Genomic DNA, 54,330 nt, shown 5'->3' on the forward strand with positions numbered 1-54,330 from the left:
CGGCGGGCGCGGGGCCGCCGTTCTGGCGGACGCGGGCGAGCTCGCGCTGGAGCCGGCGCTTCTCCATCTCGAGGGTGGTGAGCGACTCCTCGTGCTCCTCGCGCAGGTAGCGCAGGTCGCGGCGGGCGCGCAGGAGGCGTCCGGCGCCGGCGAAGGTGAGCATCATGCCGACGACGAAGACGACGGCGACGCCCGCGCCGGCGAGGAACACCTGCCATTCGTTGTGGATGCCCGGGATGGCCTGGCCGAAGGCGGTGAGGTGGGACGGGTCGGTGTTGTCCATGATGATCCCGGCGGCCACGACGCCGGCCGCGGCGAGCAGGAGCAGTCCGATGAACGCCATGTGCAGATCTCCTCTGCGGTGACTCCGGAGGGGGTGCGGAGGCCCACCACCATGCCAGACGCGAAGCCGATCATGTCGAATTCGCCGTAAAAATCCAGGTCAGTGACCTTTAGTCCGATTGACGACCCGAGGTTGCCCGCCGAGCGCGCTGGGTAATGATCGTTGCCGTAGGCGGCGCCGATTCCCGGGAGGGGCCATGCCCTTGGAGGCCATCGTTTTCGACCTGGACGGCGTGCTGATCGACTCCGAACCGGTGTGGGAGGAGGTGCGGCGCGGCTACGTCGCGTCCCACGGCGGGCGGTGGCTGCCCGACACGCAGCAGCGGCTCATGGGCATGAGCACCGTGGAGTGGGCCCGCTACATCGCGACCGACCTCGTCGACGGCGTCACCGCGGAGGAGGTCGCCTACGCGGTGATCGACGAGATGTCCCAGCGGTACGCGGCGGGGCCGCCGCTGCTGCCGGGCGCGGAGGACGCCGTCCACCGCCTCGCCGCGTACCGGCCGCTCGGGCTGGCCAGCTCGTCCCCCCGCGCGCTCATCGACCTGGTCCTCGGGCAGCTCGGCGTGGACGGCCTGTTCCGCGCGACCCTGTCCACCGAGGAGGTCGACGCCGGCAAGCCCGCGCCGGACGGCTACCTCGCCGTCGCCGGGCAGATGGAGGTCCCGCCCGAGGACTGCGTCGCGATCGAGGACTCCAGCAACGGCCTCCGCTCCGCGCACGCGGCCGGGATGACGGTGGTCGCGATCCCGCGCGAGGCGCACCCGCCGTCCGACGACGCGCTCGCGCTCGCCGCGCACGTCGCGAAGGACCTCGACGAGCTGACCCCCGCCCTGCTCACCGCCCTCTGACCCCATCCCGGGGACGGTTGTCGGCGGGCGCTCATAGGATGGGCCGATGGCCTCCCCCGAGTTCCCCGAGACCCCGGAGACACTGGACACGCTGCGGCGCGTGTTCGGGTACGACGCGTTCCGGGACGGGCAGCGGGAGATCATCGAGCACGTCGTCGGGGGCGGCGACGCGCTGGTCCTGATGCCGACCGGCGGCGGCAAGTCGCTGTGCTACCAGATCCCGTCGCTGGTCCGGAAGGGCACCGGCGTCGTGATCTCGCCGCTGATCGCGCTCATGCAGGACCAGGTGGACGCGCTGCGCGCGCTCGGCGTCAACGCCGGCTTCCTCAACTCCACGCAGGACCTCGACGAGCGCCGCGTCGTGGAGGCCCAGTTCCTCGCGGGCGAGCTCGACCTGCTGTACCTCGCGCCGGAGCGGCTGCGCGTCCCGGCGGCGGTCGAGCTGCTCGACCGGGGCGACGTCGCGCTGTTCGCGATCGACGAGGCGCACTGCGTGTCGCAGTGGGGCCACGACTTCCGGCCCGACTACCTGATGCTGTCCGGCTTGCACGAACGCTGGCCGGACGTGCCGCGCATCGCGCTGACCGCGACCGCGACGGAGGCGACCCGCGCCGAGATCGCGTCCCGGCTCCGGCTGGAGGACGCCCGGCACTTCGTCGCGAGCTTCGACCGGCCGAACATCCAGTACCGGATCGAGCCGAAGACCGACGCGAAGCGGCAGCTCCTCCGGCTGCTGCAGACCGAGCACAAGGGCGACGCGGGCATCGTGTACTGCCTGTCCCGCAACTCGGTGGAGAAGCACGCCGCGTTCCTCACCGAGAACGGCATCGAGGCCCTTCCGTACCACGCGGGCCTCGACGCGGAGACGCGCGCCGCGAACCAGGCGCGGTTCCTGCGCGAGGACGGCCTCGTCATCGTCGCGACGATCGCGTTCGGCATGGGCATCGACAAGCCGGACGTCCGGTTCGTCGCGCACCTCGACCTGCCGAAGTCCGTCGAGGGCTACTACCAGGAGACGGGCCGCGCCGGGCGCGACGGCCTGCCGTCCACGGCCTGGCTCGCCTACGGGCTGCAGGACGTCGTCAACCTCCGCAAGATGATCGACTCCGGGGAGGGCGACGCCGCGTTCCGCCGCCGCCAGTCCCTGCACCTGGACGCGATGCTGGCGCTCTGCGAGACCGTCGAGTGCCGCCGCGTCCAGCTGCTGAACTACTTCGGGCAGTCCGGCGAGCCGTGCGGCAACTGCGACACGTGCCTGTCCCCGCCCGAGACGTGGGACGCGACCGTCCCGGCGCAGAAGGTGCTGTCGGTGATCGTCCGGCTGGAGCGGGAGCGGCGGCAGAAGTTCGGCGCCGGGCACATCGTCGACATCCTGCTCGGCAAGAAGAACGCCAAGGTCATCCAGTTCGACCACGACGCGCTGAAGTCGTTCGGCATCGGCACCGAGCTGCGCGAGGCGGAGTGGCGCGGCGTCGTCCGGCAGCTGCTGGCGCAGGGGCTCGTCGCGGTCGAGAGCAACCACGGCACGCTCGTCCTGACCGAGGCGAGCGCCGGCGTCCTGCGCGGGGAGCGCAAGGTGCCGATGCGCCGCGAACCCGAACGCGCCCCGGCGAAGGCGGCGAAGGCCGCGAAGGACCGCAAGGCGCCCGTCGAGCTGCCCGCCGAGGCGGCGCCGCTGTTCGAGCGGCTCCGCGCCTGGCGCGCCGCGACCGCCAAGGAGCAGGGCGTCCCCGCCTACGTGATCTTCCACGACGCGACGCTCCGCGAGATCGCGACGGCGCGGCCGTCGTCCCTCGCCGAGCTGGGCAAGGTCAGCGGCGTCGGCGAGAACAAGCTCGCCAAGTACGGCGAGCAGGTCCTCGAGACCCTCGCCGAACCGGCCTAACCGGCCTGACCGGGCCTGGAGCGGAGCGCCGGCGGGCGATCGGCGCGGCGGAGGGCGTCAGGTGAGGGCGGCGGCGACCTCGCGGGCGGCGCGGTGGCCGGACTCGACGGCGCCGTCCATGTACCCGGCCCAGCGCGTGGCGGTCTCGGTGCCGGCCCAGTGCAGCGGCCCGACGGGCCTGCGGAGGGCCGGTCCGAACCGCGTCAGCGTGCCGGGCGTGGCGAACGCGCCGTAGCAGCCGCGCGAGTACTCCTCCTCCGCCCAGTCCCGCTCGATGAACGCGATCGGGTCGCGGGCGCGGGGGCCGAAGTACCCGGCGAGGTCGGCGAGGACCCGCTCGCGGCGCGCCGCCGGGTCGAGCCGCGCGGCGGCGTCGGCGTGCCGGCCCTCCAGGAACCCGACGAGCACCCCGGGCGCCCCGCTCTCCGGGGTGTTGTCGAAGACGACGGCGAACCCGCGGCGGTCGCTGTTGGCCTGGCCGCTGAAGCCGTCCGCGCGCCAGAACGGCTCGTCGTACACGACGTTCACCTTGATCACGCGGCCCATCGGCAGGCGCTGGACGAGCTGGTCGCGGTCGCCGGGCAGGCCCGGCGCGTACCGGATCCGGGCGGCGAGCGGCGGCGGGACGGCGATGACCGCCCGCCGCGCCCGCACCTCCGCGCGGGGCGTGCGGAGCCGGACGGAGCCGTCGGTCCACTCGATCTCGGTGACGGGCGCGTCGAGGACGACCCGGTCGCCGAGCTCGCCGGCCAGCGCGAGCGCGATCCGCTGGGAGCCGCCGGAGACGCGGTCCTGCTGCGCGCCGCCGGTCGTCTCGATCAGCGGGTCGAGGCCGCCGGCGGACGCGACGTAGAAGGCCGCCCACAGCGCGGACATGTCGTCCGGCTCCGCCGCGAACACCGCCTGCGTGATCAGCCGCATGAAGGAGCGGCCCGCGCGCGTGTGCAGGTTCCGCCGGATCCAGGTGCCGAACGTCGCGCCGTCGAGCCGCGCCGCGTGCGCGGCGGCCCACGGCTCGTCCACCGGGACGCGGCGGGCGAGCCGGTCGAGGCGCGCCGAGCCCTGGCCGATGTCGAGGATCGCGGCCGGGGAGAGGCGCGGGACCCGTCCCTTGTACGCGCTGCGGCGGCCGCCGAACTCGGCGATGTGCCGTCCCTCGTCGTACGTCGGGTAGGTGCTGAGCCCGAGCTCGCGGATCAGCGCGAGCACTTCGTCCTGCCCGGGCCCGACCCACTGGCCGCCGACCTCGATCGGCCCGCCGCCGGGGAGCTCGCCGTTCAGCAGGCGGCCGCCGACGCGGTCGCGGGCCTCCAGGACGACGGCGTCGTGCCCGTCCCGGACGAGGTCGCGGGCCGCGACCAGGCCCGCCGCACCCGCGCCGACGATCGCGACATCGGCCTCCATGGCGCCTCCCGTACGCTTTGAATCTCACATACGTCTTGTATGTGTTATACATGCCGCGTGGAGCCTGTCAAGAGCCGCCGCGAGCAGTACGTCGAGAGCACCCGCGCGGCCCTCCTCGACACCGGCCGCCGCCACTTCACCGAGCGCGGCTTCGCCGACGTCTCCGCCGAGGAGCTGGTCCGCGCCGCCGGCCTCACCCGCGGCGCCCTCTACCACCACTTCAACGGCAAGCAGGGCCTCTTCGAGGCCGTCTTCGAGGAGTTCGAGGACGAGGCCGCCCAGCGCATCGCCGCCGCGATCGCCGGCGAGGGCGGCGACGCGTGGCACCGCGGCATCGCCGGGATCCGGGCGTTCCTCGACATCTGCGCCGAGCCCGGCTACCGCCAGATCGTCCTGCTCCAGGGCCCCATCGCGCTCGGCTGGCCGCGCTGGCGCGAGCTCGACCAGCGCTACCTCGGCGCCCTCCTGGAGGACGGCCTCACCGCGATCCTCGGCGCCGCCCCCGCCCACCCGCCGCCCCTCACGGCCGCCGCCCTCTACGGGGCGCTCACCGAACTCGCCCTCACCATCGCCGACGCCGCCGACCCCGCGCAGGCCCGCGACCAGGCCGTCCAGCTGGTGGCCGCGATGCTGAAGGGCGTGCGCACGTTCCAGTGAGCGGCCGGCGAGCCGCGGGCAGGAGACGCGCAGCCGATTCCCAGGGTTCTCCCAGGATCCGCCACGGACTCCTACCAGCCGCCCCCGCTTCAATGTCCCCCATGCGAACCAACAGGAAGACCATCGCCGCCGGGGCCGGCGCCGCCGGACTGCTCGGGCTCGGCCTGTACCTCGCCGTCCCGGCCGCCGCGAACTCCGCCCCGTCCCCCTCCCCCTCCGCGACGAGCGCCGCGCCGAAGGCGCACCCCGGCCACGGCAAGCGCCTGGCCGCCCTCCGCCGCGTCCGCGGCGTGCACGGCGAGGCCACCGTCCGCACCAAGGACGGCTTCCGCCTCGCCGACTGGCAGCGCGGCAAGATCACCGGCATCTCCGGGACGACCCTCACCGTGCGCAGCGCCGACGGCGCCACCTGGACCTGGACCACCAACGGCGACACCCGCGTCCGCAAGGACGGCGGCAAGTCGACGGTGTCCGCGCTCGCGAGCGGCGCGCAGGTGTTCGTCCTGGGCGAGCGGACGGGCGGCACCCGCACCGCCAAGCTCATCCGCGAGCCGAAGAAGAACTGACCTCCCCTGCGGCCCGGCGGCCCCGGCCCTACGGCCACCGGCCGCCGGGCCGCGCGGCGTCGCCGCCGCCGGCGGAAGGTAGTTTCGAGGCAGGACGGCGGCCGGGCGCGGTGCCCGGCCGGAGGCCGACGGCGGGAGCCGATGAGCGAGAACCGGCGCGTGCTCGTCGTGGACGACGAGGCCAACATCCGCGACCTCATCGAGGTCGCGCTGCGCTTCCACGGCTTCGCCACCGTCACGGCGGCGTCCGGGGAGGACGCGCTGCGCGCCGCCGCCGCCGAGCGGCCCGACCTCGTCCTGCTCGACGTCATGCTCCCCGACCTCGACGGGTTCGAGGTGTGCCGGCGGCTCCGCGCGGGCGGCGACCAGGTCCCGGTGATCTTCCTGACCGCGCGGGACACCCCGTCCGACACCGTCACCGGGCTCACCCTCGGCGGCGACGACTACGTCACCAAGCCGTTCTCGATCGAGGCGCTGATCGCCCGGGTGCGGGCGGTGCTGCGGCGCGCCGCGCCGCCCGCCGGCGGGGTGCTGCGCGTCGCCGACCTGGAACTGGACGAGGGCCAGTGGACGGTCCGCCGCGGCGGCGTCGAGGTGGACCTGTCGCCGACCGAGTTCCGGCTGCTCGCGCACCTGATGCGCAACGCCGGGATGGTGCTGTCCCGCGGCCAGCTCCTGGAGAGCGTGTGGGGCTGGGACCACGGCAACCCGCAGGTCGTCGAGACCTACATCAGCTACCTGCGGCGCAAGCTCGACCCGCTCGGCACGCCGCTCATCCACACCCAGCGCGGGGTCGGGTACGCGCTGCGCCCATGACGCTCAACGCCCGGCTGCTCGCCGGCCTGCTCGCCGTCACCCTCGCCGGGCTGACGATCATGGGGCTGGTCAGCGCGCTCGTTCTGCACGGCTACCTGATGCACCGGGTGGACGGGCAGCTCCAGGCCACCCGCGACCGGGCGGTCGCCCGGCTCGTCCGGCCCGGGCTGCCCGAGCAGGGCGTCGCACCGGCCCGGTTCGTCGTGCTCGCGGTCGGCCCGAACGGCCGGGTGCGGGTGCTCAGCGGGGACGCGCCCGCCCCGGACCGCGCGGTCAGCGAGGTCGAGCACCTCGGCACCGCCGGCCTCGCCGCCCGCGCCCGGTCGCTCGAACCGTTCTCCCTGCCCGGGCTGCGCGCCGTCGCCCGGCCCTGGCGCAACGGCACCGTCGTCGTCGCGTCCCCGCTGGACGAGATCCATGCGGCCGTCCGGAACCTGGTCCTCACCGAGGTCGCCACCGGCGCGCTGCTGCTCGCCGTGCTGACCCTGCTCGGCCGGTGGCTGATCCACCGCGGGCTGCTCCCGCTGGACCGGATGGCCGCCACCGCGCAGGCGATCACCGCGGGCGGCGACCTGCGCGCCCGCATGCCCGGCCCCGGCCACCGCACCGAGACCGCCCGGCTCGCGACCGCCATCAACGTGATGCTCGACCGGATCGAGCAGGCGTTCTGGGCCCGCAGCCGCTCCGAGGCCCGCGTCCGCGCGTTCGCCGCCGACGCCTCGCACGAGCTGCGCACCCCGCTCACCACCATCCAGGGCTACGCCGAGCTGTACCGGCACGGCGCCCTCGGCCCGGACGAGCTGCCCGACGCGATGCGCCGCATCGAGGACGAGGCCGGCCGGATGAACCGGCTGGTCACCGACCTGCTCGACCTCGCCCGCCTGGACCGGGAGGCCGCCGTCCAGCCCGCCCCGACCGACCTCGTCGCGCTGGCCAGGGACGCGGTGGCGGACGCGACCGCCGCCGCGCCCGGCCATCCCGTCCGGCTCGACGCGCCCGGCGAGCTCGTCGCGACCGTCGACGAGGCCCGCATCCGCCAGGTCCTCGCGAACCTGCTCGCCAACGTCGCCGCCCACACCCCGCCCGGCACGCCCGCGACGCTCCGGCTCGCGCCCGGCGTCATCGAGGTCGCCGACGAGGGTCCCGGCATGGCGCCCGAGGACGCGGCCCGCGCGTTCGAGCGCTTCCACCGCGCCGAGCAGGGCAGCACCGGCGCCGGCCTCGGCCTGCCGATCGTCGCGGCCATCGCCGCCGCCCACGGCGGGCGCGCGGAGCTCCTCACCCGCCCGTCCGGCGGGACGACCGTCCGCATCACCCTCCCCGAGGAGCCCCCACCCGCCACGTGACCGGCGCGTCATGCCCCTTCCGGAACCGCCGTCGAGGGTCAGGTGACCGGCGCGTCCCAGGCCGCTCTCCAGGTCGCCGGGCCGACGACGCCGTCCACGCCGAGCCCCTTCTCGCGCTGGAACGCCCGGCACACCTCCTCCGACGCCGGGCCGTACGCGCCGTCCACCGCGATGGACCAGCCGCGCGCCTTCATCCGCGCCTGCCATGTCCGCACGTCGTCGCCGCGCATGACGGGCGGCTGCGTGATGTACCGTCCGGGCCACGCCGGGGCGTGCGGCGCCGACGCCCCGCCCACCTTCCACTGCCCGTAGTCGTCGTGGACGGCCCGGTCGTAGTCGACCCCCACCCCGTTGATCCGGTGGTCGTTGGAGTACTGCTGGAGCTGCGCGCGGGAGTCCCAGTTCCCGCCCGACCACGCGTACGTCTGCCACCCGAACGTGATCTTCTTCGCGTCGAAGGCCCGCTTGACCGGCCAGTACCCGCCGTACAGGCCCACCCGCCCGCGCCCGAGGACGGACGCCGCGCCGTCCGCGTACGCGTTGATCGCCGCCTGCTGCTGCGGCGTCGCGTCGAAGTCGACCGCGAAGTAGATGGGCCGGTCTCCGGGCATCCCGCAGGCCTTCGCCTGCGCCGCGGCGTCCCGGGCGTCCGCGGCGCCGCCGTCCCGCCCCGACAGCGCCCGCGACGCCGTGCTCTCCCACACGACGACCAGCCACAGCCCGGCCTCCGACAGCTCCCGCGCCTCGGCGGCCGTCAGGTTCTTGCCGGTCGTGTCGTGCGAGAGGTAGCGGCAGACGAACTTCGCCCCCGCATCGCGCAGCGCGGACGCACCCGGGCGCCCCCACGCGTAGTCGACACCGAACACGCTCATCCCGTCGTCCCTTCACCGGGGTCCGTCGGAGGCAGGCAACACCCCGCGAACCGCCGCGACCACCGATGTTCCGCGTTGTTCAGCGCATCGCCGCCCGAACGCCGCATCGGGCACCGGACGTCCGTCATCTTCTGGCGATTCTTTGGTGAAGCGACGTGAAACAGGACAGTGACCTGAGACACATGCGGAGTTATGATCGCTTCGAGGCCGCGACACTACGGGTCTCCGCAGTTACTGGGCGCATCTGACGCGCGTCCAACCTCGCGCCAGATGCACGGCATGACGGTGAGGTCGGACCAGCATGCGGCAAGGCGAGTCCCTGTCCCGCCGGTGCGGCCTTTCCGAACGTCTGTTCCCGCGTTCCCTCGTCCATCCCCGCCTGCTCCCGAGCAAGCCGCGACGTGGGGACTCCAGCGAGGAGGCAACATGACCTACGTCGAGCAAGAGTCCACTCCTCAGACCCCGCCCGCGGTCGCCGACCCCGCCCCGCTCGGGCTGGCCGCGTTCGCCCTCACCACGTTCCTTCTCTCCGCCAAGAACGCCCAGTGGACGGACGGCACCGACGCCTGGCTCGGCTACGCGCTCGGCTACGGCGGCCTCGTCCAGCTCCTCGCCGGGATGTGGGAGTTCCGCAACCGCAACGTGTTCGGTTCGACCGCCTTCTCCACGTACGGCGGCTTCTGGATCGGGCTCGGCCTGTACATCCTGCTCGTCGCCAAGGAGGGCAACGCCGACCAGGTCGCCAACGACCTCGGCTGGATCCTGCTCGCCTTCGCGATCTTCAACACGTACATGCTGCTGTGGAGCACGCAGGTGAACCTCGCCGTCTTCGGCGTCTTCCTCACCCTGGAGATCACCGAGATCGTGCTGTTCATCGGGAACTTCTCCACCAACGAGACGACGATCAAGGTCGGCGGCTACATCGGGGTGATCACCGCGCTGGTCGCCTGGTACACCTCCGCCGCGGGCGTGATCAACGGCATGCTCGGCCGGACCGCGCTGTTCGTCGGCAAGCCGATGTTCAACCTCACCCCGACCAAGCCCTGACCCGCCCGTCCGAAGGCCCCTCGCACACCCCGCGAGGGGCCTTCGCCGTTTCGCGTCCGGCCGGGCCGGTCGGAGGACGGTCCGGTCAGAGGGACGGGCCGGGGCCGTCGTCGTTCAGCCAGTCCCAGGCGATGCGCGCGGCCTCGAGCGCGAAACGCCCGAGGGCGGCGAAAGCCGCGATCTGCCGCCAGTTCCAGCGACGGTGGGGCTTGCTCATCCAGATCACCCTCCCTCTCCCGCCTGTCCACGGGACGCCTCCCGGACGGACCTGCCACGGTCCACCGTTCGGCGCCCTTCGCGGAGGAGCGTACCCAGGACCATGGCAGAGATATCGAACACAAGTTCGAAGTCAGCTAAAATCCGGCACCGCCCGAATCCCCAGGTCGGCGCGGCGATGAGTCCGGCGGTGCGGGCAGGTCTATCCCGTGACCGATCGAACCGACTCAGCAGGAGTGGGCATGGGCCTCATCCACATCGAACTGTTCGCGACCCTCGACCTCGTCGGGCAGGCGCCCGGCGGCCCCGACGAGGACCCGGCGGGCTTCCCGTTCGGCGGCTGGCAGGCGCCCCTGCTGGACGACGTCGCCGGGGCGCAGATCGGCGCCGCCTACGAGGGCACCGACGCCCTCCTGCTCGGCCGCCGGACGTACGACATCTTCGCCGCCTACTGGCCGTACCAGGAGGGCGGGCAGGACAACGAGATCGCCACGCTGTTCAACAGCGTCCCGAAGTACGTGGCCTCCCGCGGCGCGCCCGACCTCCCGTGGGCCGGGTCCACGCTGCTCGGCCCGGACCTGCCCGCCGCGGTGCGCGAGATCCGCGACCGGCACGAGCACGTGAAGGTCGTCGGGAGCCTGGACCTGGTGCAGACCCTCCTGCGCGAGAAGCTCTTCGACCGCCTCGACCTCTGGGTACACCCGATCGTCCTCGGGGTCGGGAAGAAGGTGTTCGACGGGGGCGCGGTGCCCGCGAACGTCACGCTGCTCGAACCGCCGGCGGCCAGCCCGAAGGGCACCGTGTACCTGCGCTACGGGCTCGCCGACGGCACGCCCGCGACGGGGGACATGAGCGCGCCCGACCGGGGAGTCTGAACCCGCCCCGGCGGCGGTGGGATCTCGTTCACCAGCTGATACCGGCCGCGACCGGCCGGTGGTCGCTGCCGGTGGCGGGCAGCACCCATGAGCTCCTCGGCTTCACACCGCGGACGAGGATCTGGTCGATCCGCACCATCGGGAACTCCGCGGGCCACGTGAAGCCGAAGCCGTCCCCGGCCGCGACCTGGGCGGAGCGCAGCCGCGAGGTGATGCCGGCGAACGCGCGGTCGTCCGTGGAGCCGTTCAGGTCGCCGAGCAGCACGACCCGCTTGTTCTGCTCGGCGGCGATGGCCCTGGCGAGCGCCTGCGCGTTCCGGTCGCGCGAGTCCGTCCAGAAGCCGGCCCTGGGATTCACCCGCACGGACCCCAGGTGGGCCACGTACACCGCGAGCGGTCCGTGCTTCGTGGCGACCGTGGTACGCAGCGCCCGGGAATAGGACAGCTTGAGGGCCTCCGGCTTGGTCGCCGCCAGCGGCCCGTAATCCATCTCGATGTCGACGGGCCGGGTGTCCGACAGCGGCAGCTTGCTCCACAACCCGACCGTGCCCTGCACCGCGTGGTACGGATACGCCTTCGCCAGTTCCTTCTCGTACGTGCCCTTGGCCTGCTGGGTCAGCTCCTCCAGCGCCAGCACGTCCGCCTTGGAGGCGGCCAGGTCACGGGCGGTGCCCACCGGGTCGGGGTTGTCGGCGCCGACGTTGTGGCTGACCACCGTGAGGTCGGCGCCCGGGTGGGACTTGTCGGTGAGCAACCCGCCGAAGAGGTTCAGCCACACCGCGACCGGCAGCAGCAACGCGACCACGGCGGAGGGGGAACGGCGCCACACCGCCCCGGCCAGCAGGACGGGGACGAACAGGCCCAGCCAGGGCAGGAGGTTCTCCACCAGGCTGCCGAGGTTCCCGATCCGGTTCGGGATCTCCGCGTGCAGCAGCATGACCAGGCCCAGCAGCAGCGCCAGCGCCACGAGCACCGGGCCGCGCCTCCAACTTTCCGGCCGGGAGCCGGCGCGGACCGCCCGCCGGACGCCCCCGCGAACGCCCGCGCGCCACGTCCCGGCGTCGGTGGGCCGCTCCTCGGCGTCGCCCTGCTCGGTCTCCGCGGTGTCCGCCTGCGCCATCGTCCGTCCTCGTTCACTGCCGTGATCAGGCCGCGAGGAGCCAGCGAATCCGGCGGGTCGTCGTTCGTGCCGTGTGATGACCACCGGCCAGGGACCGACCGCCCCTTGACCTGGTGTCTCGGCTCCCGATGCTACGAAGCGCCGCATATCGTCGGCGTATCGAAAACCGCGCACACCCGCCGCACCGGCCGCTTTCGTCACGCATAAGGCGCGCGACGCCGGGAACTGTCGTCGCAAAGGCACAGACCGTGACCGTCTATACGCAGGAGGGTCGGTGCGCTCCCCGCATGGCACCCGAATCCAGCAGCTCCCCCGGCGTTTCGGCTCTGGAAGAAGCGGCCCGCGCCCTGCTGGGCGTCTGGCATCGAGCCCGCCGCACCGTCGCGGGGCACCTGTCACCGGTACAGCTGGACGCGATGGAGGTCGTCGCCGTCCGTCCCGGCCTCACGCTCAGCGAACTCGCCGACGAGCTGCGCATCCTGCCCTCCTCGGCCAGCCGCCTGTGCGACCGCCTGGAGACCGCCTCGCTGCTCGAGCGCGCACCCGCCCGCGCTGACCGGCGGCAGGTCGCCCTTCACCTCACGCCGGACGGCGCGGACCTCTTCAACGACCTGCGCCGGCACCGCAGCGCCGACCTGCAGACCGTCCTGGAGCACATGACCGGCACCGAACGCACCCATCTCCAGCGCGGCCTGGACGCCTTCACCCGCCACGCCCGCGCCCGCGGGCCCGTCCCGACCGCCGACGCCTCCCCCTGACCAGCGCCTCTCACGCGGAAGGCTCGACCGGGCGCGCCGTCGACGGCCGCGCGCCCGAGCGCCGACGCCGGATTCCGCGCCGGCTTGCGGCCCTGCCGGAGACCGATGTTTGACGAACCCCGCGGCATGGTACTTATAATTTGAGTTGCAGGGTTCTTCCTCCCTGCGAGGCAGAGACAAATCCCGGGCGTGGAGGCCCCGGGGATCTTCGGAGGTGAGCGAGCGATGCTGCTGACGTCGATCGACCCGTTCGTGCAGGAGTTCGAGCGCCAGTTCGACCGTGCGGTCCGGCAGGCCGGGCTGAGCGGCCGCGGGGACGGCGCGGGCATGCCGATGGACGGGATCCGCCGCGCCGACGACGTCGTCCTGCGGTTCGACCTGCCCGGGATCGACCCCGGCTCGATCGAGGTCACCGTGGACCGCGGCGTGCTGACCGTCAGCGCGCGGCGCGAGGAGGAGTTCGGCGAGGACGAGCGCGTCTTCGTCCGCGAGCGCACGATGGGCGCCTTCACCCGCCGCGTCTACCTGTCGGAGCACCTGGACGCCGACGCGATCGAGGCCGCCTACAACAACGGCGTCCTGGCCGTCCGCATCCCCGTCCTGGAGCAGGCGAAGCCCCGCAAGATCGCCGTCCAGGCCGCCGACCAGAAGGCCATCCGCACGTGACCGCGAGCCGGAACGGCCGGCCCGCCACGGATCCGCGGTGACCGGCACCGCACCCGAAGGTCTGCCCGGCCCCGGCCGGGCAGACCTTCCGCACGCGGCCGGGATGAAAAAGAAGGAGCGCCGGTGAAACTGCCCATGGACGACGAGCACGCGGCGCTGTTCACCGTCGGGCAGGTCGCGGACATGCTGCAGGTGCAGCAGGCGTTCCTGCGCCGCATCGACACCCACCAGATCGTCTCGCCGCAGCGCTCGGCCGGCGGGCAGCGCCGCTACAGCCGCGCCGAGATCGGCCGCATCCAGCAGGTCGTCACGATGATGGGCGAGGGCATGACGCTGCCCGCCATCCGGCGGATCTTCGAGCTCCAGCACGAGCTCGCCGAGCTCACCCGCGAACGCGACGCGCTGGCCGCCCGCCTGACCGCGCTCGGCCAGGACCCCGCCGCCCGGCCCGGGCCCCGCCCGGCGGGAGAGTGACGCGACGTCCGAGCAGGTGAAGGCCGCTTCACGGGCCGGGGGACGGCCGGAGCCGCCTGACGCGCAGTCCGCGCCTGTTTCGTGATCAGAGCTGCATGAGCTTGCCGACGAGCGCGGTGAGCTGGGCGCGCTCGCTCGCGGTGAGGGGGGCGAAGGTCTCTTCCAGGTAGGAGGAGACGGTGCTCTCGGCCTCGGCGAGGCGTTCGCGGCCTTTGCCGGTGATGGTGACGGCGTAGGAGCGGCGGTCGTCGGGGTTGCGTTCGCGGCGGACGAATCCGGACCGGTCCAGGTCGTCGCACACGCTCACCATGACGCTGCGGTCGATGCGCAGTTCCTCGCTGAGCACCTGCTGGGAGCAGGGGCCGACGGCGTCGAGCATCTTCAGCACCAGGTGCTGGCCGACGCCGAGGCCGTGCCGGGTGGCGTGGGCGTCGGCGGCGCGGGCCAGGTACGCCGAGGCGCGGCACATCGCGATGTCCGGGCGTTCGGCCGCCAGCGTCGGGAAGTACGCCGGCCGGGCGGGCTTGGAAGGCATGGGACTCCTGCACTGTCGACCCGCCCGAGGCTACCAGAACCATCTGCCGCTCAATTGTTTGACAGCAGATCATTTGCGAGCATACGGTTTCGTCTCGTTGCAGATCGTCTGCTCAAAGATGGAGTGGTGTTCCGGTGATGCGTCCCGACCGCCGGGCGACGGCGGCCCTGATCCTGCTGTGCGCGGCGGTGTTCCTGGACTCGATGGACCTGTCGCTGATGGGCGTGGCGCTGCCCGCCATCGGCGCCGACCTCGCGCTGCCCGAAGGCACGCTGCAGTGGCTGATGTCCGGCTACGCGGTCGCCTACGGCGGCTTCCTGCTCCTCGGCGGAAGGCTGGCCGACCTGCTCGGACGGCGCCGGATGTTCCTGGCGTCGCTGGCGGTGTTCGCGGCGGCGAGCCTGGCGGGCGGCCTGCTCTCCGACGGCCCGCTCCTCGTCGCCACCCGCGTGGTGAAGGGCGTCGCGGCCGCGCTGACCGCCCCGGCGGCACTGTCGCTGATCACCACGACGTTCGCCGAGGGGCCGCGCCGCAACCGGGCGCTCGGCGTGTACGCGCTGGCCGGAGCGACCGGCTACAGTGCCGGGCTGATCGCCTCCGGGCTGCTCACCGAGGTGAGCTGGCGGCTGGTGTTCTTCCTGCCGGTGCCCGTCGCGCTGCTCGTGCTCGCCGCCGCCCCCAGGGTGATCCCGGCCGGACGCGCCACCGGCCCGCGCACGGGATTCGACACGGCGGGCGCCGGCGCCGTCACCGGCGGCGTCCTGCTCCTGGTCTACGCGCTCACCGAGACCAGCTGGCCCGCCGGCGCGGCGGCGCTGGCGCTGCTCGGAGCGTTCGTGGCGATCGAGCGGCACCGCCGGAACCCGCTGGTGCCGCTGGACGTGCTGCGTTCACGACGGCTCGCCTCGGCCAACCTGGCCGCGCTGGCCTGGGCGTGCGCGACGATCGGCTGGCAGTTCGCGGCCGTCCTGTACCTGCAAGGCGTGCTCGGGTACTCGGCGCTGGACACCGGGCTGGGGATCGTCCCCATGGGCCTGGCCATCGTCGTCACCGCCAACCTGGCCGGACGGCTGATCGGACGCTGGGGCCTGCGGCGCACAGCGGCGCTCGGGCTGCTGGTGCAAGGCGCCGGGATCCTGCTGTTCCTGCGGACGGGCACGTCCAGCGGCTACGCGACGGTGCTGCTGCCCGCGCTCATCGTGCACGGCGTCGGCAACGGCCTGTCGTTCCCCAGCCTCAACATCGCCGCGGTGTCCAGCCTGCCCGACGACCGCCAGGGCCTGGCCTCCGGGCTGGTCACCTCCGCCGTCCAGATCGGGGCCGGCATCGGCGTGGCGCTGCTCGCGGCGGTGATGGCCGTCCCGGCGTCCGCGCTGGACGGCTACCGCGCGGCGTTCCTGACCGCCGGGTCCTTCTCGCTGCTCGGCGCGGTCATCGCCTACCTCGGCCTGCGGACCCGAGCCGAACCCGCGGCCGCCGAACCGGCGACCACCGCACCGACCTCCACCCGAGCCTGAGGAGCACCTCGATGAACCTCGACCTGACCCCCGACGAGCTGCTGTCCACCACCCGCGCCGTCCGCAAGCGGCTCGACCTCGACCGGCCCGTCCCGCGCCGGCTCATCGAGGAGTGCGTCGACCTGGCGACCCAGGCGCCCACCGGACGCAACCGGCAGCGCTGGCACTTCATCGTGGTCACCGAGCCGCGCCTGCGCCGCGAGGTGGGCGACATCTTCCGCCGCGCGCTCGCCGCCGCGGAGGGGCACCCGCTGAACGAGCACGACATCCGCCGCATGAACCACGCCCCGCGCTCCACCCAGGGCGTGTTCGACGGGCTGCGGCACCTGACCGACAACATCCACCGCGTCCCGGCGTTCGTCATCCCCGCCATCGAAGGACGCACCGATCACGCCTCGACGACCGTCCAATCCGGCACGTGGGGGTCCATCCTGCCCGCGACCTGGAGTTTCATGCTCGCCGCCCGCGCCCGCGGCCTCGGCACCACCTGGACCACCGCCCAAGGCCCCCTCGAACACGAACTCGCCGCCGCACTGGGCGTCCCTTACAACGAGGTCATGCTCGCCGCGTTCATCCCGCTCGCCTACACGATCGGCACCGACTTCAAGCCCGCGCCCCGCATCCCACGCGACCAGGTGCTGCACTGGGAACAATGGTGAACACCCTGCGCCGCTATCCGCCCAGGTGGGGGCCCACCACCCCGGTTTACGCATCCGGTGGAACTCGGCGTAGAGGTCCTCCATCAGCGCGGTGAAGGACGCGAACCGCTCAGGCGGTTCGGCCTTCCAGGAGAACAGGCTGTAGGCGGCCCATTCGCCCGAGGCGTCGACGTCGCCGGGGTCCAGGAACAGGATCCCGGCATCGCGCCAGCCGTCCGTCGTCAGGAGGAACTCCCGGTAGGACGGGGTCGCCATTCCATGGAGGGCATCCTGCCGACCGCCCATGACATTTCCCGGCCACGCTCACAAGAGCGGGGACCTTGACGCCGCGAAGTCGGGCGCCGGGCTCTCGTAGACTCCGCGGTCATGACTGAACGATGGCCCTTCATCCACCACGTGACCTTCATCGCCGCGGACCTTGAGGCGAGCACGAGCTTCTACACCGCCGCGCTGAAGCCTCTGGGCGTCGTCGGGGAGGCGGCCGACGGCGGAGCGGAGTTCTGGGAGGAGGAGCTGGACACCCCTTCCTTCGGCCTGTATCCGGCGGGCGATGCCACGGTGACGCGGGGCGCGCACATCGCCTTCACCGCTCGCGACCGGAACGCGGTCGACGCCTTCTACGCGGCCGCGCTGGCGGCCGGCGGCACCTCCCGGCACGAACCGCGGCTTTGGCCCGAGTATGGGGCCTATTGCGCGTTCGTTAACGACCCGGACGGCAACAACGTCGAGGCGGTGTACAAGGAGCAGGCGTAGCGCGCAGGGGCACCGCCGAGCACGGCTCGTCGGTCATTCCTGTGGTTCCCGCGGGTTCGAACCGTGCAGGAAGCGCTCGCCGAGCGGCGTCAGGGCATGGTGCACCGTCTTGCCCCGGCGCTCGCTGGTGATGAGACCGGCGCCGCGCAGGGCGGTGGCATGCTGGGACGCGGACGCCGCGCTGATCTTCAGCCGGGCCGCCAGCGCCCCCGTCGTGAGCTCCCGCTGCGCGCCGACCACCCGGATCACCGCCGCACGCGTCCGGCCGAACACCTGCGGCAGGGCGTCGCGCCCGCCCGTCGCGCCGAACGGACGCGACGCGGGAACCACCACGGCCACCGGACCGTCGCCGGCGATCAGGACCCGCGGCTCGGTGACGAACGGCGAGAGGACGAACTGAAGGCCGCGCCCCCGCAGGTGCACGTCGCCGTCGCGCAGCGTCTCGACCTCCAGAACCGGTGACGACCAGCGGATCCCGGCGTGCAGGCCGCCCAGCAGGCCGCCGATTCCGCGGTCGGCCATCGTCCGGGCATGGCCGCCCGCCTCGGCGGACAGGTGGGCGTCCATGCCGGACCACAGGTCGGCCAGCGCGACCCGGTGGAAGTCACGGACCCCGCGGATGAGCGCCCGCATCGCCTCCGCATCTCCGGCGGCCAGGCGGGTCAGCCACGAAACCGGCGGCCGCGGACCGTACGCCCGCTCGAGTTCCGTGCGGATGCGCCGCACGGGCGTCGAGGCGACGGCGTCGAGCTCCGATTCGAACCCCGGCACGTGCGTGTACGGCGTCAGGAAATCGGGGAGCAGGCGTCCGGGCGGGACCAGGTCGAGCAGCAGACGCGACGGGCCGGTGAGCCTCGTCCGCGTCCGCGCCCGCCATGGGCCGGGAACGGGCTCCGGCCCGGTCCCGCGCAGGGCCTGCGCGCCGAGGACGGTCTGGGCGATCGGCGAGAGGCCCGGAGTGATGCGGATCCGGGTGAGGTCCTCGTAGTCGAGCCAGAGCCGCAGCATGGCCGGAATTTACAACATTTAGGCTATTTTCAAAATCATTGCACCCGGGGCGGAGCCTCCTGGAAGGTGCGGGCATGAAACGCCTCCGCCTGTTGTGCCGCACCGTTCCGCTGATGGTGTTCGCCGCCCTTACCGCGGTCGCGCTGCCCGCCCGCGCCGATGCCCGAGAGGGCGACATCGACGGAGTTCCCTACCGCGTCGAGGTCCCCGCCCACTGGAACGGGACGCTTCTCCTGTGGAGCCACGGCGCGTACAGCCTGGAGTCCCCCGCGCCCTCGGACATCGAACTGACGAACCACCCGGCCACGAAGCAGTGGCTGCTCGACCACGGATACGCGCTGGCGGCCTCGCAGTTCCGCGTTCCGCGCGGCTGGGGCGTCGTCGAGTCCGGCCTGAAGGACCAGATGGACCTGCTCGACTGGTTCACGGCGAACATCGGCAAGCCGCGGCGCACCATCTCGGCGGGCGCGTCCGCCGGCGGCCTCACCGCGGTCCTGCTGGCGGAACGCGACCCGCGCCGCTTCGCCGGCGTCGCCTCCCTCTGCGGAGTCCTCGGCGGCACGACCGGCCACTTCAACAGCGCCCTCGACGCGAACTTCGCGATCAAGACACTTCTCGCGCCCGGCCTCGACCTGGTCCATGTCAAGGACCCGCAGGCGAACACGACCAACGCTCGCCGCGCCCTCGGAGCCGCCCTCGACTCCCCCCAGGGACGCGCCCGCATCGCCCTCGCCGCCGCTCTCGCCGACATCCCCGGCCGCTACGCCTCGCGTGCGCCGGCACCCGACACGGTCGCCGGGCAGGTCGAACAGCAGACCTACTACGCCGCCTACGACCGGGGCGCCTTCTGGGGCCTCACCCGCACCGACATCGAGCAGCGCGCCGGCGGCAACCCGTCCTGGAACACGGGCGTGGACTACCGGACGCTCCTAGCCCGCTCCAGCCAGAAAGAGCTGGTGAAACGCGCCTACAGCGAGGCCGGCCTGAGCCTCCGCGACGACCTCGCCCGCCTCGACGCGGCACCCCGGGTCAAGGCCGACCCCACGGCCGTCCGCTACCTCGCCCGCTACGGCACCCCCACCGGCCGCACCCCCTGGCCAGTGGTGACCCTGCACACGACCGGCGACGGCAACGTCCCCCCGGAGAACCAGCGCCGGTACGCCGCCCAGGTGCGCCGCGCGGGCGACCCGGCCAACCTGAAGCAGCTCTACGTCGACCGCGGCTACCACTGCTCCTTCACCGCCTCCGAAGAGATCACGACCCTCCGGACCCTCCTGACCCGAATCGCCACCGACCACTGGCCGACCACCCGGCCGACCGCGCTGAACAGCGCCGCGACCGGCCTCGGCCCCGACTACCAGACCGTCTTCGACACGGACCCCGAACCGGGCCTGCACCCGACGACCCCGTCCTTCACCCACTACCACCCAGGCCCGTACCTGCGCCCATAAGCCACAGTCAGAGGCCATGGTCCGCGGGGGCGAACCATGGCCTCTGACCTCCCCACTCCGGTGGGTCCGCTGTCAGTTCCGGCGCATCATGCCAGGGGGTGAGCGCGTCCTCCAGTGCTGCTCGCGCGCCGCGCAGGGCGAGGCGGAGCTGGTCGGGCGTGCGGCGGACCTGGGCCAGCAGGAGGCCGCCCTGAATCGCGGCCATGGTGAGGTCGGCCGGCTCGGTCACGTCCACGTCCGGGCCCAGCGAGCCGAGGCGTCCTTCGAACACCGTCACCCCTCATCCTCCGCAAGCCCGTACCGGCGGACGCCACGGTTGATCGTCTTCTGGGCGGGCATACCCATCTCCCCCAGGGGCCGTCCCCTCGACCAGATGCCCTGGCCATCACGGATCCGGTGGCCCACGCACGTGCAGGAGAGATGCAGCTTGTCCATGACCGCCGAGCAGAACAGCGAGGTCCCCGCCTACGGATACGGGCGCTGGCGGCAGCCGCTGCGGACCCGCCGCGACCGCGACGCCGAGACCATCCGGCAAGTGCTCCGCAACGCCGGACGGCCCGAGTTCTGCCACCCCGGCGACGGCTTCTTCGTCGACGGCGGCCGCGACGGCGAACCGTTCCTGGTCGCCTGCGCCTCCCGCGCCCGCCGCCGCACCCTCAGCCCCGCCGCCGAAATCGCCGCCTACACCGCCGCCCTCACCACCGCCGGCATGCGCGTCCAAACCCCGACCGGCCCCGACGTCAGCCCCCTGATCCTCCACGTCCGCCTCACCTGACGACCAGTGCCGGCACTGACGGACATACACGAGTTGTGAACACGTCGGTGTCGGCCCCAGGACGAGCCCCCGCCCCCGAGCGCGTCCGCTGCCGAAGCGGTGCTGGAAGATCCCGCCGACCGCCACGACGTCATCCGCATCGTGCTCGCCGCCGTCACCACGTGAATATGGGCCGGCCCGCCCGCCACGGGAAGTCACTACAGCTCGCCGCCTCGATCGACTACCTTCACTCCATGCGCACTGAGGCCGGGAAACGGCTGCTCGCCCTGCGCCGCCCGATGGCCGAGCCGCCGTCCGGCGCGTGCCCGGTACGGCGCTGATCCGCGTCCGCCATGTCCGAGAGACGCGAGCGCCGGGCACGGCTGCGGCAACGGCTGTGGCAGCCGCCGCGGCCGCATGGGGGGCAGCCGCTGGAACGGGACGTCAGCCCGCTCGAACTGTTCTACGACCTGGTCGTGGTCGTGCTCGTCGGGCAGGCCGCCCATCAGCTGGCGGGGCACGTGTCGCGGCGCGGGCTCGCCGACTTCGGCGCGGTGTTCATGCTGGTCTGGATCGCCTGGCTCAACGGCAGCCTGTACCACGACCTGCACGGCCGCGAGGACGCCCGGAGCCGCACGGTTCTGCTGGTGCAGCTTCTCGCGCTGGTCCCGCTGGGGGCGTTCATCCCCCGGGCCGGCGACCGGGGCGCCGTCGCGTTCCCGGTCGGCGCCGCGGTGCTGTTCCTGGTCCTCGCCCTGATCTGGTACCTGGCCGGCCGCCCGTCCGAGCCGCGGTTCCACCGGTCCAGCCTGCTCTTCGTGGCCGGGACGGGCGCCTGCGCCGCGGTCCTGGCGGCGACGGCCCGGCTGCCGCCCGACGCGCGGGTCACCGCCTGGCTCCTCCTGGACGCCGCCTACCTGGCCGGGTTCAGCGCCATGATCGGGAAGGCGCCGCCCGGCCTCGCCGTCACGCCCGCGCTCATCGAGCGGTTCGGCCTGTTCATCATCATCGTCCTCGGCGAGACGATCGTCGGCGTCGTCGACGGGCTCGCCCACGAACCGGCGGACGCGCTGACGATCGCCGTCGGCCTCGTCGCCGTCGTCATCGGATTCGGTGCGTGGTGGACGTACTTCGACTTCGTCGGCCACCGCCCGCCGCGACCGGCCCGCGCGTCGACCGTCCGGTGGATCATCACGCACCTGCCGTTCACGGCCGCGGTCACCGCCATGGGCGCGACCATGCCGAGCCTGGTCGAGCACGCCCACGGTGGACGGACCCCGGCGCCCGTCGCTTGGCTGCTCTGCGGCGCCACCGCGCTGGTGCTCGCCGCGGCCATGGGCATCGCGTCGTCCCTCCAGGCCTGGGACGACAAGCGTCCGCTCTACCACCTGCTGGCCCGCACCTGCGCCGTCGTGGCCGTCCTCTGCCTGGCCCTGGGCGCGGCGCGGCCGGCTCCACTGCCGCTCGGCCTGGCCCTCGTCGTCCTGCTCGCCGTGCCGTGGAGCTTCGCCGTCATGCATCGCGCCACCTGGGACGCGGGAGCGCAGGACTGACGACCCCTCCTGCCGCCAGATCGTGGCGCTTCTCGAGACCAGCGAGTCGCATGTCTGATCGGCATGTCCGGGCCCCCGCACAACCAACAGCACCCGATCCGCGCTGCGCGCGGTGCCCGTTTTCGGCCACAAGCTGGGCTGCCCGGTGGTCTGCCTGATGTGTACGGCCGCCCCATCTTGCAACAGCGACCCAACCTTCAGTCATGTCCGGTTCGTCCACTCCCCGGTGGGGAAGTGGAGGACTACCCGCGGCTGTAAGGGCTTGAACGGGCCGGGTTCCTGTGTCATGAAACAGGCAAGGGGACGCCGGGTTCCCCGTTGCCGCTCAAGCTCAGGTCGCCGCCGGAAGCGTCCTTCAGCGACCGCGAACTCCAGGACGCCAATAGCCGAGCTGCATCCCGGCTAGGTCAGTCGCCAAGCCTTGTTGATGTTCGGCCCATGAGCCGTCGGAACACCGCCCAGCACCGCGCCCGTCCTCCAGCGCGAGACGGAACAAGGACGGAAGGACCAGGATGACCACCTCGTTCGAGACCATCAACACCCGCCTGGACGGCAACGTCCTCTTCGCGACGTTCCACGCGCCACCGATGAATCTGATCGGTCCCGGGATCGTGCGGGACCTGGTCACGCTGGTCCGCGAACTGTCACTGCCGGCCGCCCCGCGCGTGGTGGTCTTCGCGAGCGCGGACGCCGAGTTCTTCTTTCCGCACGTCGATATGACGAAAGTCCCCGAGTACACCGCCGAGGCAGCGAAAGCCGGCGGTCCCGGCGACGCCTCCTTGGGAATGCTGTTCCGCAGGCTGAGCGAGATTCCGGCCGTCACCATCGCCGCGCTGCGCGGTCGCGCCCGAGGAGCCGGCAGCGAGTTCCTCCTCGCCTGCGACATGCGGTTCGCGTCCCGCGAGAACGCCGTCCTGGGCCAGCCGGAAGTGGGAATCGGAACGCCCCCGGGTGCGGGAGCCGTCCAGCACCTCACCCGTCTGATGGGCCGGGGCCGGGCCCTCGAGGCCGTGCTGACGTCGTCGGACTATGACGCCGACCTCGCCGAACGCTATGGCTGGATCAACCGCGCGATCCCCGACGCCGAACTCGACGAGTTCGTGGCCGGTCTCGCCGCGCGCATCAGCCGCTTCCCCCGCGACGCGCTGATCGCGGCCAAGTCGGCCATCAACGCCATCGGCCTGCCGTCTCCCGCCGAAGTGCGCGCGGACGCCGCGTTGTTCCAGCAACTCGTGCGCGGCGAGGAAACGCAGCGGCGCACGGCCGAGTTGTTCGAGAAGGGCTTCCAAACCCGAAGCTCCACCGAACTTCACCTCGGCGAAGCCCTGGGCGGATTGGGACCCGCCGACTGACCCATGGCCCGTGAAACGGTGCGGCGCCACCTCATTTGAGACCGCGGAACCTCAGCTTGCCGACGTCCACCAGCACCTGCGGCGGGAAGCGGCCGGCTGTCGCTTGCGCCACCTTGATGGTCGCCGCGCGGTGAGATCCAGTTCGCCGGTCACGGTGATCTGCCGTGTGCTCAGACCGGCGTTTCGATCCCGGTGGTCAGGTGGCTGCCCGCCGACTCGGCTTCCCACTGCAGGGGGATCTCGAAGCGGACGATGGCGCCTTGGACGCGCCGGTTGGCGATCTGGAGGTTGTCGGCCAGCGCGTTGATGATCTGCAGGCCGCGCCCGTGTTCGGCGGTGGCCTCGGGGCTTCGCGCGGCCTGCTCCAAGGTGATGGCGTCGAAGCCATGGCCGGTGTCGACGACCTCGATGACGCATCTGCGGTCGATGATGTGGATCCGGACTTCGTACTCGTCACCGGGGTGAGCGTGCTGGATGACGTTCGCACACGCCTCACCGAGGGCCAGGGCGATGTCGGAACGGGTCCCGGGCGTGCATCCGAGGACCTTGAGCGCGGCGTCCAGGACGTCCCTGGTCACGTGCGCCGTCTCCGCGTCCCTGGGCAGGCACAGCATCAGCGTGAGTTCCACTAGGCCCCCTGAGCCTCAACGCGCAGGCTGCCTGCGCTCGCAGCGTGCCACCATACAGCCGGTTCGCGCACGGGGCGGCCGCACCGGCGCTGGAACCGGCTCGCGCTGCGGTGCCAGACTGCCCGGCATGGCGGTCTTGGTCAGGTCTGCCCGGCGAAAGGCGGGCGGAGGGGCTCTCGATCGCCGCGAGGTCCACCCTGTCCGGGGCGGATCCACCGGGACGCCGGCGTGACCGCGGGTGCGCGACGTTCTGCCTGTGGGCGGCGGTGCTGGCCGGTCCGGCGATCGGGACGGTGGCCGACCGGGTGCGGCGGCGCCTGCTGATCGGGACGAGCCTGGCCATGGCCGCGCTGCTGCCGGTGCTGCTGGCGGTGCGCTCGGGCACGTGGCTGTGGCTGCTGCTGTCGGTCATGGTGGTGTACGGGGTCAGCAGCGTCCTCATGGACGCAGCGGAGGCGGCGCTGGTGGCGACGGTCGTCCCAGCCGAGTTGCGCGGTGACTTCAACGGGCTGCGGATGACGGTGAACGAGGGCGCCGAGCTCATCGAGCACCTCGGCGGGCAGGACCTCGCCGACGACGCGGTCGCGGTGTGCCTGGACTGGAAGCAGCCGGCCACCGACAGCTCCTCACCGGCGCACCCGGCGGAGACTCAGGAGTCCTCGGACGCGCCGGGCTGAGCTTCGGCAGGCGCCGAAACCGGCTGCGACGCCGGGCTTCGTTCTTCGCGAGCCGCGGCAGGGTCGGTCGTGCCGCGGAAACTGCCGTAGGGGCTGGATGGGGCAGAGCTCGCGCGGCTGTCTTCGCTCATGATCTGTGCCGTGGAGGTTGCGGGCGAGGGGTGTCAGCGCCGGGTGGGCAGACGGACGACGGTGACGAAGAAGTCGTCGATCTGCCGGATGGCGTTGATGAACTGGTCGAAGTCGACGGGCTTGGTGACGTAGGCGTTGGCGTGCAGCGAGTAGCTGCGCAGGATGTCCTCCTCGGCGGAGGAGGTGGTCAGCACCACCACGGGGATGGCCGCGAGGTCGGGCTCGGACTTGATCTCCTGGAGGACCTCGCGGCCGTCGCGCTTGGGAAGGTTGAGGTCCAGCAGGATCAGGTCGGGGCGGGGTGCCGCGGCGTGCTCCGCCCGGTGGTACAGGAAGTCCAGGGCCTCGGCGCCGTCGCGGACGACGTGCAGGGTGTTGCGGACCTTGTTGTGCTCGAACGCCTCGCGGGTCATCAACTCGTCGCCGGGGTCGTCCTCGACCAGCAGGACGGTGATGGGCTGGATGGCGGTACCGGTCACGAACGGGCTCCCTGCGGGTCGGTGGAAGACGGGGCGGCGCCGGAGGTACCGGTGCCGGGTGGTGCGGACGGGCCGGCCGAGCGGCCGGTGTCAGCCTGATCGGTGTCGGCCTGGACAGGGGCGGGCTCGGCGGGGTCGGGCTCGGCGGGGTCGGCCTCGGCCAAGGCGGGGAGGGTGAGGTGGAACCGCGCGCCGTCCTGGTGCTCGGGATCGAGCCAGATCCGGCCGCCGTGGTACTCGACGATCTTCTTGCACAGGGCCAGGCCGATGCCGGTGCCGCTGTAGGAGTCCCGGCCGTGCAGCCGCTGGAAGATGACGAAGATCTTGTCCTCGTACTCGACCGGGATGCCGATCCCGTTGTCGGTGACGGTCAGATGCCACTGATCGTCCTCCCGCTCGCAGGCGATGCGCACGACAGGGTCACGGTCGGGCGGGCAGAACTTGACGGCGTTGCCGACGAGGTTCTGCCACAGCATCGTCAGGAGCGTCGGGTCGCCGGCGACCTGCGGGAGGTCGTCGGGTACCTCGACGCGGGCGCGGGAGGAGGCGAGGGCGTCGTCGAGGTTGGCCAGTGCGCGCTCCAGCGGCTCGCGCAAGGCGAGTTGCTGCTGCCGGTGCATGCGTCCGACGCGGGAGAAGGTGAGCAGGTCGTTGATCAGCACCTGCATGCGCTTGGCGCCGTCCACGGCGAAACCGATGTACTGGCGGGCGCGGTCGTCGAGCTGGTCGGCGTAGCGGCGCTCCAGCATCTGGCTGAACGAGGCGACCTTGCGCAGCGGCTCCTGCAGGTCGTGGCTGGCGACGTAGGCGAACTGCTCCAGCTCGGCGTTGGAACGGCGCAGCTCGGCCGTCTGCGCGTCGAGTGCGGCGGCCTGGCGCTGCAGGGTCCGCTCGCGTTCGGTGGACTGGTCCAGCGCCCGCTTGATCCGGACGCGCATCGCCTCGACCGCGCCGGCCACTTCGCGGACGTCCGCCGGGCCATGTGCGCTTATGACGTGGGTGAAGTCGCCGTCGGCGACCCGCCGGGACGCGACGCGCAGCATCCGCAGCGGCCGCCCCACGGCGTAGTGCAGCAGCACCACCAGCAGCATCCCGACCGTCAGCAGCGCCGCGAACAGCGCGGCCAGCGTCCAGTTCCGGGCGGTGCGGGTGTCGCGGAGTTCGGCGCGGCCGTCGGCGCGTGCCTGCGCGAGGTGCCGGTTCTGCGTCGCCCAGCTCGCCCGGACCGCGTCGAAGGCGGGCACGCCGCGCGCGGCGGTGGCCGCCGCGTCCGCCCCGGGACCGTGCTCGGCGACCTGGGAGACGACCGCGGTGCCGTAGTCGCGGCGCCACGTCTCGATCGCCCGCTGGACGGCCGCCAGGTCCGCCCGGAGCGCGGGCTCGCCGGTTAGCAGCCGCCGCAGCCGCGCCATGGACTCCTGCTCGGTGGCCAGCCCGTCGGTGTAGGGCTGCAGGAACCGCGGGCCGCCGGCGAGGGCGTAGCCGCGCACGCCCGTCTCCTGATTGAGCATCGCCATCTGCATCCGGCCCGCCTCGACCTGCGCGGGCGTGATGGTGTCCACCAGCCGGTCCGACGCTCTCGCGGTGTGGCCGAGCTGGCCGTGGACGACCACGGCGGCGGTGACGGTCAGCACTCCGATCAGTACCGCGGCCAGCGTGAACCACGATCGGACGGTCAGGCCGCGCCGGGGCGGGGGTGAAACGGTCACGTGTTGGCCCATCCCAGATGAATGACGGCGACGTCGTCGGCGAGGCCGCCGTGCTCGAGCGAGGCCCGCTCGACGTCGAGGATCAGCGCGTCGACGAACTCCTCCGCCGGACGGTGCCGGTGGCGCTGGGCGAGATGGAGCAGGCCCCCCATGTCCAGGTGGCGCCCGTCCGCGCCCGTCTGCACTTCGAACAGGCCGTCGGTGAACATCACCAGCGACGTCCCGGCCGGTATCTCCAGCTGGTGCTCCTGCCAGGTCTCCAGCCCGGGGACCATCCCCACGCCGAGACCGCCGGGTGGTTCGAGCAGCCGGACCTGGCCATGGCCGTGCAGCAGCAGACCCGGATGGCCCGCGCGGACCACTTGCGCGACCGGGCTCTCCGGGAACAGCGTCACCGTGGTGAGAGTGACGAACATCTCCAGCCCGCCCTGCTCGGCGACGAGCAGCTCTTCCAGCATTTGAGGAAGCCGCGCCCCGCGCACCCCGGCCAGCACGAAGGACCGCCACGCGACCCGCAGGCTCACACCCAGCGCCGCCGCCGCTGGATCGTGCCCGGAGACGTCCCCGATGACGGCGTGCACCTGCCCGTCGTCGGTCTCGACCACGTCGTAGAAGTCGCCGCCGAGCAGCGAATGTACCCGTCCCGGCCGGTACCGCGTCACCACCTGCAGGTCCGGGTTGGCCACCCGCGGGCTCGGCAGCAGCCCCCGCTCCAGCCGGGCGTTCTCCTCGGCGCGCAGCTGCTCGGCCTGCAGCGCCGCGACGGCCTGCTGCACCTGCCGCCGCTGGACGGCGTACCGGACGGCTCGTCCGAGGCCGTCGGGCTCCAGCTGCGCCTTGGACAGGTAGTCCTGGGCGCCTGCGGCGACCGCGGCCATCCCGGCCTGCGATTCCGCGAGGCCGGTCAGCACGACGACGGCCGTGCCGGGCGCCCATTCCAGGACCTGCCGCAGCACCTGGAGCCCTTGCGCCTCGCCCAGGTGGAGGTCCAGCAGTACGCAATCGGGTCCTGGACGCGCGGTCAGCGGCTTCCGCGCCTCGCGGAGCGAACGCACCCACTGCAGCGATGCCTGCAGCCCGGTGTCGGCGAGGATGTCCTCGACCAGCAGCGCGTCGCCGGGATCGTCCTCCACCAGGAGGATCTCCAGCAGCCCCAGGCCAGGGGCACTGTCCGGAGAGTCGGCGGCGGCGCCGAGCACGCCGGGCGCCGAAGGCGCGGTCACCGCCGCCATCTCGCGCTGCCGCGTCATCAGCTACTCCAACTCTCCTGTGGCCTCCTCGGCCCGGGCCGACCCTCGACGAGCGATAATAGTTGCCATCCGGCAAATGTATAGGGGTGAAGCAAACCGGACGCTCTGGCCTGCGCCTGTCCGACCTGGAGAGATTCCCGCCGGCGGCACTCAACGCCTGAGGCGGGCACCGCCATGGATCACGGCCGAGCGCGCCGGCACGGCCAGGCAGCGCAAGGACCCAAGCCCGGGCCCGCTGCCGAGCCGTCACGCATAAGACCCTCTACGTCGGGAACGGTCGATCTGGCTACAGATAGTGACCGTTTATAGGCAGGAGGGTCGGTGCCCTCGTCGCCATGTCCGCCGACTTCGGCAGCACCCCCGGCGTTTCCCCCCTGGAAGAAGCCGTTCGCTCCTTGCTGACGGTGTGGAATCGAGCCCGCCGCACCGTAGCGGCGCACCTGTCCCCGGTGCAACTGGACGCCATGGAGATCATCTCCGACGGAGCGGACCTGCTCGACGATCTGCGCCACCGCCGCCGCACCCGAGATACAGGCCGTCCTGGAACACCTGACCGCCACCGAACGCGCGCAACTCCAACAGGGCCTTCACGCGAGCTCGTCAAGGCCTGCACCGGCGGCCCGGACCACCCGCATCCATGCCGTCCCTCACCGGCGCGCTGACCCACGCCGTGACGGTCATGAAGACCCTGGACTCCAGCCTGGCGGTCGGCCTGTTCGGGCCTTGAGCGGTTGCTCGACTTTGGCGGGGCCTGGACGGGTGAAGTCAGGCCACCCACTCTTTGAGTTGGCGGACGATTCCGGCGGGGTCGTCGCCGACAGGGGTCACCTGGAGATTGGTGACGCCGGACTCGCGGAAGGCTTCGATCCGCTCCCGGACGTAGGAGGCCGGGCCGACGAGGTTGATCTGTTCGAGCAGCTGGAGTGGGACCTTGGCCTCGGCTTCCTTCTTCTTGCCGTCGAGGTAGAGGTCCTGGATCTCCTTGGCCTCGGCTTCGTAGCCGTAGCGTCGGACGAGGTCGTTGAAGAAGTTCTTGCCGCGGGCGCCCATGCCTCCGATGTAGAGCGCGAGTATCGGTCGCGCGAGGTCGAGTATCCCCTTCACGTCCTCGCCGATAGCGACGATGCCACCGGCGACGACCTCCAGAGGCGCGAGGTTTTCGGAGCGCTTCGCGGTCCCTGCTGCAAGGGCGTCGCCCCATACCCCGGCGGCGGCCTCGGGGACGTACAGGAAAGGCAGCCAGCCGTCGGCGTACTCCGCCGCGCCTTCGACCGATTTCGGTCCCAGCGCGGCGACGTAGAGCGGAACCGAGGGGCGCACCGGCTCGGTCATGATCTTCAGCGGCTCACCGAGGCCGGTGCCCTGACCGGCCGGGAGAGGGATCTCGAAGGAGCGGCCGCTGTAGTCGACCGCCTCGCGCCGCAGGGCCGCGCGGATGATCTCGACGGTCTCCCTGGTACGGCCGGTCGACCGTACGAAGGGCATGCCGTGCCACCCCTCGATGATCTTCGGGTTGGAGGCGCCGAGGCCGATGACGGCGCGACCGCCGGACACGCTGTCGAGGCCGGCCGCGGTCGAGGCGAGCATGGTCGGGGTGCGGGAGTAGACGTTGAGGATGGCCGCGCCGATCTCCACTCGCGAAGTGCGGGCCGCCAGGTAGCCCATCAGGGTCGGCGAGTCATAGCCGTACCCCTCGGCGACCCAGACGGTGTCGAGCCCGGCGGCCTCGAGCCGAGCGATGTGGTCGGCGGCCTCGCGCGGGTCGGTGCCGTAGGTGAGCATCGTCGAGATCTTCATGAGCGGTGCCTCACTTCGACGCCGGCGAGTCGAAGCCCGCGCCCATGCCGATGCCGGCGCCGCCGTCGACCGGGATCACCGCGCCGGTGACGAACCGCAGGTTGGGTGACACGAGCGCACCGACCAGGTCGGCGAACTCGCGGGGCATCCCGATGCGCCCCATCGGTACCCCGTTCCCGAGGCTCGCCTTGGACAGCTCTGGCTGCCGTTCCAGCAGTCCGCCCAGCAGGGCGGTGTCGAAGAATCCGGACAGCAGGGTGTTGACGTTGATGTCCTGCCTGGCGACCTCCAGGGCGAGGGTCCTGGCGTAGCCGATCACCGCCGACCACACGCCGACGGACGCCGCCATGCCGACGGCCGGACGTTCGACGACGCCGGAGACCACGTTGAGGATGCTGCCGCCTTCGGCGGTCATGTATGGCAACGTGGCTCGCACGGATCTGACGACGTAGAAGAAGTGGCGCTCGAAGGCCTTCCGCCACACCTCGTCGGTGAGCTCGGAGATGCGCCGGATCGGCGGTCCGCCGTCATTGGTGACCAGGACGTGAACGGCTGGACCGAACCGCTCAACGGTCGAGGCGGTGACGCGCTCGATGTCGGTCTCCGCCGAGCAGTCGGCGGCCAGCCCGAGGACCTTCTCCTCGCCGTACACGCCGGCAAGCCGTTGCGCGGCGGCTGCCACCTTCTCCGCGCGTCGCGCGAAGATCGTGACATTGGCGCCTTCCTTCAGAAGCCGATCGGCGATGGCGTATCCCAAGCCCTCGCTGCCGCCGCCGACGATGGCGACCTTGCCGGTCAGCCCGACGTCCATCACTGAACTCCGATCGAGGTGAGGAATGCTTCGGCGTTGCCGGAGAACACGTCATCGAGGACATCGGCGGAGAAGCCTTCCTCGCGCCATTCCGCGACCAGCCTTTCGTGGGTGAGCATCGGGTAGTCGGCTCCGAAGAAGACCTTCTTGCGCAGCCGCTTACCGATCTCGCGCTTGAGCTCGTCGGGGAAGTAACGCGGTGACCAGCCGTGGAGCTCCATCCACACGTTCGCCTTGTGCAGTGCGACCGCGATCATCTCCGACTGCCAGGGCCACGCCACCCGGGCCGCGATCACGTTGAGATCGGGATGCTTGGCCGCGACGCGGTCGACGTAACGGGGGTGGCAGCCCTCCAGGGTGATCCCCATGCCTCCGCGGGTACCGGCCCCGGTGGCCGACATACCGACGTGGACCAGGACGGGACGGTTGGCCTCGACGCACATGTTCAGGCAGGTCTCCCATTCCGGCTGGTCGGGCGTCCCGGCCGGCGTGAACGAGTGGACCGTCAGCCCGACGAGTCCCGGGCCCTCGCTCAGGCAACGCTCGAATTCCTTGACATGAGCCGGTTGCGTGGGGTCGATGCCGATCCAGTTGCCCAGCACGACGTCCGGGTGCTCGCGCGCATAGTCGAAGGCGTAGTCATGCTGGTCGCGTAGCGCACCTGCGTCCATCGTGTAGGTGAACGCGAAGTCGAGCATCGCCCTGACATTGGCGCGGCGGAACTGGACGGCCTGCTCCTCCTCGCTGACGAAGCTCATGTCCCACTTGAAGTAGCCCTTCAGAGCCTCGCGGTCCTTGGCGGTCTCGTACGGGCTTCCCTTCCATCCTCGCTCTGTGCCCCAGTGGGAGTGGAAATCGATCAGTCGGGCCGGTGGTACGTTCACGCTGAGCGCCTTTCATGAATGGCCGCGGGAAGGGCCTCGGGATGGTCAGTGGACATTGCGGGCCGAGCCGTCCCAGAACGGCGCGCGCAGGCGCTTCTTGTCGACCTTTCCCACCGGCGTGGCAGGAAGTGAGTCCACGACCACGACCTTCTTGGGCGCGTACATCGAGCCCTTGACCCGCTTCACGTAGGACTGGAGCGCGGGAATGTCGACCTGCCGCCCCGATCGCGGGACCACGAACGCGGTGACGAGCTCGCCCCAGCGGCCGTCCGGCACGCCGATGACGGCGGCCGCGCCCACCGAAGGGTGCGCCGTCAGAACGGCCTCGACCTCGCTCGCGTAGATGTTGAAACCGCCCGAAATGATCATGTCCTTCTTGCGGTCCACGATGTAGATCAGGCCGTCGGTGTCCTGGCGGGCGAGGTCTCCGGTGTGGAGCCATCCGCCCTTGAGCGCCACTTCCGTCTCGTCGGGGAGGTTCCTGTAGCCCTGCATCACCCCGCGGCCCCGCATGGCGATCTCGCCCACCTCGCCCAGAGGAACGTCGTGGCCGTCGTCGTCGACGAGCCTGATGCGGTTGCCGACCACGGGACGGCCGCAGGAGGCGAGTTGCTCAAGGCTCGCGGTCTCGTGTGCGGCCTTGGTCAGGACCGTCCCGAGGCCGGCCGACTCCGTCTGCCCGTAGATCTGGGCGAAGACCGGACCGATCCGCTCGCGAGCCTCCGCCAGCCGCACCGGCGACATCGGCCCGGTCGCGTACCAGATCACCTCGAGGCTGGAGAGGTCCCTGGTCTCCGGACGCTCCTGATCCAGCAAGGTGTAGATCATCGTCGGAAGGCCGCTCACGCAGTTGATGTGCTCGGCCTCGATGACGTCGAGGAACCGGCTCGGCTCGAAGCCCTGCTCGATCACGACCGTGCCGCCGCGCAGCAGGGTCGGGATGACGGCCAGCCCGGCCGCGTGGGTGAGCGGGGCCGCTGCCAGGTACCGCGGGAGGTGCGGCTGCTCGAAGTCGGCCATGTGCGCATAGACCATCTGCACCATCGACCGATGAGGCTGCATCACGCCCTTGGGCCTGCCGGTCGTCCCACCGGTGTACTGCAGCCAGGCGACGTCCGTCTCCGTCGCCGGACCACGGTCCAGCGATCGGACCGCCGCGGGCTCGCCCTCGGACAGGCCACCGTCGGCGGGGATCACCATCAGGTGGCGCAGCGAGTCGACCTCGGCGAGGACCTGGCGGCCATGCTCCTCCAGGGGCGCGGTCACCACCAGCACCGTGGCCTCCGCGTCCCCGCAGACGGTGATGTGGTCCGCGACCGAGGCCAGGGCCTGCAGCCCGGTGAAGCGGCCGCCCAGGAGATACGTCGCGGCCTGGACGATCCACGATTCCGGCATGTTCGGACTGAGCATCGTGACCCCGACGCCGAGCCCCACTCCCCGATGGGCCAGCGCGGCCACATACTGCGCGAGAAGGTCCCTGACGTGCGCATAGGTCAGTCGCCGATCTCCGGCCACGAAGGCCTCGGACGAGCCGTGCCGGCTGAGCGCCTGCAGGATCAGGTCACCGAGCGTGACTCCGGAGGATGCCGCCGTAGCGGCCGGCGAAGCCGCAGCACCGTGACCCGGAAGGTGGTGAGACATGCCTCAAGCGTGGCCGCCGGACGCGCGGGCGTGCCACCGATGTTCCGCCCGGATTTTTCGATAACCCGCCAGTCTGGCGGAGGGGACGCTCAGCTGTGAGCCGCACCCGCCGTGGAGCGGTAACGACCGGGCGTCTGGCCGACGAGATCGGTAAAGGCGCTGATGAAGCTGCCGGGGTTCGCCCAGCCGAGTCGCATCGCCGTCTCGGTGACCGAGGTACCTTCACTGAGTTCGAGCAGCGCTCGCTGAATCCGCAGCAGCGTCCGCCACTGATGGAAGCTCATCGACAATTCGCTGCCGAACAGCCGGCTGAGCGTCCGTTCACTCGAGCCGGTTCGGTGCCCCAGCTCAGCCAGCGTCGCCGAAATGGCCGGGTCGGCGTGCAGCAGGTCGGTGACGGCCTTGAGGCGAGGATCGCTCGGCTCCGGCAGCCGCAGTGGCTCCTGCGGAGCCCGGACCAACTCCGCGCCGATCACCGCGAACAGCAGACCACCACGCTCACTCCCGGCAGGCTCACGCTCGCTGGTGATCGCCAGGTATGCCTCGCGCAGCAGCCCACTGGCCACGAAGACCGACGGCTCGGGCGGCAGTTCCTCGGACAACGCCGCCGGAACCGGGAGCACGCGAACATCGGTCTCGCCGTAAGAGTGACTGCTGTGGACGAAGAAGGGCGGCACCCACGTGATGCGGTTCGCCGGCGCCACCCAGGTGCCGACCTTGGTCGTCGTGACGAGCGCCCCTGAGGCGGCGTACCTCAGCTGGCCGTAGTCATGGAAGTGCGCGGCGATGTCCTCACCATGCGCCAAGGGCTCACAGACCGGCGAGTCGTCCGTCCAGAACACGGCCTCCTGCACAACCTCACTCATCACCAGCCACCCTAGCCCGCACTGGCGGCCAACCAGAACAACCAGCCCCTACTCCAACAACACGCCGGGCAAGGGCTCCACTCCGCATCTCCAAGGTGGACGGGACGTTCCGCCGCCTTCCCAAACCGACAGGGCGAGACAGGTGGACGAGCTGAACTCACCCGAACGCCTGGCAGACGGTGAGACCGTGTCTCCGACTAGGTCTCGTCCCACCCTGCCGAGGCCATCGAAGATGGGGGCCAACATGCACAGGGGGCAAGGAGCGCCAGACGAGGAGCCGCTCGTAGGAGAAGGTGTAACTGCCAACATCACACGCGTCGCAGACACCGTCCGGCGACCGGTCAGGCCCTTCACCTCCACGATCCAGGCCTATCTCTCGCACCTTCACCGAGCCGGGTTCACTGACGCCCCCCCGACCACTGGGGATCGACGAACAGGGGCGAGAGGTGCTGTCGTTCGTGCCGGGGGATGTGCCACGCGAGCCGCTCCACCCGAGGCGGTGGGAGAGGACGTTCTCGCCGCCTTGGCTCGTCTGATCCGGCGGCTCCATGACGCCGCGCAGGGCTGGACGCCACCCGACGATGCCGTTTGGGCGACGCTGCCGGGCACGCAAAACATTCCGCTGGTCGACACCGACGCCGAACTGGTCGGCCATCGCGACTTCTGCCCGGGCAACGTGATCTTCCGCGACGGCCTTCCCGCGGCGCTCATCGACTTCGACCTCGCCAGGCCGACCACCCGCGTCTATGACATCGCCAACGCCCTCTACTGGTGGGCACCACTACTGCATCCACAGGACCGAATCCCCGCCCTGGCCCAGGCCGACATTCCCCACCGCGCGGCCATCTTCGCCGACGCCTACGGGATGACCGTCCAACAGCGTCGCGACCTGGTCCCTCTGGCCAGGCGAATGATCCATCGCTTCCACCTGACCAGCCGCGCCGCAGCAGAAGCAGACCCGGTGTTCCGGCGCCTATGGAACCAAGGCGTCAAGGACCGCATGCCAAGGGCCGAAGCCTGGATCACGCAGGAAGGGACGGCTATCGCAGCCCGGCTCCGCTCTCAACAATGACCCCCAATCGCCGCCAAGGCAGCCAGGGCAGCGATCGTCCGCCGACAAGGCCTCCCCCATAGTCGAAGGCCTCACTGAGGGCACCAACCACCTCACCTCTCCGATTGATCTGGAGACTGGCGGCAAGGCAGGTCGGCCTGAGTGGTGGGTGTCCTCCTGGAGCCGCGGGAAACGGTTGCCCCGAACAGCAAAGATGTTCTAGCTTTTCCGTGCTTGTCATGCCTCGTAAGCACGGGGGTGGGATGGGACTGATCGAGGCGGATTTTCGGACGTTCGAGGAGAGCGAGCGCTGCTTCCGGCAGGCCCTGCACTCGATGGAGGAGATCCTCACCAGACTCGAGCACCAGTTGAGCGTCCATCTGGACGAGTGGGAAGGCGACGACCGCCGCGCCTACCAGGCCGCAGCCGATTCCTGGCACCGTGCGGCCCGGGAGATCTCCCGCAAGATCGACCACTTGCACGTCCGCATCCAGGTCGCGCACCGCAACTTCAGAGCCGCACACGCAGCCAACCAGCAGATGTGGACGCCCCTGTGACCGATGTGCGGATCGACCCCTCGGTGGTGCAGGAGGCCGCCTCGACGTTCGCCACCGGCCAGTGGACGATTAGCAGCGCATGGGACGTCCTGGCTTCGACACTGGCGGGGTGCGACGGCATGGCCGGCCACGCCCCCGACAAGGCGGCACTGGCGTTCGCCCCGCACTACAACCAGGCCGTGAACGCCGCGTGGCACGGTTTCCAGGCCGCGGTCCGCAGCGTCGGAGGCTTCTCGCTCTGCCTGGGCAAGACGGCGGGGAACTACCTCAACGCCGACCGCCACTCCACTATCAGCACCCCCACGGGAGCCAGCGTCGTCCGGACTCCGGCGCAGCAGTCGGTGCCCTTCTGGGAAGTGGGCCACCAGGTCGTCACCGACAAGACGATGGGGATGCCGCCATCGGTCTTGGGCGGGGCGTCGGCGTGGTTGCCGTCACAACTCGCCGACCTGTGGCCGACGGGCGACCCGGGAAAGCTTCGGGCCGCTGCGAGCGCCTGGCGGGACGCCGGCGACCGCGTGTCCACTGCCACGGAAAAGCTCGGGACCGCGATCCACTCGGTCACCGGCGGCAACACCACCGGTGACGCCGAAGTCATCGACGCCGCGTGGTCCAAGCTCTACGGATCCTGCAACGAACGGACCGTCCTCTACACGCTTCCGCGGTTGTGCCACAACGCGGCCGACGCCTGCGACAAGTACGCAGACGCCGTCGACCACGCGCACAGCAAAGCCGAACGGGAACTGGGCGCCGCCGGGGTCCTCGGCGCGGTGCTCCTCGGCGTCGGAGGGTTCCTCACTCCCGAAACCGGCGGGGCGTCAGACGCCGGGGCCATCGCCGTGGACGTCGCCATCGCTCGCGGCATCCTGGTCCCCATCGCCGGCGCACTCCTGGCGACCGTAGGCGGGCTGAGCGCGGGCGCCCTGGCGGAGTACGTCATTCACGCCACCGAGGACAGCGCGAGCAACGCTCCTAACGTTCGCCCCACCGACGCCAACACCACGACCTTGCAGGGCGCCTTGGACCGCGAGGTCGGCATCATGCAGAGCAAGCAGCGCAGCCGCGACACCCCCCAGGCGCTCAGCCCCGAAGAGCAGGAGGCCGTCAACAACAAGGAGGCCGGGCTGCCCTACGACCAGGCGGCGTACAAGCGGGCCATGCGCAAGAAGGTGTTCAATGAGAAGATGGAAGAGCGGGGGCGCAATAAGAACAAGGACAACCGGCAGGGCAAGAGAAACAAGAGAAAGAATTGAGTCGGCAGGATGGGTTCGCGGTGAGTGAATTGCCCGAAGGCCAGCAGGTGCCTGCATGGTTCGGCGTTCGATGCTTTTTCAAGGTGGCGGCCAACTCCTATGAGGAGCGCATCACGATCTGGCGTGCCGACAGCCACGATGATGCGATCGCTCTGGCGGAGGCCGACGCGCACGAGTACGCGGAGACTCTCGATGGCGTCGCCTACCTTGACCTGGCCCAGAGTTACCTCATCGGCGATGCTCCCGAACAAGGGAGCGAGGTCTTCTCATTGATACGAGACAGTGATCTGGACGAGGACGAGTACCTCGATACGTTCTTCAACACCGGAACCGAGCGGCAAATGTAGGTGCGCCGGACCGCCTCATCGAGGTTCTTTCTTGGATGCGGGCCGACTCGACAGGTTCGGCATCGGGCGCCTTGCGGGCAGCGACCCTCGCTATAACGCCGGCCGACGTCCTGAAGGCGGACCCGCCTCACATCCGGGAAGGGCAAGAAGCGCTCGCCGAGGCGGGAGACGTCTGCGCGCCGGGAACCGTACTAGTCGCCTCTAGGCCCGGGGGCCCGCGCCGCACTGACCTGGTTGCCGACCACTCCGAACCGGGGTGTTCTCGCGGTGCGCCCGTCCGATCGCACGGACCGCTGGTGGCTGCTGCACGAGCTTCGTTCCCGAAGCGAGGACCTCTCCAAGATCGCGCAAGGCCGGCAGGCCCGGGAGATCAGCCGGCGCGCCTTCTCGCAGCTGGACCTGTCCTGGCCCGACCACGCAGTCCGCCGACGGTTCCAGGAGGTCGCCGAGCCTCTTCATGGCAGAGCCCGCCTGGCCCTTGAGGAGAACCGGCTGCTGAACGAACTGCTCGAGCGAGTGCTGCGGGACGTGTCCTCGATCGGGACACGCCTCTGACGGCATCACCCGTTCCGAGAAGGAACGAGGTATGGGCTCTGCGTCGGTCGGGATATCTCCGGCAGGAGGCGGCCGGCGAGGGCGCGGACGTCGGCGAGCAGGGTGGCGGACGGCTGGTCCAGGTCGAGGGTGTGCTGGTGGATGGTGATGCCGGTGTGCCGGACGCGATGGGCGGCGTGCGGGGCGTTGCCTCTGGCGTACACCAGGTGGCCGTCCCGGAGGCGGAGGGCGGTGCAGTAGGCGAGCATCTGGTACAGGTCGGCGTCGGGGAAGCCCGCGGGCTTCTCGGCCTTGTACTTGGCGTCGGTTGTGCGATACGTCCGAGCGCCCGCCCAGGACGGGAACGGGCGCACGGCGATCGACATCATCACGCCCGATGAGAACATCCGGTTGATCTTCAACGCGGACGTCGACAACCCGCAAGTGGAAGCGCTCGCCGCCGTGCTCGCCGAGTCCATGACGATTCCAGACGCGGAGCGTGACGAGCTTCAACGGCGTCGTTACATCGCCATTGAGGCAGGCAATAGCGGCGAGGACACTGGCACGAAGTCCACCGAACCGACGGAATCGGAGGCCGTGACCGGCGATGCCGAGTAGGACTGTGCGGTGCTTGGTCGCGCTCACGGCTAGGAGATCGTTCGGGCATGGCGCCGGACCAGGCGCGTGATCGACGGGGCGATCCTGAGCCGCGGCAGGACGTCCGGGCGGAACCAGTGCAGCATGATGCCTTCGGTCAGCGTCAGCATGGCCGGGTCACCGTCCCAGCGGCCGGCGAAGATCTGCACCGAGAAAGCCGAAGATCCGCTTTCCGCCACTTCTTCCACCGCGAACGGCTCCAGAACGGGAACTTCGAGCCCCGCCTCTTCTCGCAGTTCCCGCTGGATCGTCTCGGCCAGGGAACGGTCGCCGGGTTCGCGTCCGCCCCCGAGCAGCGACCACGCGCCCGGCTCCACGATGCCGGGGATGTTGTCGCGCAGATGCAGCAGGTACTCGCCACGGCCGTTGAAGATCAGCGCCGAGGCTCTCGACGGCCCTGAGCCGGATGAAGCCATCACTACCGCATCATCACCGCGCCGAGGGCTGACGCCCTCACGCGACACGACCGCACACCTGCGCCGAGGCGGCTACGGTTCACCGTCCCTGCCTGAACCGTCAGCGATGACAGACCACGGGCTACTCAAGTCATCGTGCTCTGCGCGGCGCGAACAAACCCGATCGAGCACGTGGAACCACCGCGCATCAAGGGAAGGAGGGTGAAGCCACTCGTCTGGACCAGCGAGCGCGTCGAGCGATGGCAGGAGACCGGCAAGGTGCCCGCGCCAGTGATGGTGTGGACGGCTGCGCAGACGGGCACCTTCCTCGACTTCATCGCGGAGGAGCGGTTGTACGGCCTCTTCCATCTGGTCGCCTTCGGTGGCCTGCGTCGTGCCGAGGTCGCAGGGCTGGCCTGGGCGGACACTATCTGCAAGGCGCGGGCACGCTGACCGTCCGCGAGACGAGCCCTGATTCGGAGAGCCAGGACGATGATTACGACGACACCAAGTCCGAGGCTGGCGAGCGCACCGTGGCGCTGGACGAGGCGACCGTCTCGGTACTGCTGGACTGGCGAGCCGACCAGGAACGGGAAAGGTCCGTCGCCGGCCCCGAGGTATGGGTGGACTCCGGGCGGGTCTTCACCCGTGAGGACGGGGCCCGGCTGCGCCCCCAGTGGATCTCCACGCGGTTCGAGGACCTGATCAGAAAGTACTGGCTCGTCCGGCACAGGCACTCCGCCGAGGGCTGGTCCGTCGACCGGATCGCCCGTCGCCACCGAGTCTCCGTCCGCGCCGTCCAGATCGCGATCGGAGGTGAGCCTCTGCCGCCGATCCGCTTCCACGATCTACGGCACGGGGCGGCGACGCTCGCGCTGCTGGGCAACGTCAACATGAAAGTGATCAGCGAGACGCTCGGTCATGCCCGCCACTCGTTCACCGCCGACACCTACACCTCGGTGCTTCCAGAGGTGTCCAGGGCAGCGGCAGAGGCTGTGGCGGCGGTCGTCCCTCGTCGACCGCAGACGGGAGTCCCCGCAGCCACCAACGTGATCTCATTCGCGGACCGCCGCAACAGGCGCGGCAAACACGCAGGGTAACCAAGCCACAGAGGGTCGACACCCGGCCTCAGCTGGGGAAGAGCGCACTCCGGCGACGTCCCGTGCACACCATGTGCACACCAGGCGCGGAAAAACGGGCATCTGGAACGCGACAGGGACTTCGTCCAAGATCGCAATCTCGGGCGAAGTCCCTGGTCAGGTGGCGGAGGATCGGGGATTTGAACCCCGGATGGGCGGTAAACCCAAACCGCATTAGCAGTGCGGCGCCATAGACCGGACTAGGCGAATCCTCCAGGAGCCATCAGGCTCAGCACAGGGTACCGGTTCGGCGTAGCAACCGGCAAAGTCTGGCCTGTGGCTCTGAAGCATAGTCCGAACGCGCCCGCCGGGCGACGAGGCGGCCGGACGATTCGCTCCCGGGGCCGCGGGAGCGAAGCGGAGTCGGTCAGCCGATGTGGAAGCCGGCGTTGTAGCCGCAGGCCTTGCCCAGGTCCTCGCCGTGCTGCTGCATCTGAGTGAAGTTGGGCGTCCCGCCGGACAGGTTGCCGGAGCTGAGCTTGCGCAGCGTGGCGGCCGTGTCGTCGAGGTCGCCGGCGAACGCGGTCGCGGCGGTCTCGACGTCGCCGCCGGCGTTCTGGCCCTCGCTGCGGATCTTGGTCGCCGCGTCCGAGAACGTCTGGGCCGTGGACTCGGCGCCGCCGGAGCCGGTGACCGACCCGCCGCTCGAGGCGACGTTCTTCAACTCCGTCTCGATGTTCTTGCAGGCGGTCTTCTTCTTGCCGCCGCCGGTGATGGAGTCCACCGGGCCGCAGGCCGTGGAGCCGAGAATCACGCCACCGATGGCCAGGACGCCGACGAGCTTGGCGGCAGACATGCGCATGAACTTTCTCCTTCAGGGGGGTTTGGGACTTCGGACGAGGGTAAACCTCAGCAGTCACATCCGTCTCGATTACACCTTTGGCGCTAGTTCGCCACAGACGGTTCCGTGACCCGGCTCACACTGACGAGGACGCGTCTTCGACCGCCGATTCGCCGTCCGGTCCCAGGAGCCGGTACAGTTGGCCCCGAACGGGCACCCGTAGCTCAATGGATAGAGCATCTGACTACGGATCAGAAGGTTAGGGGTTCGAATCCCTTCGGGTGCGCCCAGCTCAGAGGCCCCTCGCGATCACCGCGAGGGGCCTCTTACGTTGGCCGGGAGCCACGGCACCGATCACGCCTTGAAGGGCTCCCTCGGCCGCCGCTGTCGCCACCAGCAGTCCCGCATCTGGACGCATACGCCGCGCAGAATCGGTGCACTACTGGATGGCCCTGCGGTCACCCTTGACGGAACCTGTCCGTTGCTAAGTACGGGTCTCGTCGAAGCCGGGGGAGGAAGAACGGCCCGGGCCATCACGGGGACAGGACCCCGCGCGGGAAGAGGGCGGCGCCGTCAACGAGCAGGCGGGGGTGGAGTCTGAGCCCGGGCGCGCCGTGAGCGCTGGCGCTCCACGACGGCGGCCCCCAAGAACAGCACCACGGTGAGCCCGACGACCACTTGGCCTGGACGCTTCACCTGATCTCTGGCCTCATCACATCGAAGCTCGCGCTGGAGGTCGAACTCGCCGGTCGGGTCGCTGCCTATCGGGTGATCATGACTCGGCGAGCGGGAGAGCCACACCGACCCGCAACTCTGCTTGTCCTTGCCCACATAGATGTGCGTTGGCCAGAGGCCGAGGACCACCACGACGAGCAGCGAGCAGAATCCCAATACGACGAGGAGGCGAGGCAAAGACATCGGTTCATGATGAACCACGAGGCCGCTTCCGCGGTACCCGGTCGTAGTCGTCCGGCCCCGCTCAGGAGATCGGTTGAGCGCGTGGTTCCTCGAGCCCGCTTGGACCTGGAAGGTGCGTACGCGCGAATCTGTCTGTCACGGTGAGCGCGCCGTTCGCGCGGAGGCACCTCCGGACAGGTCCGTTCGCCGCGGTTCGTTGGAGACGACGGCGAGGGGAGGCTACAGATGATCACGCCGGGGCGCTACGACTACTGCGGGCTCTACCTACGCGGTCTGTCCAAGGACGCTGCGGTTGACCTGGTGGCCCAAGCCATCGCTACCTCCCTTGACGGCGCTGTTGCACAGCTCAACGGACTTGAGATCGAGGTCTTGCGCAACCCTGGTTTCGTTTCGGACGCGGAGGACTTCCCCACCTGGCCTATCAAGATCGAGGTCGTCAAGCAGGAGGCCGCCCCCAGCCAGATGGTGGACGCGGTCTCGAAGCTCCTCACCTTCGCCTGGCGGGCGGGATACGAAGCAGTTGCCGCATGCGACTACGAGGACGAGCTGCCCGCGGAGGGCGGATATGTCCGGTGCTCTCCGGGTGGCACGGGAGTCGGATGATCTTTAAAGGGTTCGAATCCCTTCTGGTGCGCACTGGTCAGAGGCCCCCGTGGACTCCGCAAGGGCCGCTTGCGTTGGCACGGGAGCCACAGCTCACCGTTCGTGGGTCTGGCGCCTGTTGGGTGTGGAGCGCCTGGAGTTGGGGAGTCAGGACGGGCGTCCGGCGGCTTCAGCTTCCCATCACCAGTCGCGGCTTCCGTCGGCTCGCCTTGGCGCGGACTGCGTCAGGCGAACCGTTCCGGCGTCCCGGATCTTTCACTCGGCGAACGTCCTGGCGCCTTGGCCACTTGGGGTCTTCGGCTCCCGTCGAGCGCTTTTCTGGTCGTGGTCGTTCTGGCGGCTGTGGCGGTGGTCGCGGGGTCGGCGTGGTGTTGGTGGTGCGGGCGCTGTTTAGGTCGGGGGGTTCGTGGGGTCGACTATGACTTTGCGGTGGCTGACTTTCTTGTCGTAGGAGTGGAGCACGGCTTGTGCTTCCGGCTCTACCACCGCTGTTGTTATGTCGGTTCCGGCGAAGGCTCGGATCGCCTCTTCGGACTCCCACAGGGTCATGACTTCCAGCTCTACGAGGTCGTCTCCGTCCAGGCGGAACAGGTAGGCGCCTCGGTGTCCGGCTAGGCGGCGGAGCGTTGGTAGCACTGAGCCGGTGAAGTGTTCGCGGTAAGCCTCCGCACCTGCGGGGGTGGCGGTTGCGCGCCAGACTCTGGCGATCATCATGGCTCGACCATAGCTCCGCCGCTTCGCTAGCCCCCGGCGGGCGGGCTTGGCGGGCGGGTTCTGGTTGCGGAGAGGGATTGGAGGTCGGCGAAGGTTTGGTGGAGGTGGGTGGACAGGGGGTCTGAGGGGTCGTCGATCCAGGATTGGGCGGCCTGGTGGAAGGCGGCCCAGCCGGTCTGGGCGGCCAGGGCGGCCAGGCGGGCGGGGACGCCGCGCCGGCGGAGGGCGTCCGTCAGGGCGTCTGTGAGCAGGGCGGCCTTGGCCAGCTCGCGTTCGCGGAGCGTGGGCGTCGCGGCGATGATCTCGAGGCGGGGTTCGGAGAAGGGGCGGTTCTCCTCGAGGAGGCGTCCGGCCTTCAGGAAGGCGCCGAGCAGGACGTCGAGGGGTTCGAGGCCGGGGGGAGCCTCGGCCACCGCGTGCGTCAGCGCGTCGCGCAGGTCGGCCTCGCCGTCGAAGAGGACCTCGCGCTTGTCCGGGAAGTGGCGGAAGAACGTGCGCTCGTTGACGCCGGCCCGGGCGGCGATCTCCGCCGTGGTCGTCTGGTCGAACCCGCGTTCCTTGTACAGCTCCAAGGCCGCCTGGCGAAGGCGGCGGCGCGCTTCTGCTCCGCTCCGTGGCACTCCCCGAGGCTACCTCAGGTGCCAGTGACTGGCGTTACGTGTAAGGTCAGTGACTGGCGCTAAGAAGCGTCAGTCACTGGCGTTAAGGGGAAGCTCATGCATGTCTTCGTCACCGGAGGGTCCGGGCTGACGGGTCCGGCCGTCGTCGCCGAGCTCGTCGCGGCCGGGCACACCGTCACCGGGCTCGCGCGCTCGGACGCCGCGGCGGCGCGGCTGGAGTCGCTGGGTGCGGTGCCGCACCGGGGATCGCTGGACGATCTCGACAGCCTGCGCAGCGGCGCCGAGGCCGCCGACGGCGTTCTGCACATGGCGTTCGGGGGCGACTTCGCCGATCCCGACGACATGATGCGGCGCGACCGGACCGCGATCGAGACGCTCGGACGGGCGCTGGGACGCTCGGGCAAGCCGTTCGTCAGCACCTCGGGGACGCTGGTCATGCCGGCTGGGCGGGAGAGCACCGAGCAGGACGAGCCCGACCCGGCGGGGATCGCCGGCTTCCGGATCCCGGGCGAGCGGGCCTGCCTGGACTTCGCAGGTCAGGGGGTACGCGCGAGCGTGGTCCGGCTCGCTCCGACGGTCCACGGTCCGGGCGATTACGGGTTCATCGGCATGCTCGTCGACACCGCACGGAAGACCGGAATGTCGGCCTATGTCGGCGACGGCGGCAACCGGTGGCCCGCGGTGCACCGGCTCGACGCGGCGGTCCTGTTCCGCCTGGCGTTGGAGAAGGCCCCCGCCGGAAGCGTTCTCCACGGGGTGGCCGAGAGCGGTGTGACGTTGAAGAGCGTCGCGGAGGCGATCGGGCGGGGGCTGGGGCTGCCCGCGGTCTCGCTGTCGCCGGACGAGGCCGCCGCGCACTTCCCGAGCCCGTTCATGGCCACCGTCTACGGATTCGACGCGCCCGTCTCCAGCGCGCGCACACAGGAGCTGCTCGGTTGGACACCCGTCCACCCGACGCTGCTCGACGACCTGGAGCACGGCGACTATCTCGCGGGCCGCTAGAGCCGGATTTGTTTCTCTGATCGGTTGATTTCGGACGCCGGGTTCGGTGGAGAGGGGTCTCTTCGGGGAGGGGACGGGGCGCCGCGACAGTAGGATCCCGCCTGGACGGCAGGCCCGAGGGGGATCGGAGAGACATGCATTCCAGCTCTGACGGCGCGGCGCCCCGCGAGGAGGACCTCGACAGGTCCGCACCTGGAGACGAGGCCTCGGAGCGGCCGTCCGGCGGAGCGGAGCCGGGAGCGGGCGACGGCTCGGCGGAGCCGGCGAAGAAGAAGAGGAAAGGGTCGTTCTGGAAGGAGCTGCCCGTCCTCATCGTCGTCGCCGTGGTGCTCGCGCTCGTGGTGAAGACGTTCCTGGTGCAGGCCTTCTACATTCCGTCGGGGTCCATGCAGAACACGCTGGAGATCGGCGACCGGGTCCTCGTCAACAAGGTCGTTTACCATACGCGCGACGTCAAGCGCGGCGACATCGTGGTGTTCAACGGAATGGACTCCTGGGATCCCGAGGTGACGTACGAGGAGCCGACGAATCCGGTGTCGCGGTTCTTCCGGTGGGTGGGCAGCGCGTTCGGGGTGGCGCCGGGCGAGAAGGACTACATCAAGCGGGTCATCGGCGTGCCGGGCGACCACGTGAAGTGCTGCGACGCGCAGGGCCGCGTGTCCGTCAACGGGACGGCCCTGGACGAGCGGTCGTACCTCTACACCGATCCGGTCACCCACGAGCAGAACAAGCCGTCCGACCAGCCGTTCGACGTGACGGTGAAGCCGGGGACGCTGTGGGTCATGGGGGACCACCGGGAACTGTCCGCGGATTCGCGCGCGCATCAGAAGGATCCCGGCGGCGGCGCCATTCCGGAGGACCGGGTCATCGGCCGCGCCTTCGTCGTGGTGTGGCCGGTGAACCGGATGAAGATGCTGCACATCCCGGGCACTTTCGATCAGACCATCGGCGGGCTCGCGCCCGCGGCTCCGTTCGCCCTCGGAATGGCGGCCGCGACGCCGGTCGTCCTGCTGCGGCGCCGTTTGCGGAAGGGCTGACGGGCGTCAGGATTCCAATGCGGTCGTGATGCGCCGCCAGGTGCCGTCGCGGGTCCACAGCTGGAAGCGGCCGTAGATCGTGCGCCAGTGGCCGTAGCGGGCGGGGACGCGGCGCCAGGAGACGCCGGTGCGCTCGCGGAAGCGGATGCCGTCGATGACGGCGCGGTGGTCGATCCAGTGCGGGCCGCGGCCGTCGGGCGGGAGGAGGCCGGCGATGCAGGCCCACTGGTCGTCGGAGAGGTCGTGCTCTTCCGCTTGTTTTATAAAACAAGGCGGCTGTGGGTCGGTGAGGCGGGCGCGGGTGCGGCGCACCAGGTCGTCGAACAGGTCGTCGTCGTGGTAGCCCGCCATGCGGCCGGCGATGCGGGACCAGCGTTCGGACGCGCCCGGCACCGTGTCGCCGAGCGCCGCCCCCACGTCATGGGTCACGTCCGACAGCGGGGCCTTGGCCTCCAAGAGCGCCACTCCCACGGTCGTGCGGGCGATCCAGACGAACGCGTCCGCGCGCGCGTCGTCGTCCAACGGGCCACGTTCCAGCGCGGTCAGCAGCCGGTCGAGGGCCGCGGCCCAGGCGGGTGACAGCCGCGCGTGCGTGCCGAACAGCGGCGCGATCCAGGGGTGGGCGACGAGGCAGCGGCGCACGTCCCGCATCCACAGCTCGACCGCGTCGTCCCACGGCACGGCGGCCCCCGGGCCGGGGGCGGCCACGTCCTCCAGGACGAGGCCGGACACCCCGGCCAGCAGCGCGTCCCGGTCCTTGACGTGCCGGTAGATCGCCATCGGGGTGACCCCGAGCCGGGCGGCGGTGGCGGCCATGGTCAGCGCCTCCAGCCCGCCCTCGTCGAGGACGCCCAGCGCCGCCGACAGGACGTCCCGCACGGTCCGGCCGCGCCGGACGACGGGAGAGGAGTTCGTTGACGGTTCCGTGGCCACCCTGCTAAGTCTACAACATACACAACCGGAGGGAGATCGGGATGGCTGTCATCGACCCGAGGAAGTCGTGGGCCGCGCTCGAGGAGCGGCTGGCCCGGGAGACCGACCCGGTCCTGCGCAGGAACCTCGAGATCGTCATCGCCCACACCAAGGCCGAGTCCCGCGGCGACCTCGACGGCCTGATGGCCACCCTCACCGACGAGCCCGCGTACCGGATGGGCACGCCGGGCGCGCCCGGGATGCGGCCGCGCGGCCGCGCCGAGGTCCGCGCCTTCTACAGCGACTTCGTCGCGTCCGGCGCGACCCAGCTGGAGCACGACATCGACCGGCTCGCCGTCGACCGCGACTGCGTGGTCACCGACGGGCTGATGCGGATGGCCTACCCGGGGCGGACGCTGCTCGCCCTCGGCATCGAGGTCGACGACCCCGACGCGTTCTACCTGTACGAGACCCGGATGGCGATCGTGTGGCCGATCGACGAGCAGGGCCGCATCATCGGCGAGGAGAGCTACACCGACCGGGACGGCTTCGCGGGCATCGCCGGCCGCAAGCTCGCCGAGGGCGACATCCTCCCCCTCGGCGCCTGATCCGTCCGGGTGATCCGGAGGCCGGAGATCTTCGGGCCGGCCGCCGCCCCGGAGGCCGGAGGTCTTCGGGCCGGCCGCCGCCCCGGAGGCCGGAGGTCTTCGGGCCGGCCGCCGCGCGAATCTTTGACCATGGGTTTCAGCGCGGGCTGATCTTCGCGGGTAGGAGAGGGAAGATCGATGGTGCCGGGTCCGGGGGGAGGACGGGGTGGCCGGCAGTACCACCGCGACCAAGCCCGCCGCCCTGCTGGCGCTGGCCGTCCCCGCGCTGCTGATCGGCATCGGATCGAGCCTGCTCCTGCTCGGCGTCAGCACCGTCGCGGAGGTGCTGCAGAAGGCCGTCTGGGACCGGCTGCCGCACGCCCTCGGCATCGGCGGGGAGCCCGCCTGGTGGACGTTCCTGATCCTCACCCTGGCGGGCGTCGCGGTCGGGCTCACCGTCGCGAAGGTCCCGGGACGCGCCGGGCCCGACCCCGCCACCGAGGGCCTGGTCGCGCCGCCGATCCCCGCACCCGTCGTCCCTAGCCTGCTGCTCGCCACCGTGCTGACGCTCGCCGGCGGCGTCAGCCTCGGCCCGGAGAACCCGATCACCGCCGTCAACATCGCGCTGGCGTTCGCGCTCGGCACGCGGCTGCTGCCCGCCGTGCCGCGCGAGGCGTGGGTCGGCCTCGCGGCGGCCGGGACGATCGGCGCCCTGTTCGGGACGCCCGTCGCCGCCGCGCTCATCCTGTCGGAGACGGCGCTGGGCAAGCCCGGCACGCCGCTGTGGGACCGCCTGTTCGCGCCGCTCGTCGCCGCCGGCGCCGGGGCGCTCACCACCGTCGCGCTCGCCGCGCCGATGCTGACCGTGGACGTCCCCGGCTACCGCCGCTTCGAGTTCGCGGACCTCGCCAGCGGCTCGGTCATCGCCCTCGCCGCGTGCGCGCTCGGCCTGCTGCTGGTGTACGCGTTCCCGCACGTCCACGCCGCGTTCCACCGGCTGCCCGGCCCGGTGGTCGCGATCACGGCGGGCGGCGCGCTGCTCGGGGTGCTCGGCGCGATCGGCGGCCGGATCACCCTGTTCAAGGGCCTGGACGAGATGAAGACGCTCACCGCGCACGCGTCGTCCCACTCGACCGGCGGGCTGCTGCTGATCATCGTGGTGAAGCTCGCCGCGCTGCTGGTCGCCGCGGCGTGCGGGTTCCGCGGCGGAAGGATCTTCCCGGCGGTGTTCACCGGCCTCGCGATCGGGCTGCTCGCCAACCGGCTGGTCGGCGCCGTCCCGGTGTCCCTGGCGATCAGCTCCGGGGTGCTCGGCCTCCTCGTCGCCCTGACCCGGCAGGGCTGGCTGAGCCTGTTCATGGCCGTCGCCGTCGTCACCGACATCAAGCTGCTGCCGCTCCTGTGCGTCGTCATCCTGCCCCCGTGGCTGCTGGCCATGGGACGCCCGGAGATGCTCATCAAGGAGGGCTGACAGGACGCGGCACGTCAGCCGGCCAGCGCGCGGAGGCTCTCGCGGAGGGACTGGGTGGTGGCGAGGACGGCGGTGGGCTCGTAGCCGCAGTGGGCCATGCAGTTGTCGCAGCGCGGGTCGCGGCCCCGCCCGTAGGCGTCCCAGTCGGTGGTCTCCAGCAGTTCCTTCCACGTGGCGGCGTAACCGTCGGCGAGCAGGTAGCAGGGCTTCTGCCAGCCGAGCAGCGAGTACGACGGGACGCCCCACGGCGTGCAGGCGAACTCGCGCTTGCCTTCGAGGAAGTCGAGGTAGAGCGGGGAGTGGTTGAGCCGCCAGCGCCGCCGCCGGCCGCCCGCGAACGCCGCGGCGAACAGCGCGCGGGTCTGCTGGACGCCGAGGAACCGGTCCTGGTCGGGGGCCTTCTCGTAGGCGTAGCCCGGCGCGATCTCCATCCGGTCGACGCCGAGCTCGTCGTTGAGGTAGTCGAGGGTCTCCCGGATGGTCTCGGGCGTGTCGGTGTTGAAGAAGGTCGAGTTCGTGTAGACGGCGAACCCGGCGGCCTTGGCGGCCCGGATCGCGTCCACGGCCTGGTCGAAGACGCCGTCCTTGCTGACGGACTCGTCGTGGCGCTCCTTCAGCCCGTCGATGTGCACCATCCACGCGAAGTCGCGGTGCGGGCGGAAGCGGTGCAGGTGCTTGCGCAGCAGCACCGCGTTGGTGCACAGGACGACGAACTTGCGGCGCCGCAGCAGCTCGACGACGATCCGGTCGATCTGCGGGTGCATGAGCGGCTCGCCGCCGGCGATCGACACCATCGGCGCGCCGCACTCCTCGACGGCGGCGACCGCCTGCTCGACCGGCATCCGCTGCTTGAGCAGCGACGCGGGCTGCTGGATCTTGCCGCAGCCGGCGCACTTGAGGTTGCAGGCGAACAGCGGTTCCAGCTCCATGATCATGGGGAACTTCGCGGTGCCGCGGAGCTTCTGCCGCACCAGGTGGGTTCCGATCTTGACCGCCAGCCGCATGGGCAGTCCCATGTGCGCCTCCCCGTTCCGCGGGTGTCGTCCGTGCGCCGGGCCGTCCCGGCCTCCAGACGATGCTCCATACAGCGAGTATGAAACATGGTAGCTGTATGTCAACAGGCTTCCGGCAAGGGATCCCGATCCTTCAGGGCCGGAATGAATCGCTGAGGACAGGGCGTCCTCGGGCGGGTGGCGCACGAGCAGGCCCGGCGTTTGAAGACGAGGAGCAAATGCGCATGAATGGCATGAGCAACGCCACAAGCCTGACGAATGCCCGGGCCAGATTCCGATTTTGCGGCCGGGGCCTGCCATAAGCGGTTTAAGGTGTCGACCATGAAGCTGGTGGTGCAGATGAAGCTGCTACCGACGCCCGAGCAGGCGGCGGCACTGCACGCGACCTTGCGCACCTGCAACGCGTTGGCCAACCGGATATCGGGCCAGGCGTACGAGAAGAAAATGTTCTCGCGGGCCGGGCTGCAAAAGCTCGTCTATGCCGAGTTGAAGGCAGCCGGGCTGTCGGCGCAGCCGGCGTTGCACGTGATCCGCAAGACCGCCGATGCCTACACCACGCTGCGCAGCCAGATCGCCGCCGGGCTGCTGGGCGGCGAGAACTCCAAACGGCGGCGTAAGGCCGAGTCCAAGCCCGTCGCGTTCCGGCTCGATGCGGCTCAGCCGTTCGATGATCGGTGTCTCAGCTGGCAGATGGATGCGGGCACCGTGTCGATTTGGACCGTCCACGGCCGGATGCAGAGGATCGCGTTCACCGGCAGGCCGTCGCAGCTGAAGGTCCTGGCCGAGCATCGCAAGGGCGAATCGGACCTGGTGCACCGGGACGGCATGTGGTTCCTGTACGCCACCTGCGAGGTCGACGCGGCCCCGCTCAACACCGACCCGGTCGACTGGATCGGTGTCGACCGGGGGATCGTGAACCTGGCCACCACCTGCGACGGCGCCAACTACCAGGGCAGGGACTTGAGCAGGTACCGGCGGGCGCAGGCGCGGCGGCGTGCCGAACTGCAGAGGAAGAAGGCCGCCGGGTCCCGCTCGGCTGCCCGCCGCCTGACGCGGCGCAAGGCCCGCGAGGGGCGGCACGCCGCGAACATCAATCACAAGATCGCCAAGCAGATCGTGGCCGATGCCCAACGCACCGGACGCGGGATCGCTCTCGAAGAACTGAGCGGTATCCGCGGCCGGGTACGGCTTAGGCGGCACCAGCGGGTCACGCTCTCCACCTGGCCGTTCCACCAGCTCGGCACCTACATCGCCTACAAGGCCGAGCGGGCGGGGGTGCCGGTCCTGCAAGTCGATCCCGCCTACACCTCGCAGCGATGCCCGCGCTGCGGGCACGTCGCACGAGGAAACCGTCCCGACCGGGACCATTTCTGCTGTCGTCGGTGCGGGCTCGCTGGCCCCGCAGACCACATCGCCGCCGTGAACGTCCGCCAACGGGCGCGTACGGCGTGGGCATTTGTCAGCATGCCCGACCCGACCCCTGTTCAGGGGAAGGGTGATGCGACCGCAGCGCGGCAGCCGGCCGCGCTGGGGAGCGCAACGAGGTGTGGACGACCGAGCCGAAAGCCCGGCCGTCCACGACCGAGAAGCTGACTATAGGTTCGCCGTATGACGCCGTCTCGACGCGCGGAGCATGCCGCCGACACTCGTGCCGCACTGCTGGGCGCCGCCCGCGCGCTGTTCGCCGAGCGCGGGTATGCCGCCACCGGCACCGAGGACGTCGTCGCCGCGGCCCGCGTCACCCGCGGCGCGCTCTACCACCACTTCCGCGACAAGGCCGCGCTGTTCGGGGCCGTGGTCGAGCAGGTCGGCGCGGAACTGGCCGAGCGGCTGATCCGCCAGCAGCTGGACCGCCCGGCGGCCGGCGGGCCGCTGGCGCAGATCCGCGACGGACTCGCCGCGTTCCTCGACACCTGCGTCGACAGCGACTTCCAGCGGCTCGTGCTCGTCGAGGGCCCGATCGTGCTCGGCGCCGACGCCTGGAACGACCTCGCCGAACGGCACGGGCTGCGGCTGCTCACCGAATGGCTCGAGCGGGCGATGGGCGCCGGCGAGCTGGACCGGCAGCCGCCGGAGGTGCTGGCCCGGCTGATCGTCGCGATGATCATCGAGGCGAGCCTCGTCATCGCGCGCGCCGACGACCAGGCCGCCGCGCGGGCCGAGGTCGGCGCCGTCCTGGACCGCACCCTCCGCGGCCTCCAACCGGCCTGACCCCGTGCGCCCCCCGGCCGACCCGGCCGCCGGGCGCCGCCTGCGGTTACAGTGTGGGCGGGCCGTGACTGGCGCCTAGGGTGGAGCACCACCGGGGAGCGGCCCGACACGGCCGCCGTGCGCCTGGGCGATCCATGACGACGCCCGGGAGCGGTCGCCGATGCGGACACTTCTGATCGACAACTACGACTCGTTCACCTTCAACCTGTACCAGCTGCTCGGCGAGGTGAACGGGCGGCCGCCGACGGTCGTCCGCAACGATGCCGACTGGTCGGGGCTGTCGGCCGCCGACTTCGACAACGTGGTGATCTCCCCCGGGCCGGGACGTCCCGACCGCGCCCGCGACGTCGGCATCGGCGCCCGCGTGATCGACGAGTGGTCGCTGCCGCTGCTCGGCGTCTGCCTGGGGCACCAGGGGATCTGCCACCGGCTCGGCGGGAAGGTCGAGCACGCGCCCGAGCCCGTGCACGGGCGGGTGTCCGAGGTCGTCCACACCGGTGAGGGCCTCTTCGCGGGGCTGCCGTCGCCGATGCCCGTCGTCCGGTACCACTCGCTGGCCGTCACCGCGCTGCCCGGCGAGCTGGAGGCCGTCGCGTGGTCCGACGACGGCGTGCTGATGGGGGTGCGGCACCGGTCGGCGCCGATCTGGGGCATCCAGTTCCATCCCGAGTCCATCTGCACCGGCCACGGCCGCGAGCTGCTGGCCAACTTCCGCGACCTGACGCGCGCCCACCACGACGCCGGGCCGTACCGGCTGCGCGTCCACCGGCTCGCGGCGGCGCCCGACCCCGAGGCGGCCTACCGGACGGTGTTCGCGGGGCGGCCGGGCGCGTTCTGGCTGGACAGCGGCACGCACGCCGAGGGGACGTCCCGGTTCACGATGATGGGCGACGGCGCCGGACCGCTCGGCGAGCTGGTGACGTACCGGGTCGGGGAGCGGCGCGTCCGGGTGGACAAGCACGGGACGGTGGCGGAGCAGGCGGCCGGCTCGTTCTTCGACTACCTGGAACGGGAGGTGACGCGGCGGGCGCTGCCCGACGACGACGATCTGCCGTTCGGGTTCCGCCTGGGGTACGTCGGCTACCTCGGCTACGAGCTGAAGGCGGAGACGGGGGGCGCCGCCGCGCACGCCTCGCCCACCCCGGACGCCGCGATGGTGTTCGCCGACCGGGCCCTCGTCATCGACCACGCGGAAGGCGAGTCCTACCTGCTGCGCCTCAGCCGCCGGGCCGACGACCCCGAGGTGGACGCGTGGTTCGCCGCCACCGCCGGACTCGTCCGCGGCCTGCCGTCCGGGCCGGCGGCCCCCATCAGGCCGCTGACCGGCGACGGCGCGGCGAAACCGCCCGTCGAGCTGCACCACGACAGGGACGCCTACCTCGCCCTGATCGGCGAGTGCCTCGACGAGATCCGCGACGGCGAGTCGTACGAGATCTGCCTGTCCAACACGGCGACCGCCCGCGCCGCGATCGACCCCGCCGCCACGTTCGCGCACCTCCGGCGGGTGAGCCCCGTCCCGTACGGCGCGCTGCTGGACTTCCCCGGCGTCGCGGTGCTCAGCGCCTCGCCGGAGCAGTTCCTGGCGGTCGGCGCCGGCGGGCTGGTGCGGTCGAAGCCGATCAAGGGCACCCGGCCGCGCGGCGCCACCCCGGAACGGGACGCGGACCTGCGCCGCGAGCTGGCGGGCAGCGAGAAGGACCGCGCCGAGAACCTCATGATCGTCGACCTCGTCCGCAACGACCTGAACACGGTGTGCGCCGTCGGTTCCGTCCGGGTGCCGCGGCTGTTCGACGTCGAGTCGTTCGCGCCCGTCCACCACCTGGTGTCCACGGTCGAGGGCAGGCTCCGCGACGGGGTGACGGCGGTCGGGTGCGTGCGCGCGGCGTTCCCGCCGGGGTCGATGACGGGGGCGCCGAAGGTCCGGACGATGGAGATCATCGACCGGCTGGAGGGCCGGGCCCGCGGCGTCTACTCCGGCGCGCTCGGCTGGTTCTCCCTCAGCGGCGCGTGCGAGCTCAGCGTCGTCAACCGGACGATCGTCGCGGTGCCCGGCGGCGGCGCGTCCTTCAACGTGGGCGGCGCGATCGTCGCGCTGTCCGACCCGGAGGAGGAGTTCGCCGAGATCCTGGTGAAGGCCCGCGCAATGGTCGCCGCGATCGCCGCGTCGGCGCCCCCG

At 71.1% G+C, this 54,330-nt stretch carries 60 protein-coding genes, 2 tRNA genes and 1 riboswitch (1 of these 63 only partly in view); of the genes, 36 read left to right on the forward strand and 26 right to left on the reverse strand.

The genetic code is table 11. From position 1 onward, the window contains the following. Positions 1 to 343, reverse strand: a 343-nt coding sequence (locus F9B16_RS10540) for a hypothetical protein (protein ID WP_151539830.1), incomplete at its 3' end; no start/stop codon positions are given. A gap of 196 nt (positions 344 to 539) precedes the next feature. On the opposite strand from F9B16_RS10540, the gene F9B16_RS10545 reads away from it, so the two are divergent. Beyond that, a complete protein-coding gene (locus F9B16_RS10545) occupies positions 540 to 1,193 on the forward strand; it encodes an HAD family hydrolase (RefSeq protein WP_151539831.1) in 654 nt (217 codons plus the stop codon). Positions 1,194 to 1,239: 46 nt separating this feature from the next. After that, the gene (gene recQ / locus F9B16_RS10550) at positions 1,240 to 3,078 is read left to right on the forward strand and encodes a DNA helicase RecQ (RefSeq protein ID WP_151539832.1); all 1,839 of its coding nucleotides are present in this window, start codon (positions 1,240 to 1,242) and stop codon (positions 3,076 to 3,078) included. A gap of 57 nt (positions 3,079 to 3,135) precedes the next feature. Here recQ and F9B16_RS10555 read toward each other — a convergent pair whose 3' ends face one another. Beyond that, complete coding sequence (locus F9B16_RS10555; protein ID WP_151539833.1) at positions 3,136 to 4,482, reverse strand: flavin monoamine oxidase family protein; 1,347 nt, start codon at positions 4,480 to 4,482, stop codon at positions 3,136 to 3,138. Positions 4,483 to 4,539: 57 nt separating this feature from the next. Between F9B16_RS10555 and F9B16_RS54095 the strand changes: the two genes are divergently transcribed. The 4 genes from F9B16_RS54095 (at position 4,540) to F9B16_RS10575 (ending at position 7,867) form a co-directional block, all read left to right on the forward strand. After that, a complete protein-coding gene (locus tag F9B16_RS54095) occupies positions 4,540 to 5,139 on the forward strand; it encodes a TetR/AcrR family transcriptional regulator (protein WP_404800488.1) in 600 nt (199 codons plus the stop codon). Positions 5,140 to 5,240: 101 nt separating this feature from the next. Continuing rightward, a complete protein-coding gene (locus F9B16_RS10565; RefSeq protein ID WP_151539835.1) occupies positions 5,241 to 5,705 on the forward strand; it encodes a DUF5666 domain-containing protein in 465 nt (154 codons plus the stop codon). Between the two features lie 141 nt (positions 5,706 to 5,846). Beyond that, on the forward strand, positions 5,847 to 6,521 hold the full coding sequence (locus tag F9B16_RS10570) for a response regulator transcription factor (RefSeq protein ID WP_151539836.1): 675 nt from the start codon (positions 5,847 to 5,849) through the stop codon (positions 6,519 to 6,521). Beyond that, the gene (locus F9B16_RS10575; RefSeq protein ID WP_151539837.1) at positions 6,518 to 7,867 is read left to right on the forward strand and encodes a sensor histidine kinase; all 1,350 of its coding nucleotides are present in this window, start codon (positions 6,518 to 6,520) and stop codon (positions 7,865 to 7,867) included. Before F9B16_RS10570 ends, F9B16_RS10575 begins: the two co-directional genes overlap by 4 nt. Positions 7,868 to 7,905: 38 nt before the next feature. Here the strand turns inward: F9B16_RS10575 and F9B16_RS10585 are convergent, their stop codons facing one another. Next, on the reverse strand, positions 7,906 to 8,739 hold the full coding sequence (locus tag F9B16_RS10585; protein ID WP_225991530.1) for a glycoside hydrolase domain-containing protein: 834 nt from the start codon (positions 8,737 to 8,739) through the stop codon (positions 7,906 to 7,908). A gap of 426 nt (positions 8,740 to 9,165) precedes the next feature. Here F9B16_RS10585 and F9B16_RS10590 point away from each other — a divergent pair, with 426 nt between their 5' ends. Then, a complete protein-coding gene (locus F9B16_RS10590) occupies positions 9,166 to 9,786 on the forward strand; it encodes an acetate uptake transporter (RefSeq protein ID WP_151539838.1) in 621 nt (206 codons plus the stop codon). An 85-nt stretch (positions 9,787 to 9,871) separates the two neighbouring features. Here F9B16_RS10590 and F9B16_RS53550 read toward each other — a convergent pair whose 3' ends face one another. Further along, the gene (locus F9B16_RS53550; protein ID WP_264159695.1) at positions 9,872 to 10,003 is read right to left on the reverse strand and encodes a hypothetical protein; all 132 of its coding nucleotides are present in this window, start codon (positions 10,001 to 10,003) and stop codon (positions 9,872 to 9,874) included. 241 nt (positions 10,004 to 10,244) lie between these two features. On the opposite strand from F9B16_RS53550, the gene F9B16_RS10595 reads away from it, so the two are divergent. Then, on the forward strand, positions 10,245 to 10,877 hold the full coding sequence (locus F9B16_RS10595) for a dihydrofolate reductase family protein (protein ID WP_151539839.1): 633 nt from the start codon (positions 10,245 to 10,247) through the stop codon (positions 10,875 to 10,877). A 28-nt stretch (positions 10,878 to 10,905) separates the two neighbouring features. On the opposite strand, the gene F9B16_RS10600 is transcribed toward F9B16_RS10595, so the two are convergent. Continuing rightward, a complete protein-coding gene (locus F9B16_RS10600) occupies positions 10,906 to 11,997 on the reverse strand; it encodes an endonuclease/exonuclease/phosphatase family protein (RefSeq protein ID WP_151539840.1) in 1,092 nt (363 codons plus the stop codon). Between the two features lie 287 nt (positions 11,998 to 12,284). Here F9B16_RS10600 and F9B16_RS52580 point away from each other — a divergent pair, with 287 nt between their 5' ends. From F9B16_RS52580 to F9B16_RS10615, 3 genes are all read left to right on the forward strand, one after another. Further along, complete coding sequence (locus tag F9B16_RS52580; RefSeq protein WP_225991531.1) at positions 12,285 to 12,755, forward strand: MarR family winged helix-turn-helix transcriptional regulator; 471 nt, start codon at positions 12,285 to 12,287, stop codon at positions 12,753 to 12,755. A gap of 225 nt (positions 12,756 to 12,980) precedes the next feature. Then, positions 12,981 to 13,421, forward strand: coding sequence for an Hsp20/alpha crystallin family protein (locus F9B16_RS10610; protein ID WP_151539841.1), 441 nt, complete (start codon positions 12,981 to 12,983; stop codon positions 13,419 to 13,421). 123 nt (positions 13,422 to 13,544) lie between these two features. Then, a complete protein-coding gene (locus F9B16_RS10615) occupies positions 13,545 to 13,895 on the forward strand; it encodes a MerR family transcriptional regulator (RefSeq protein ID WP_151539842.1) in 351 nt (116 codons plus the stop codon). Between the two features lie 85 nt (positions 13,896 to 13,980). On the opposite strand, the gene F9B16_RS10620 is transcribed toward F9B16_RS10615, so the two are convergent. Then, positions 13,981 to 14,430 carry a MarR family winged helix-turn-helix transcriptional regulator gene (locus F9B16_RS10620; RefSeq protein ID WP_151539843.1) on the reverse strand — a complete coding sequence of 150 codons (450 nt, stop codon included), beginning with the start codon at positions 14,428 to 14,430 and terminating at the stop codon, positions 13,981 to 13,983. A gap of 137 nt (positions 14,431 to 14,567) precedes the next feature. On the opposite strand from F9B16_RS10620, the gene F9B16_RS10625 reads away from it, so the two are divergent. The 3 genes from F9B16_RS10625 to F9B16_RS10635 all read left to right on the forward strand — a co-directional run bounded on the left by F9B16_RS10625 (position 14,568) and on the right by F9B16_RS10635 (position 17,359). Next, complete coding sequence (locus F9B16_RS10625; protein WP_225991540.1) at positions 14,568 to 15,947, forward strand: MFS transporter; 1,380 nt, start codon at positions 14,568 to 14,570, stop codon at positions 15,945 to 15,947. 11 nt (positions 15,948 to 15,958) lie between these two features. After that, positions 15,959 to 16,606 (forward strand): nitroreductase family protein, encoded by a 648-nt coding sequence (locus tag F9B16_RS10630; protein ID WP_151539845.1) that lies wholly within the window; start codon positions 15,959 to 15,961, stop codon positions 16,604 to 16,606. Positions 16,607 to 16,972: 366 nt separating this feature from the next. After that, positions 16,973 to 17,359, forward strand: a complete 387-nt coding sequence (locus F9B16_RS10635) for a VOC family protein (RefSeq protein WP_151539846.1) — start codon at positions 16,973 to 16,975, stop codon at positions 17,357 to 17,359. A gap of 33 nt (positions 17,360 to 17,392) precedes the next feature. On the opposite strand, the gene F9B16_RS10640 is transcribed toward F9B16_RS10635, so the two are convergent. After that, entirely contained in the window at positions 17,393 to 18,367 is a 975-nt protein-coding gene (locus F9B16_RS10640; RefSeq protein ID WP_151539847.1) for an ArsR/SmtB family transcription factor, read from the reverse strand. A 74-nt stretch (positions 18,368 to 18,441) separates the two neighbouring features. On the opposite strand from F9B16_RS10640, the gene F9B16_RS10645 reads away from it, so the two are divergent. Beyond that, entirely contained in the window at positions 18,442 to 19,818 is a 1,377-nt protein-coding gene (locus F9B16_RS10645) for an alpha/beta hydrolase family protein (protein WP_225991532.1), read from the forward strand. A gap of 7 nt (positions 19,819 to 19,825) precedes the next feature. Here the strand turns inward: F9B16_RS10645 and F9B16_RS10650 are convergent, their stop codons facing one another. Then, positions 19,826 to 20,095 (reverse strand): hypothetical protein, encoded by a 270-nt coding sequence (locus F9B16_RS10650; protein ID WP_151539848.1) that lies wholly within the window; start codon positions 20,093 to 20,095, stop codon positions 19,826 to 19,828. Positions 20,096 to 20,251: 156 nt separating this feature from the next. On the opposite strand from F9B16_RS10650, the gene F9B16_RS10655 reads away from it, so the two are divergent. The 3 genes from F9B16_RS10655 to F9B16_RS10665 all read left to right on the forward strand — a co-directional run bounded on the left by F9B16_RS10655 (position 20,252) and on the right by F9B16_RS10665 (position 23,477). Beyond that, entirely contained in the window at positions 20,252 to 20,593 is a 342-nt protein-coding gene (locus F9B16_RS10655) for a hypothetical protein (protein ID WP_151539849.1), read from the forward strand. Between the two features lie 332 nt (positions 20,594 to 20,925). Beyond that, entirely contained in the window at positions 20,926 to 22,125 is a 1,200-nt protein-coding gene (locus F9B16_RS10660; protein ID WP_151539850.1) for a low temperature requirement protein A, read from the forward strand. A 512-nt stretch (positions 22,126 to 22,637) separates the two neighbouring features. Continuing rightward, on the forward strand, positions 22,638 to 23,477 hold the full coding sequence (locus F9B16_RS10665) for an enoyl-CoA hydratase/isomerase family protein (RefSeq protein WP_151539851.1): 840 nt from the start codon (positions 22,638 to 22,640) through the stop codon (positions 23,475 to 23,477). A gap of 170 nt (positions 23,478 to 23,647) precedes the next feature. Here F9B16_RS10665 and F9B16_RS10670 read toward each other — a convergent pair whose 3' ends face one another. Beyond that, positions 23,648 to 24,106, reverse strand: coding sequence for an ATP-binding protein (locus tag F9B16_RS10670; RefSeq protein ID WP_151539852.1), 459 nt, complete (start codon positions 24,104 to 24,106; stop codon positions 23,648 to 23,650). Positions 24,107 to 24,216: 110 nt separating this feature from the next. On the opposite strand from F9B16_RS10670, the gene F9B16_RS10675 reads away from it, so the two are divergent. Further along, on the forward strand, positions 24,217 to 24,783 hold the full coding sequence (locus F9B16_RS10675) for an MFS transporter (protein WP_404800490.1): 567 nt from the start codon (positions 24,217 to 24,219) through the stop codon (positions 24,781 to 24,783). 164 nt (positions 24,784 to 24,947) lie between these two features. Here F9B16_RS10675 and F9B16_RS10680 read toward each other — a convergent pair whose 3' ends face one another. The 8 genes from F9B16_RS10680 to F9B16_RS10715 form a co-directional block, all read right to left on the reverse strand. Continuing rightward, the gene (locus F9B16_RS10680; protein WP_151539854.1) at positions 24,948 to 25,394 is read right to left on the reverse strand and encodes a response regulator; all 447 of its coding nucleotides are present in this window, start codon (positions 25,392 to 25,394) and stop codon (positions 24,948 to 24,950) included. After that, on the reverse strand, positions 25,391 to 27,103 hold the full coding sequence (locus F9B16_RS10685) for a sensor histidine kinase (RefSeq protein ID WP_225991533.1): 1,713 nt from the start codon (positions 27,101 to 27,103) through the stop codon (positions 25,391 to 25,393). Before F9B16_RS10685 ends, F9B16_RS10680 begins: the two co-directional genes overlap by 4 nt. Continuing rightward, positions 27,100 to 28,353, reverse strand: a complete 1,254-nt coding sequence (locus F9B16_RS10690; protein ID WP_225991534.1) for a PP2C family protein-serine/threonine phosphatase — start codon at positions 28,351 to 28,353, stop codon at positions 27,100 to 27,102. The genes F9B16_RS10685 and F9B16_RS10690 overlap by 4 nt, the downstream gene beginning before the upstream one ends. Before the next feature lie 765 nt (positions 28,354 to 29,118). Then, a complete protein-coding gene (locus tag F9B16_RS10695; protein WP_151539856.1) occupies positions 29,119 to 30,150 on the reverse strand; it encodes an LLM class F420-dependent oxidoreductase in 1,032 nt (343 codons plus the stop codon). Between the two features lie 10 nt (positions 30,151 to 30,160). After that, positions 30,161 to 30,961: an SDR family oxidoreductase gene (locus tag F9B16_RS10700; RefSeq protein ID WP_151539857.1), complete on the reverse strand. Its 801-nt coding sequence runs from the start codon at positions 30,959 to 30,961 to the stop codon at positions 30,161 to 30,163. After that, a complete protein-coding gene (locus F9B16_RS10705) occupies positions 30,961 to 31,845 on the reverse strand; it encodes an amidohydrolase family protein (protein WP_151539858.1) in 885 nt (294 codons plus the stop codon). The genes F9B16_RS10700 and F9B16_RS10705 overlap by 1 nt, the downstream gene beginning before the upstream one ends. Before the next feature lie 45 nt (positions 31,846 to 31,890). Continuing rightward, a complete protein-coding gene (locus F9B16_RS10710) occupies positions 31,891 to 33,486 on the reverse strand; it encodes an AMP-binding protein (protein WP_151539859.1) in 1,596 nt (531 codons plus the stop codon). An 89-nt stretch (positions 33,487 to 33,575) separates the two neighbouring features. Then, a complete protein-coding gene (locus tag F9B16_RS10715) occupies positions 33,576 to 34,352 on the reverse strand; it encodes an AraC family transcriptional regulator (protein ID WP_151539860.1) in 777 nt (258 codons plus the stop codon). Between the two features lie 499 nt (positions 34,353 to 34,851). Here F9B16_RS10715 and F9B16_RS10720 point away from each other — a divergent pair, with 499 nt between their 5' ends. The 5 genes from F9B16_RS10720 (at position 34,852) to F9B16_RS10740 (ending at position 38,115) form a co-directional block, all read left to right on the forward strand. Continuing rightward, entirely contained in the window at positions 34,852 to 35,424 is a 573-nt protein-coding gene (locus tag F9B16_RS10720) for a phosphotransferase enzyme family protein (protein WP_404800489.1), read from the forward strand. A gap of 242 nt (positions 35,425 to 35,666) precedes the next feature. After that, positions 35,667 to 35,960, forward strand: a complete 294-nt coding sequence (locus F9B16_RS10725) for a WXG100 family type VII secretion target (RefSeq protein ID WP_192808708.1) — start codon at positions 35,667 to 35,669, stop codon at positions 35,958 to 35,960. Then, positions 35,957 to 37,213: a WXG100-like domain-containing protein gene (locus F9B16_RS10730; RefSeq protein ID WP_151539863.1), complete on the forward strand. Its 1,257-nt coding sequence runs from the start codon at positions 35,957 to 35,959 to the stop codon at positions 37,211 to 37,213. The genes F9B16_RS10725 and F9B16_RS10730 overlap by 4 nt, the downstream gene beginning before the upstream one ends. A 20-nt stretch (positions 37,214 to 37,233) precedes the next feature. Beyond that, positions 37,234 to 37,560, forward strand: coding sequence for a DUF4288 domain-containing protein (locus F9B16_RS10735; RefSeq protein ID WP_225991535.1), 327 nt, complete (start codon positions 37,234 to 37,236; stop codon positions 37,558 to 37,560). A 234-nt stretch (positions 37,561 to 37,794) separates the two neighbouring features. Then, complete coding sequence (locus tag F9B16_RS10740) at positions 37,795 to 38,115, forward strand: restriction endonuclease subunit S domain-containing protein (RefSeq protein WP_151539864.1); 321 nt, start codon at positions 37,795 to 37,797, stop codon at positions 38,113 to 38,115. A 5-nt stretch (positions 38,116 to 38,120) separates the two neighbouring features. On the opposite strand, the gene F9B16_RS10745 is transcribed toward F9B16_RS10740, so the two are convergent. Continuing rightward, positions 38,121 to 38,501, reverse strand: a complete 381-nt coding sequence (locus F9B16_RS10745; protein WP_225991536.1) for an McrC family protein — start codon at positions 38,499 to 38,501, stop codon at positions 38,121 to 38,123. Positions 38,502 to 38,505: 4 nt separating this feature from the next. Between F9B16_RS10745 and F9B16_RS50780 the strand changes: the two genes are divergently transcribed. Then, positions 38,506 to 38,712: a hypothetical protein gene (locus F9B16_RS50780; RefSeq protein ID WP_192808714.1), complete on the forward strand. Its 207-nt coding sequence runs from the start codon at positions 38,506 to 38,508 to the stop codon at positions 38,710 to 38,712. A gap of 29 nt (positions 38,713 to 38,741) precedes the next feature. Here the strand turns inward: F9B16_RS50780 and F9B16_RS10750 are convergent, their stop codons facing one another. After that, on the reverse strand, positions 38,742 to 39,215 hold the full coding sequence (locus tag F9B16_RS10750) for an NUDIX domain-containing protein (RefSeq protein WP_225991537.1): 474 nt from the start codon (positions 39,213 to 39,215) through the stop codon (positions 38,742 to 38,744). A 153-nt stretch (positions 39,216 to 39,368) separates the two neighbouring features. On the opposite strand from F9B16_RS10750, the gene F9B16_RS50785 reads away from it, so the two are divergent. Both F9B16_RS50785 and F9B16_RS10755 read left to right on the forward strand, forming a co-directional pair. Next, on the forward strand, positions 39,369 to 39,599 hold the full coding sequence (locus F9B16_RS50785) for a hypothetical protein (protein ID WP_192808709.1): 231 nt from the start codon (positions 39,369 to 39,371) through the stop codon (positions 39,597 to 39,599). A gap of 80 nt (positions 39,600 to 39,679) precedes the next feature. Next, positions 39,680 to 40,246, forward strand: a complete 567-nt coding sequence (locus F9B16_RS10755) for a tyrosine-type recombinase/integrase (RefSeq protein WP_192808710.1) — start codon at positions 39,680 to 39,682, stop codon at positions 40,244 to 40,246. A gap of 161 nt (positions 40,247 to 40,407) precedes the next feature. Here F9B16_RS10755 and F9B16_RS10760 read toward each other — a convergent pair. Together F9B16_RS10760 and F9B16_RS10765 are read right to left on the reverse strand one after the other, a co-directional pair. Beyond that, positions 40,408 to 40,500, reverse strand: a tRNA-Ser gene (locus F9B16_RS10760). Positions 40,501 to 40,652: 152 nt separating this feature from the next. Next, complete coding sequence (locus tag F9B16_RS10765) at positions 40,653 to 41,087, reverse strand: hypothetical protein (protein ID WP_151539867.1); 435 nt, start codon at positions 41,085 to 41,087, stop codon at positions 40,653 to 40,655. A 192-nt stretch (positions 41,088 to 41,279) separates the two neighbouring features. On the opposite strand from F9B16_RS10765, the gene F9B16_RS10770 reads away from it, so the two are divergent. After that, positions 41,280 to 41,352, forward strand: a tRNA-Arg gene (locus F9B16_RS10770). A 287-nt stretch (positions 41,353 to 41,639) separates the two neighbouring features. Here the strand turns inward: F9B16_RS10770 and F9B16_RS10775 are convergent. Beyond that, positions 41,640 to 41,984, reverse strand: a complete 345-nt coding sequence (locus F9B16_RS10775; protein ID WP_151539868.1) for a hypothetical protein — start codon at positions 41,982 to 41,984, stop codon at positions 41,640 to 41,642. Between the two features lie 225 nt (positions 41,985 to 42,209). On the opposite strand from F9B16_RS10775, the gene F9B16_RS10780 reads away from it, so the two are divergent. After that, positions 42,210 to 42,587 carry a hypothetical protein gene (locus F9B16_RS10780; RefSeq protein WP_151539869.1) on the forward strand — a complete coding sequence of 126 codons (378 nt, stop codon included), beginning with the start codon at positions 42,210 to 42,212 and terminating at the stop codon, positions 42,585 to 42,587. A 390-nt stretch (positions 42,588 to 42,977) separates the two neighbouring features. Here F9B16_RS10780 and F9B16_RS10785 read toward each other — a convergent pair whose 3' ends face one another. Together F9B16_RS10785 and F9B16_RS10790 are read right to left on the reverse strand one after the other, a co-directional pair. Further along, positions 42,978 to 43,301 carry an antibiotic biosynthesis monooxygenase family protein gene (locus tag F9B16_RS10785; protein WP_151539870.1) on the reverse strand — a complete coding sequence of 108 codons (324 nt, stop codon included), beginning with the start codon at positions 43,299 to 43,301 and terminating at the stop codon, positions 42,978 to 42,980. Between the two features lie 26 nt (positions 43,302 to 43,327). Next, complete coding sequence (locus F9B16_RS10790; RefSeq protein WP_151539871.1) at positions 43,328 to 43,921, reverse strand: TetR family transcriptional regulator; 594 nt, start codon at positions 43,919 to 43,921, stop codon at positions 43,328 to 43,330. A gap of 96 nt (positions 43,922 to 44,017) precedes the next feature. Between F9B16_RS10790 and F9B16_RS10795 the strand changes: the two genes are divergently transcribed. Together F9B16_RS10795 and lepB are read left to right on the forward strand one after the other, a co-directional pair. Then, positions 44,018 to 44,923 (forward strand): SDR family oxidoreductase, encoded by a 906-nt coding sequence (locus tag F9B16_RS10795; RefSeq protein ID WP_151539872.1) that lies wholly within the window; start codon positions 44,018 to 44,020, stop codon positions 44,921 to 44,923. Positions 44,924 to 45,057: 134 nt separating this feature from the next. Then, positions 45,058 to 45,960 carry a signal peptidase I gene (lepB, locus tag F9B16_RS10800; RefSeq protein WP_151539873.1) on the forward strand — a complete coding sequence of 301 codons (903 nt, stop codon included), beginning with the start codon at positions 45,058 to 45,060 and terminating at the stop codon, positions 45,958 to 45,960. 6 nt (positions 45,961 to 45,966) lie between these two features. Here the strand turns inward: lepB and F9B16_RS10805 are convergent, their stop codons facing one another. Beyond that, the gene (locus tag F9B16_RS10805) at positions 45,967 to 46,893 is read right to left on the reverse strand and encodes a transposase (protein ID WP_151539874.1); all 927 of its coding nucleotides are present in this window, start codon (positions 46,891 to 46,893) and stop codon (positions 45,967 to 45,969) included. 41 nt (positions 46,894 to 46,934) lie between these two features. On the opposite strand from F9B16_RS10805, the gene F9B16_RS10810 reads away from it, so the two are divergent. Next, positions 46,935 to 47,480, forward strand: coding sequence for a nuclear transport factor 2 family protein (locus F9B16_RS10810; RefSeq protein WP_151539875.1), 546 nt, complete (start codon positions 46,935 to 46,937; stop codon positions 47,478 to 47,480). Between the two features lie 205 nt (positions 47,481 to 47,685). Next, on the forward strand, positions 47,686 to 48,930 hold the full coding sequence (locus F9B16_RS10815) for an ion channel protein (protein ID WP_225991538.1): 1,245 nt from the start codon (positions 47,686 to 47,688) through the stop codon (positions 48,928 to 48,930). Positions 48,931 to 48,944: 14 nt separating this feature from the next. Here the strand turns inward: F9B16_RS10815 and hpnH are convergent, their stop codons facing one another. Then, positions 48,945 to 49,946, reverse strand: coding sequence for an adenosyl-hopene transferase HpnH (gene hpnH / locus F9B16_RS10820; RefSeq protein WP_151539876.1), 1,002 nt, complete (start codon positions 49,944 to 49,946; stop codon positions 48,945 to 48,947). A 318-nt stretch (positions 49,947 to 50,264) separates the two neighbouring features. Between hpnH and F9B16_RS10825 the strand changes: the two genes are divergently transcribed. From F9B16_RS10825 to pabB, 3 genes are all read left to right on the forward strand, one after another. After that, positions 50,265 to 51,536, forward strand: a complete 1,272-nt coding sequence (locus F9B16_RS10825) for an RNA-guided endonuclease InsQ/TnpB family protein (RefSeq protein WP_225991539.1) — start codon at positions 50,265 to 50,267, stop codon at positions 51,534 to 51,536. Between the two features lie 15 nt (positions 51,537 to 51,551). Further along, positions 51,552 to 52,154 carry a TetR/AcrR family transcriptional regulator gene (locus F9B16_RS10830; RefSeq protein ID WP_151539877.1) on the forward strand — a complete coding sequence of 201 codons (603 nt, stop codon included), beginning with the start codon at positions 51,552 to 51,554 and terminating at the stop codon, positions 52,152 to 52,154. Between the two features lie 54 nt (positions 52,155 to 52,208). Then, positions 52,209 to 52,290, forward strand: a riboswitch (ZMP/ZTP riboswitch). Between the two features lie 24 nt (positions 52,291 to 52,314). Further along, positions 52,315 to 54,330, forward strand: partial view of an aminodeoxychorismate synthase component I gene (gene pabB, locus F9B16_RS10835; RefSeq protein ID WP_151539878.1) — the 5' portion only. The gene runs 102 nt beyond the window's last position; the window shows 2,016 of its 2,118 coding nt (coding positions 1-2,016); its start codon is at positions 52,315 to 52,317; its stop codon lies beyond the right edge, outside the window.

Origin of the sequence: Actinomadura montaniterrae, from assembly GCF_008923365.1 — a bacterium.
GTDB lineage: Bacteria > Actinomycetota > Actinomycetes > Streptosporangiales > Streptosporangiaceae > Spirillospora > Spirillospora montaniterrae.

Coding starts and splice junctions, on each gene's coding strand:
- F9B16_RS10630 (WP_151539845.1), top strand. CDS start 15,959: ATGAACCTCGACCTGACCCCCGACGAGCTGCTGTCCACCACCCGCGCC.
- F9B16_RS10775 (WP_151539868.1), bottom strand. CDS start 41,984: ATGTCTTTGCCTCGCCTCCTCGTCGTATTGGGATTCTGCTCGCTGCTC.
- F9B16_RS10625 (WP_225991540.1), top strand. CDS start 14,568: ATGCGTCCCGACCGCCGGGCGACGGCGGCCCTGATCCTGCTGTGCGCG.
- F9B16_RS10640 (WP_151539847.1), bottom strand. CDS start 18,367: ATGCTGCGGCTCTGGCTCGACTACGAGGACCTCACCCGGATCCGCATC.
- F9B16_RS10610 (WP_151539841.1), top strand. CDS start 12,981: ATGCTGCTGACGTCGATCGACCCGTTCGTGCAGGAGTTCGAGCGCCAG.
- F9B16_RS10600 (WP_151539840.1), bottom strand. CDS start 11,997: ATGGCGCAGGCGGACACCGCGGAGACCGAGCAGGGCGACGCCGAGGAG.
- F9B16_RS10635 (WP_151539846.1), top strand. CDS start 16,973: ATGACTGAACGATGGCCCTTCATCCACCACGTGACCTTCATCGCCGCG.
- F9B16_RS10585 (WP_225991530.1), bottom strand. CDS start 8,739: ATGAGCGTGTTCGGTGTCGACTACGCGTGGGGGCGCCCGGGTGCGTCC.
- F9B16_RS10645 (WP_225991532.1), top strand. CDS start 18,442: ATGAAACGCCTCCGCCTGTTGTGCCGCACCGTTCCGCTGATGGTGTTC.
- F9B16_RS10570 (WP_151539836.1), top strand. CDS start 5,847: ATGAGCGAGAACCGGCGCGTGCTCGTCGTGGACGACGAGGCCAACATC.
- F9B16_RS10765 (WP_151539867.1), bottom strand. CDS start 41,087: ATGCGCATGTCTGCCGCCAAGCTCGTCGGCGTCCTGGCCATCGGTGGC.
- F9B16_RS10795 (WP_151539872.1), top strand. CDS start 44,018: ATGCATGTCTTCGTCACCGGAGGGTCCGGGCTGACGGGTCCGGCCGTC.
- F9B16_RS10785 (WP_151539870.1), bottom strand. CDS start 43,301: ATGATGATCGCCAGAGTCTGGCGCGCAACCGCCACCCCCGCAGGTGCG.
- F9B16_RS10660 (WP_151539850.1), top strand. CDS start 20,926: ATGTCCGAGAGACGCGAGCGCCGGGCACGGCTGCGGCAACGGCTGTGG.
- F9B16_RS10695 (WP_151539856.1), bottom strand. CDS start 30,150: ATGAAGATCTCGACGATGCTCACCTACGGCACCGACCCGCGCGAGGCC.
- F9B16_RS10745 (WP_225991536.1), bottom strand. CDS start 38,501: ATGTTCTCATCGGGCGTGATGATGTCGATCGCCGTGCGCCCGTTCCCG.
- F9B16_RS10780 (WP_151539869.1), top strand. CDS start 42,210: ATGATCACGCCGGGGCGCTACGACTACTGCGGGCTCTACCTACGCGGT.
- F9B16_RS10665 (WP_151539851.1), top strand. CDS start 22,638: ATGACCACCTCGTTCGAGACCATCAACACCCGCCTGGACGGCAACGTC.
- F9B16_RS10700 (WP_151539857.1), bottom strand. CDS start 30,961: ATGGACGTCGGGCTGACCGGCAAGGTCGCCATCGTCGGCGGCGGCAGC.
- lepB (WP_151539873.1), top strand. CDS start 45,058: ATGCATTCCAGCTCTGACGGCGCGGCGCCCCGCGAGGAGGACCTCGAC.
- recQ (WP_151539832.1), top strand. CDS start 1,240: ATGGCCTCCCCCGAGTTCCCCGAGACCCCGGAGACACTGGACACGCTG.
- hpnH (WP_151539876.1), bottom strand. CDS start 49,946: ATGGGACTGCCCATGCGGCTGGCGGTCAAGATCGGAACCCACCTGGTG.
- F9B16_RS10655 (WP_151539849.1), top strand. CDS start 20,252: ATGACCGCCGAGCAGAACAGCGAGGTCCCCGCCTACGGATACGGGCGC.
- F9B16_RS10565 (WP_151539835.1), top strand. CDS start 5,241: ATGCGAACCAACAGGAAGACCATCGCCGCCGGGGCCGGCGCCGCCGGA.
- F9B16_RS10710 (WP_151539859.1), bottom strand. CDS start 33,486: ATGTCTCACCACCTTCCGGGTCACGGTGCTGCGGCTTCGCCGGCCGCT.
- F9B16_RS10810 (WP_151539875.1), top strand. CDS start 46,935: ATGGCTGTCATCGACCCGAGGAAGTCGTGGGCCGCGCTCGAGGAGCGG.
- F9B16_RS10575 (WP_151539837.1), top strand. CDS start 6,518: ATGACGCTCAACGCCCGGCTGCTCGCCGGCCTGCTCGCCGTCACCCTC.
- F9B16_RS53550 (WP_264159695.1), bottom strand. CDS start 10,003: ATGAGCAAGCCCCACCGTCGCTGGAACTGGCGGCAGATCGCGGCTTTC.
- F9B16_RS10590 (WP_151539838.1), top strand. CDS start 9,166: ATGACCTACGTCGAGCAAGAGTCCACTCCTCAGACCCCGCCCGCGGTC.
- F9B16_RS10825 (WP_225991539.1), top strand. CDS start 50,265: ATGAAGCTGGTGGTGCAGATGAAGCTGCTACCGACGCCCGAGCAGGCG.
- F9B16_RS10715 (WP_151539860.1), bottom strand. CDS start 34,352: ATGAGTGAGGTTGTGCAGGAGGCCGTGTTCTGGACGGACGACTCGCCG.
- F9B16_RS10830 (WP_151539877.1), top strand. CDS start 51,552: ATGACGCCGTCTCGACGCGCGGAGCATGCCGCCGACACTCGTGCCGCA.
- F9B16_RS10620 (WP_151539843.1), bottom strand. CDS start 14,430: ATGCCTTCCAAGCCCGCCCGGCCGGCGTACTTCCCGACGCTGGCGGCC.
- F9B16_RS10555 (WP_151539833.1), bottom strand. CDS start 4,482: ATGGAGGCCGATGTCGCGATCGTCGGCGCGGGTGCGGCGGGCCTGGTC.
- F9B16_RS10690 (WP_225991534.1), bottom strand. CDS start 28,353: ATGACGCGGCAGCGCGAGATGGCGGCGGTGACCGCGCCTTCGGCGCCC.
- F9B16_RS52580 (WP_225991531.1), top strand. CDS start 12,285: ATGGCACCCGAATCCAGCAGCTCCCCCGGCGTTTCGGCTCTGGAAGAA.
- F9B16_RS10595 (WP_151539839.1), top strand. CDS start 10,245: ATGGGCCTCATCCACATCGAACTGTTCGCGACCCTCGACCTCGTCGGG.
- F9B16_RS10545 (WP_151539831.1), top strand. CDS start 540: ATGCCCTTGGAGGCCATCGTTTTCGACCTGGACGGCGTGCTGATCGAC.
- F9B16_RS10725 (WP_192808708.1), top strand. CDS start 35,667: ATGGGACTGATCGAGGCGGATTTTCGGACGTTCGAGGAGAGCGAGCGC.